General features: G+C 69.4%; 45 protein-coding genes and 3 pseudogenes. 27 read left to right on the top strand and 21 right to left on the bottom strand.

From position 1 onward, the window contains the following. Positions 1-338: 338 nt before the first annotated feature. Positions 339-1,079 carry a class I SAM-dependent methyltransferase gene (locus tag ACX28W_RS37275; protein WP_459004485.1) on the bottom strand — a complete coding sequence of 247 codons (741 nt, stop codon included), beginning with the start codon at positions 1,077-1,079 and terminating at the stop codon, positions 339-341. 91 nt (positions 1,080-1,170) lie between these two features. Here ACX28W_RS37275 and ACX28W_RS37280 point away from each other — a divergent pair, with 91 nt between their 5' ends. From ACX28W_RS37280 to ACX28W_RS37290, 3 genes are read left to right on the top strand one after another with little or no spacing between them, the layout of a single operon-like run. After that, the gene (locus ACX28W_RS37280; RefSeq protein ID WP_459004487.1) at positions 1,171-1,674 is read left to right on the top strand and encodes a DinB family protein; all 504 of its coding nucleotides are present in this window, start codon (positions 1,171-1,173) and stop codon (positions 1,672-1,674) included. Between the two features lie 4 nt (positions 1,675-1,678). Continuing rightward, on the top strand, positions 1,679-2,071 hold the full coding sequence (locus tag ACX28W_RS37285; RefSeq protein WP_459004489.1) for a VOC family protein: 393 nt from the start codon (positions 1,679-1,681) through the stop codon (positions 2,069-2,071). 2 nt (positions 2,072-2,073) lie between these two features. After that, positions 2,074-2,556, top strand: a complete 483-nt coding sequence (locus ACX28W_RS37290) for a GNAT family N-acetyltransferase (RefSeq protein ID WP_459004490.1) — start codon at positions 2,074-2,076, stop codon at positions 2,554-2,556. 4 nt (positions 2,557-2,560) lie between these two features. Here ACX28W_RS37290 and ACX28W_RS37295 read toward each other — a convergent pair whose 3' ends face one another. From ACX28W_RS37295 to ACX28W_RS37320, 6 genes are all read right to left on the bottom strand, one after another. Then, entirely contained in the window at positions 2,561-3,148 is a 588-nt protein-coding gene (locus tag ACX28W_RS37295) for a Uma2 family endonuclease (protein ID WP_459004491.1), read from the bottom strand. 172 nt (positions 3,149-3,320) lie between these two features. Then, positions 3,321-4,367, bottom strand: a complete 1,047-nt coding sequence (locus ACX28W_RS37300) for an ABC transporter ATP-binding protein (protein ID WP_459004492.1) — start codon at positions 4,365-4,367, stop codon at positions 3,321-3,323. Between the two features lie 26 nt (positions 4,368-4,393). After that, on the bottom strand, positions 4,394-5,431 hold the full coding sequence (locus ACX28W_RS37305; RefSeq protein WP_459004493.1) for an ABC transporter ATP-binding protein: 1,038 nt from the start codon (positions 5,429-5,431) through the stop codon (positions 4,394-4,396). Between the two features lie 49 nt (positions 5,432-5,480). Next, positions 5,481-6,461 (bottom strand): ABC transporter permease, encoded by a 981-nt coding sequence (locus ACX28W_RS37310; protein ID WP_459004494.1) that lies wholly within the window; start codon positions 6,459-6,461, stop codon positions 5,481-5,483. A 129-nt stretch (positions 6,462-6,590) separates the two neighbouring features. Further along, a complete protein-coding gene (locus tag ACX28W_RS37315; RefSeq protein WP_459004495.1) occupies positions 6,591-8,351 on the bottom strand; it encodes an ABC transporter substrate-binding protein in 1,761 nt (586 codons plus the stop codon). A 79-nt stretch (positions 8,352-8,430) separates the two neighbouring features. Then, positions 8,431-9,459 (bottom strand): ABC transporter permease, encoded by a 1,029-nt coding sequence (locus ACX28W_RS37320; RefSeq protein WP_459004496.1) that lies wholly within the window; start codon positions 9,457-9,459, stop codon positions 8,431-8,433. Positions 9,460-9,906: 447 nt separating this feature from the next. Here ACX28W_RS37320 and ACX28W_RS37325 point away from each other — a divergent pair, with 447 nt between their 5' ends. From ACX28W_RS37325 to ACX28W_RS37345, 5 genes are read left to right on the top strand one after another with little or no spacing between them, the layout of a single operon-like run. Beyond that, positions 9,907-11,535, top strand: a complete 1,629-nt coding sequence (locus ACX28W_RS37325) for a peptide ABC transporter substrate-binding protein (RefSeq protein ID WP_459004497.1) — start codon at positions 9,907-9,909, stop codon at positions 11,533-11,535. A 6-nt stretch (positions 11,536-11,541) separates the two neighbouring features. Beyond that, positions 11,542-12,465 (top strand): ABC transporter permease, encoded by a 924-nt coding sequence (locus ACX28W_RS37330; RefSeq protein ID WP_459004499.1) that lies wholly within the window; start codon positions 11,542-11,544, stop codon positions 12,463-12,465. Further along, positions 12,458-13,441: an ABC transporter permease gene (locus ACX28W_RS37335; protein ID WP_459004500.1), complete on the top strand. Its 984-nt coding sequence runs from the start codon at positions 12,458-12,460 to the stop codon at positions 13,439-13,441. Before ACX28W_RS37330 ends, ACX28W_RS37335 begins: the two co-directional genes overlap by 8 nt. A gap of 5 nt (positions 13,442-13,446) precedes the next feature. Then, on the top strand, positions 13,447-14,421 hold the full coding sequence (locus ACX28W_RS37340; RefSeq protein ID WP_459004502.1) for an ABC transporter ATP-binding protein: 975 nt from the start codon (positions 13,447-13,449) through the stop codon (positions 14,419-14,421). Continuing rightward, positions 14,414-15,475 (top strand): ABC transporter ATP-binding protein, encoded by a 1,062-nt coding sequence (locus ACX28W_RS37345; protein WP_459004504.1) that lies wholly within the window; start codon positions 14,414-14,416, stop codon positions 15,473-15,475. The genes ACX28W_RS37340 and ACX28W_RS37345 overlap by 8 nt, the downstream gene beginning before the upstream one ends. 157 nt (positions 15,476-15,632) lie before the next feature. Here the strand turns inward: ACX28W_RS37345 and ACX28W_RS37350 are convergent, their stop codons facing one another. Then, on the bottom strand, positions 15,633-17,765 hold the full coding sequence (locus ACX28W_RS37350) for a S9 family peptidase (protein WP_459004506.1): 2,133 nt from the start codon (positions 17,763-17,765) through the stop codon (positions 15,633-15,635). A gap of 176 nt (positions 17,766-17,941) precedes the next feature. Between ACX28W_RS37350 and ACX28W_RS37355 the strand changes: the two genes are divergently transcribed. After that, positions 17,942-18,136: a hypothetical protein gene (locus ACX28W_RS37355; protein ID WP_362070226.1), complete on the top strand. Its 195-nt coding sequence runs from the start codon at positions 17,942-17,944 to the stop codon at positions 18,134-18,136. Between the two features lie 253 nt (positions 18,137-18,389). Here ACX28W_RS37355 and ACX28W_RS37360 read toward each other — a convergent pair whose 3' ends face one another. Next, positions 18,390-18,599, bottom strand: a complete 210-nt coding sequence (locus tag ACX28W_RS37360) for a DUF397 domain-containing protein (RefSeq protein ID WP_459004507.1) — start codon at positions 18,597-18,599, stop codon at positions 18,390-18,392. Further along, positions 18,596-18,964, bottom strand: a pseudogene (locus ACX28W_RS37365) (DUF5753 domain-containing protein); the annotation flags it as partial. The gene ACX28W_RS37360 and the pseudogene ACX28W_RS37365, both read right to left, overlap by 4 nt. A 22-nt stretch (positions 18,965-18,986) precedes the next feature. On the opposite strand from ACX28W_RS37365, the gene ACX28W_RS37370 reads away from it, so the two are divergent. Then, a complete protein-coding gene (locus ACX28W_RS37370) occupies positions 18,987-19,424 on the top strand; it encodes a WD40 repeat domain-containing protein (RefSeq protein ID WP_459004509.1) in 438 nt (145 codons plus the stop codon). 8 nt (positions 19,425-19,432) lie between these two features. On the opposite strand, the gene ACX28W_RS37375 is transcribed toward ACX28W_RS37370, so the two are convergent. Both ACX28W_RS37375 and ACX28W_RS37380 read right to left on the bottom strand, forming a co-directional pair. Then, positions 19,433-19,732 carry an NIPSNAP family protein gene (locus ACX28W_RS37375; RefSeq protein WP_459004511.1) on the bottom strand — a complete coding sequence of 100 codons (300 nt, stop codon included), beginning with the start codon at positions 19,730-19,732 and terminating at the stop codon, positions 19,433-19,435. A 185-nt stretch (positions 19,733-19,917) separates the two neighbouring features. Further along, positions 19,918-21,588 carry an IS200/IS605 family accessory protein TnpB-related protein gene (locus ACX28W_RS37380; RefSeq protein WP_459004513.1) on the bottom strand — a complete coding sequence of 557 codons (1,671 nt, stop codon included), beginning with the start codon at positions 21,586-21,588 and terminating at the stop codon, positions 19,918-19,920. On the opposite strand from ACX28W_RS37380, the gene ACX28W_RS37385 reads away from it, so the two are divergent. Continuing rightward, positions 21,554-21,763 (top strand): hypothetical protein, encoded by a 210-nt coding sequence (locus ACX28W_RS37385; RefSeq protein WP_459004515.1) that lies wholly within the window; start codon positions 21,554-21,556, stop codon positions 21,761-21,763. The two genes, ACX28W_RS37380 and ACX28W_RS37385, sit on opposite strands and share 35 nt — an antisense overlap. Positions 21,764-21,810: 47 nt before the next feature. Here the strand turns inward: ACX28W_RS37385 and ACX28W_RS37390 are convergent. After that, positions 21,811-22,011, bottom strand: a pseudogene (locus tag ACX28W_RS37390) (IS607 family transposase); the annotation flags it as partial. A 170-nt stretch (positions 22,012-22,181) separates the two neighbouring features. Between ACX28W_RS37390 and ACX28W_RS37395 the strand changes: the two are divergent. From ACX28W_RS37395 to ACX28W_RS37420, 6 genes are all read left to right on the top strand, one after another. Then, complete coding sequence (locus ACX28W_RS37395; RefSeq protein ID WP_459004517.1) at positions 22,182-22,484, top strand: hypothetical protein; 303 nt, start codon at positions 22,182-22,184, stop codon at positions 22,482-22,484. Between the two features lie 250 nt (positions 22,485-22,734). Continuing rightward, positions 22,735-22,977 (top strand): hypothetical protein, encoded by a 243-nt coding sequence (locus ACX28W_RS37400; protein ID WP_459004519.1) that lies wholly within the window; start codon positions 22,735-22,737, stop codon positions 22,975-22,977. Between the two features lie 57 nt (positions 22,978-23,034). Continuing rightward, the gene (locus ACX28W_RS37405) at positions 23,035-23,394 is read left to right on the top strand and encodes a hypothetical protein (RefSeq protein ID WP_459004521.1); all 360 of its coding nucleotides are present in this window, start codon (positions 23,035-23,037) and stop codon (positions 23,392-23,394) included. A gap of 54 nt (positions 23,395-23,448) precedes the next feature. Beyond that, positions 23,449-24,423: an N-acetyl-1-D-myo-inositol-2-amino-2-deoxy-alpha-D-glucopyranoside deacetylase gene (gene mshB / locus ACX28W_RS37410; protein WP_459004522.1), complete on the top strand. Its 975-nt coding sequence runs from the start codon at positions 23,449-23,451 to the stop codon at positions 24,421-24,423. Continuing rightward, positions 24,420-24,839, top strand: coding sequence for a DUF6113 family protein (locus ACX28W_RS37415; protein ID WP_459004524.1), 420 nt, complete (start codon positions 24,420-24,422; stop codon positions 24,837-24,839). The genes mshB and ACX28W_RS37415 overlap by 4 nt, the downstream gene beginning before the upstream one ends. 160 nt (positions 24,840-24,999) lie before the next feature. Then, positions 25,000-27,384 (top strand): hypothetical protein, encoded by a 2,385-nt coding sequence (locus ACX28W_RS37420; RefSeq protein WP_459004525.1) that lies wholly within the window; start codon positions 25,000-25,002, stop codon positions 27,382-27,384. Positions 27,385-27,634: 250 nt separating this feature from the next. On the opposite strand, the gene ACX28W_RS37425 is transcribed toward ACX28W_RS37420, so the two are convergent. After that, the gene (locus ACX28W_RS37425) at positions 27,635-28,486 is read right to left on the bottom strand and encodes a transglutaminase-like domain-containing protein (protein WP_459004526.1); all 852 of its coding nucleotides are present in this window, start codon (positions 28,484-28,486) and stop codon (positions 27,635-27,637) included. A gap of 17 nt (positions 28,487-28,503) precedes the next feature. After that, entirely contained in the window at positions 28,504-29,517 is a 1,014-nt protein-coding gene (locus tag ACX28W_RS37430) for a GNAT family N-acetyltransferase (protein ID WP_459004527.1), read from the bottom strand. A gap of 140 nt (positions 29,518-29,657) precedes the next feature. Here ACX28W_RS37430 and fdxA point away from each other — a divergent pair, with 140 nt between their 5' ends. Then, the gene (gene fdxA / locus ACX28W_RS37435) at positions 29,658-29,978 is read left to right on the top strand and encodes a ferredoxin (protein ID WP_019058397.1); all 321 of its coding nucleotides are present in this window, start codon (positions 29,658-29,660) and stop codon (positions 29,976-29,978) included. Positions 29,979-30,091: 113 nt separating this feature from the next. Further along, a complete protein-coding gene (locus ACX28W_RS37440; RefSeq protein WP_459004528.1) occupies positions 30,092-31,198 on the top strand; it encodes a bifunctional succinyldiaminopimelate transaminase/glutamate-prephenate aminotransferase in 1,107 nt (368 codons plus the stop codon). A gap of 362 nt (positions 31,199-31,560) precedes the next feature. Here the strand turns inward: ACX28W_RS37440 and ACX28W_RS37445 are convergent. Next, positions 31,561-31,974 (bottom strand): annotated as a pseudogene (locus ACX28W_RS37445) (ATP-binding protein); the annotation flags it as partial. A 345-nt stretch (positions 31,975-32,319) separates the two neighbouring features. Continuing rightward, positions 32,320-33,327 carry a heavy metal transporter gene (locus ACX28W_RS37450; protein WP_459004529.1) on the bottom strand — a complete coding sequence of 336 codons (1,008 nt, stop codon included), beginning with the start codon at positions 33,325-33,327 and terminating at the stop codon, positions 32,320-32,322. Between the two features lie 76 nt (positions 33,328-33,403). Between ACX28W_RS37450 and dapE the strand changes: the two genes are divergently transcribed. The 3 genes from dapE to ACX28W_RS37465 all read left to right on the top strand — a co-directional run bounded on the left by dapE (position 33,404) and on the right by ACX28W_RS37465 (position 36,960). Then, complete coding sequence (gene dapE / locus ACX28W_RS37455; protein ID WP_459004531.1) at positions 33,404-34,486, top strand: succinyl-diaminopimelate desuccinylase; 1,083 nt, start codon at positions 33,404-33,406, stop codon at positions 34,484-34,486. Between the two features lie 109 nt (positions 34,487-34,595). Continuing rightward, positions 34,596-35,354, top strand: a complete 759-nt coding sequence (locus tag ACX28W_RS37460) for an LOG family protein (protein ID WP_459004533.1) — start codon at positions 34,596-34,598, stop codon at positions 35,352-35,354. Positions 35,355-35,679: 325 nt separating this feature from the next. Further along, a complete protein-coding gene (locus tag ACX28W_RS37465) occupies positions 35,680-36,960 on the top strand; it encodes an ATP-binding protein (RefSeq protein ID WP_459004534.1) in 1,281 nt (426 codons plus the stop codon). Positions 36,961-37,000: 40 nt separating this feature from the next. On the opposite strand, the gene ACX28W_RS37470 is transcribed toward ACX28W_RS37465, so the two are convergent. Next, the gene (locus ACX28W_RS37470; protein WP_459004536.1) at positions 37,001-37,555 is read right to left on the bottom strand and encodes a GtrA family protein; all 555 of its coding nucleotides are present in this window, start codon (positions 37,553-37,555) and stop codon (positions 37,001-37,003) included. Between the two features lie 208 nt (positions 37,556-37,763). On the opposite strand from ACX28W_RS37470, the gene ACX28W_RS37475 reads away from it, so the two are divergent. The 3 genes from ACX28W_RS37475 to ACX28W_RS37485 are packed head-to-tail and all read left to right on the top strand — an operon-like array spanning position 37,764 to position 40,644. Further along, positions 37,764-38,909, top strand: coding sequence for a 5-(carboxyamino)imidazole ribonucleotide synthase (locus ACX28W_RS37475; RefSeq protein ID WP_459004537.1), 1,146 nt, complete (start codon positions 37,764-37,766; stop codon positions 38,907-38,909). After that, positions 38,906-39,436, top strand: coding sequence for a 5-(carboxyamino)imidazole ribonucleotide mutase (purE, locus tag ACX28W_RS37480; protein WP_362075368.1), 531 nt, complete (start codon positions 38,906-38,908; stop codon positions 39,434-39,436). The genes ACX28W_RS37475 and purE overlap by 4 nt, the downstream gene beginning before the upstream one ends. Before the next feature lie 14 nt (positions 39,437-39,450). Then, positions 39,451-40,644, top strand: coding sequence for a dipeptidase (locus ACX28W_RS37485; protein ID WP_459004544.1), 1,194 nt, complete (start codon positions 39,451-39,453; stop codon positions 40,642-40,644). Between the two features lie 233 nt (positions 40,645-40,877). On the opposite strand, the gene ACX28W_RS37490 is transcribed toward ACX28W_RS37485, so the two are convergent. Further along, positions 40,878-41,237 (bottom strand): VOC family protein, encoded by a 360-nt coding sequence (locus tag ACX28W_RS37490; RefSeq protein ID WP_459004538.1) that lies wholly within the window; start codon positions 41,235-41,237, stop codon positions 40,878-40,880. Positions 41,238-41,326: 89 nt separating this feature from the next. Here ACX28W_RS37490 and ACX28W_RS37495 point away from each other — a divergent pair, with 89 nt between their 5' ends. Continuing rightward, on the top strand, positions 41,327-41,881 hold the full coding sequence (locus ACX28W_RS37495; RefSeq protein ID WP_459004539.1) for a CGNR zinc finger domain-containing protein: 555 nt from the start codon (positions 41,327-41,329) through the stop codon (positions 41,879-41,881). Positions 41,882-42,433: 552 nt separating this feature from the next. Here ACX28W_RS37495 and ACX28W_RS37500 read toward each other — a convergent pair. Then, on the bottom strand, positions 42,434-43,777 hold the full coding sequence (locus tag ACX28W_RS37500; protein WP_459004540.1) for a UDP-glucose dehydrogenase family protein: 1,344 nt from the start codon (positions 43,775-43,777) through the stop codon (positions 42,434-42,436). A 188-nt stretch (positions 43,778-43,965) separates the two neighbouring features. Here ACX28W_RS37500 and ACX28W_RS37505 point away from each other — a divergent pair, with 188 nt between their 5' ends. Then, positions 43,966-45,123: an acyl-CoA dehydrogenase family protein gene (locus ACX28W_RS37505; protein WP_459004542.1), complete on the top strand. Its 1,158-nt coding sequence runs from the start codon at positions 43,966-43,968 to the stop codon at positions 45,121-45,123. Between the two features lie 68 nt (positions 45,124-45,191). Here the strand turns inward: ACX28W_RS37505 and ACX28W_RS37510 are convergent, their stop codons facing one another. Beyond that, positions 45,192-45,602, bottom strand: coding sequence for an ATP-binding protein (locus tag ACX28W_RS37510; protein WP_459004543.1), 411 nt, complete (start codon positions 45,600-45,602; stop codon positions 45,192-45,194). Between the last annotated feature and the right edge of the window lie 120 nt (positions 45,603-45,722).

Consider the following 45,722-nt stretch of genomic DNA (forward strand, 5'->3'; position numbering starts at 1 on the left):
ACCATCGCTGCCACACCGCACTCGAAGGCCAGCCCCCGATCAGCCGCGTCAACAACCCTGCGGGTCAATACACCTAGGGCCTGTCCGGCGGATCATGCCGCAGACGCGGGGCCTGGCACGCCCGCCCCCAAGCTCTCGGCTTCGCTCGAGCAGGGAGGTACCCCCTCCGGCGTTGTCGTCGGTTGCCGACTCCCCCAAGTTCTCGGCTTCGCTCGAACAGGGGGGACCCCCATCGCGTCGACGCCCTCCTCCGCCTTGCAGCTGCACGCACCAGGCCCCGCTCACCGGCGATTATCAGGCGCCGTTGCTTCCCTGCGACCTGATCCGCCGGACAGGCCCTAGCCCTGGTCGGGGCGGGCCACGGTGATGATCTCGGGAGAGGCGGGGGTGAGCGGCCCCCGTCCCCAGTCGCCGTACTGCTTGTCGACGGCGAGTCCGGCCGCCGCGAGGAACGTGGCCAGTGCGTCCGGGCCCAGGAACCGCAGCGTGCTGCGACTGACCGCCGGCCGCTCCCACACAGGGTGCTCGAACGTCTCGGTGAACGTCACCCGCTCCCCGGCCACCGGTGCCTCGACCTCGTGCCACACGCGTACGACCTCTCCCTGGGCGTCGATCGCTTCGCGCGGGTGCTCGGGGGTCCACCGCTCCCAGGCGCGGGCGGCGGGATTGCGGGTCTCGAAGACGAACCGTCCGCCGTCGGCGAGCGCGGCGCGCACGGAGGCGAGAGCGGTGCGTAACTCGTCGTCCCCCGAGAGCACTTGAAAGGTGTGCCCGGTCATCACGACGAGATCGAACTCCCGCTCCCAGCGCACGCAGGCGAGATCCCCGAGCACCCATTCGCAGGCGGCTCGGCGTCGCGCCCGCACCAGCATGGCCGCGGCGGGATCGAGCCCGCACAGCCGGCCCCGGTGCCCGGCCTCCCGGGCCCGCCCGAGCAGCCGCCCCGTCCCGCATCCGACATCGAGGACGGACCGCGCGGACATCACCAGGTCCAGATAGAAGTCGTCACTCGGCGCCCACGGATTGAGGGCGTCGTACAGGGCGGCGAGTGAGACGTCACTGAACGAACGGTCAGCCATCGCAGCAGTCTGTCAGGCCGCGGGCACCCCATGCCCGGGGCCTCGTAAAATCGCTCGACAGCGAACGGGCGGCCGAGGATGCTTCACCCCGATGACACGAACCGACACGCCCCCCGCCTGGGACGAGCGTTCACAGCTGACCACCTTCCTCGACTACGTCCGCGACACCGCCCGCGCCAAGTGCGAGGGCGTCTCGGCGGAAGACGCACGCAAGGCCCCGCTGCCCGGCTCCCCGCTGATGACCCTCTGCGGACTGATCAGCCACCTCCACTGGGTCGAGTACTACTGGTTCCAGGTGGTGTTCCTCGGCGAGGAGGACGAAGGCCCCTGGACGGACGAGGACCCCGACCGCGAGATGCGGATCGCTGTCGATGTGCCGCTGCCGGATCTCCTGTCGGCCTATGAGCAACAGGCGGCCCGTTACCGGGAGTTGGTGACCAAGCACTCCCTGGACGACACGGCGAAGCGCCCCATCCGCGACGGCCGGCAGGTCGACCTCCGCTGGATCCTCCTCCATCTGATCGAGGAGACGGGCCGCCACAACGGCCACCTCGACATCCTGCGCGAACTGCTCGACGGCGAGACGGGAGTCTGAACCCATGGGCGAGGCAGGCGGGTTGAACCCCACCATCCGAACCATCACCTTCGACTGCACCGGCGATCCGTACGATCTCGGCCTCTTCTGGAGCGAGTTGCTGGGCCTCCCGCTGGACGACGACGACAAGCCGGGCGATCCGGAGGCGCTGCTGCGCGTCCCGTCCGGCGGGCCGAATCTTCTCTTCGTCCGCGTCCCCGAGGGCAAGACGGCCAAGAACCGCATCCACCTCGACCTCCAGCCGCACGGCCGCACCCGAGCGGCGGAGGTCGCTCGCGCGCTCGCCCTCGGCGCCCGCCAGATCGCGGACCACACCCTCCCCGACGGCCGCGGCTGGTTCCTCCTCGCGGACCCCGAGGGCAATGAATTCTGCGTGGAGCGCGGGGAGTTGGGTTAGCGGTGGCGGATCCACGGCTGGAAAAGGTGACGCCGGACAACGTCGAGGCGGCCATCGCCCTGAAGGTACGTCCGGACCAGGAGCGCTTCGTCTCCCCGGTGGTCAAGTCACTCGCCGAGGCCTATGCGAACCCCAGGACCGCCTGGCCCCGCCTGATCTTCGACGGCGAGGAACTGGTCGGCTTCGTGATGGCCTTCTTCGACGTCCGCTTCGACCCGGACAACCCCGACGACGTTCCTCGCTCCGGCCTCTGGCGTCTGAACATCGCCGACGGCCGACAGAGGCGCGGGTACGGCCGGTTCGCCGTCGAGGCCGTGAGCGAGGAGATCCGCAGCCGCGGGCACTCCCGCTCCACGGTGACCTGGGGCGAGGGGGAGGGTGGGCCCGAGGGGTTCTATCTGGGGCTCGGATTTCGCCGCACGGGCGAGACGAGCGGGGACCAGGTGGTGGGGGAGCTGGACCTGAACGGGACGGTCCACCCCTGAACGTTCACTCTCCCGGCCGGTTGCCCGCCCTGCCGTAGCGACGGAAGGCGGCGGTCTCGATCGTCCACGGGCCGAACGGCACGGTGTCGCCGAAGATGTAGGGATCCTTGTCCTGGTAGCGGCCCTTGCACGGGTCGGAGTGCACCTCGATCGTGCCGGTGCGGGGATCAACGATCATGTAGTGGGCGATACCCATGGCGGGATACTCGGTGAGTTTTTCGGCGTAGTCGTTGTTCGGGTTGGAAGGGGAGACCACCTCGACGATCGCCAAAACCTGCGTGGCGTCGACGGCGAGGCCCTCTTCGTCGAATGCGGCCTCGGGCATCACGAGGGCATCCGGGCGCCGCATGCGGCCAATGGCTGGGTGCTCGATCTCGGGGCCAGTGGCGCAGACGTACCCGGGATGAGTAGCGGGGAGCTGCGCGTTGAGTTGGCGGCTGATGCGGTGGACTGCTCCCTCATGGCGTTTCGAGGGGCTCATCATCGCGAGAAACGGTCCGGAAGGTCCGATCTCCACATTCCAGGATCCCTCAAGGTGCTCGGCGTACGCCGTCAGCTCCTCGGCGATAGCGCGCATCTTCGCGTAGTCCATGCATTGAGGGTAGCGAGACGGATGCCTCCATGCTGGGTGGCAAGGCGAAGGCCCGTGCGTCCCTGAGAGGTGCACGGGCCTTCGTTCCCCGGGAACCGGACGTTCGGGCTCGGGTCAATGGGCCGGTGAAAGTCGGGTTCCATGGGTCACGGACCGACGGAAAAGGGGTGTGTCAGGCCGTGATCTCGGGGTCCTTGGCGAGGCGGGGAGCCGGGACGGTCTCCTTGACCTCGGGGTAGTGGCAGGCGGTCAGGTGGCCGTCGCGACTGCCCTCGACGTGCACCAGCGGCGGAGCCTCGGACGCGCACTTGTCCGTCGCCTTCCAGCAGCGGGTGCGGAAGCGGCAGCCGGACGGCGGGTTGATGGGGGAGGGCACGTCACCGGTGAGGCGGATGCGCTCACGGGCCGGAGCGTCGTCCGCGGTGGCCTCGGGGACGGCGGAGAGCAGCGCGCGCGTGTAGGGGTGGCGCGGGTTCTCGTACAGGTCGGCGCGGTCGGCGATCTCGACGATCTTGCCGAGGTACATGACCGCGACGCGCTGCGAGAAGTGGCGGACGATGGCGAGGTCGTGGGCGATGAAGACGAACGCGATGCCCAGGTCCTTCTGGAGTTCCTGGAGCAGGTTCACCACCTGCGCCTGGATCGAGACGTCGAGGGCCGAGACCGGCTCGTCCGCCACGATCAGCTTCGGGTTCAGGGCCAGTGCGCGGGCCACGCCGATGCGCTGGCGCTGGCCGCCGGAGAACTCGTGCGGGAAGCGGTTGTAGTGCTCGGGGTTGAGGCCGACCGTCTCAAGCAGCTCGCGCACGCGCTTCTCGCGGCCGCCGGGCGGGTTGATGTTGTTGACCTCCATCGGACCCGAGATGATCTTGCCGACCGTGTGCCTCGGGTTGAGGGAGGCGTACGGGTCCTGGAAGATCATCTGGATCTCGGAGCGGACCGGCGCGAGCTGCTTGCGGTTCGCGTGCGTGATGTCCTGGCCGCGGTAGTTGATCGTGCCGGCCGTCGGCTCCAGAAGCCGGGTGATCAGACGGCCCGTCGTCGACTTGCCGCAGCCGGACTCACCGACCAGACCCAGGCTCTCGCCCTCGGCCACCTGGAAGTCCAGGCCGTCCACGGCCTGCACCGCACCCACCGTCCGGCGGATGGGGAAACCACCCTTGATCGGGAAGTGTTTGGTCAGACCGGTGACGTCCAGGAGGGGGTTCGTGTTGCTCATGATCGTGAAATCCCGTCACTCGTACGTCAGTTGGACCGGCTGCCGGCGAAGTCGGCGAAGAAGTCGCGGCGCTGGTCGGCGGTCAGGTGGCAGGCGGAGCCTCGTCCGTCCGTGATCTCGAGCAGCGGGCGCTCGGAGGAGCAGCGCCCGCCCTCGACCTTCTCGGTGAAGCCGCACCGGGGGTGGAAGCGGCAGCCGGACGGCGGGTTCAGCAGCGAGGGCGGCGAGCCAGGGATCGGCGTCAGGGGTACGTCGACCGGACCGGCCAGGCTCGGCATGGAAGCAAGCAGACCCCAGGTGTACGGGTGCTGCGGCGCGCGCAGCACCTCCTTCTTGGTCCCGCGCTCCACGCACCGGCCGCCGTACATCACCAGCACCTCGTCCGCGATGTCCGCGATGACACCGAGGTCGTGGGTGATGAAGATGATCGCCGTGCCGAACTCCTTCTGGAGGTCCTTCAGCAGGTCCATGATCTGGGCCTGCACGGTGACGTCCAGGGCGGTCGTCGGCTCGTCCGCGATCAAGAGCTCCGGGTCGCAGACCAGCGCCATCGCGATCATCGCGCGCTGGCGCATACCGCCGGAGAACTGGTGCGGGTAGTCGTCGACGCGTACGTCGGGCTGCGGGATGCCGACCCGGGTCAGCATCTCGATGGCGCGTGCCCGGGCCTCCTTCTTCGAGCAGCCCGTGTGCTTGCGGTACGTCTCACCGATCTGCTTGCCGATGGTGTGGTACGGCGACAGCGAGGTCAGTGCGTCCTGGAAGATCATCGACATCTTGTTGCCGCGGAGCCTCTCCAGGGTCTTCTCCGAAGCGCCGTTCAGCTCCTCGCCGTCGAGGGTGATGGAACCCTCGACGGTCGTGTTGTCCGGGTTGTGCAGCCCCAGGATGGTCAGGTTCGTGACGGACTTGCCGGAGCCCGACTCACCGACGATGCCCAGCGTCTTGCCGCGGGTGAGGTCGAAGGAGAGGCCGTCGACGGCCTTGACGGTGCCGTCCTCGGTGGAGAAGTGCACCTTCAGGTCCTTGACGGACAGGAAGGGCTGCTGGTCGGTGCTCGTCACGGGGACGCTCCTGAGGGGGTGATGCGGGGTAGCTGGTGGGGGCGGCGGATCAGGCGAGCCGGATACGCGGGTCGATCAGGGCGTAGGCGGCGTCCACGAGGATGTTGGCGATGACCACGAAGGATGCGGTGATGACCATGATGCCGAGCAGCATGGGCAGGTCGCTCGTGGTCACCGACTTCACGGCGAGCATGCCGACGCCCTGGAGGCTGAAGGTCTTCTCGGTGATCATCGCGCCGCCGAGCAGGACGCCGAGGTCGATGCCGAAGATGGTGACGATCGGTCCCATCGCGCCGCGCCAGGCGAAGCGGAAGAAGACGTTTCGGCGGGAGAGTCCCTTGGCGCGGGCGGTGCGGACGTAGTCCTCGCTGAGTTGCTCGACCAGTTGGGAGCGCGTCATACGGGTGTAGTTCGCGGTCCAGATCAGCGCCAGGACCAGCCACGGGAGCAGCAGTCCGGTGGCCCAGGAGGCCGGGTTGTCGGTGAAGTTCGTGTACGAGGGCTGGTCCAGGATCTGCCACTGGTACACGAAGAGGTACAGGGCCAGCGTGCCCACGAAGTAGATCTGCATCGACGAGGCGATCAGCGAGGCGCTGCTGGCGAGCTTGTCGAGCGTCTTGCCCTGCTTGACCGCGGCGATCATGCCCGCGCCGATACCGCCGATGAGGAACACCACGGACGAGCCGATGGCGAGCGAGACCGTCGTCGGGAACCGGTCCATGATGGTGGCGAGGACGGGCTCGCGGTTGACGAACGAGTAGCCCAGGCACGGCGCGTCGCACTGGCCGTAGGAACCGTAGTCCCGGCCCATGAAGATGCCCGTCAGCCAGTGCCAGTACTGCAGCGGCAGCGGGTCCGAGATCCCCATGTTGTGGCGGATCAGCTCGAGCGTCTCCGGGGTGCAGAGCTTGCCGCAGGTCAACCGGGCAGGATCGCGCGGCACCGCGTAGAAGAGCATGAACGTGACGGCGCTGATGATCAACAGCGTCACCACGGCGCCGAGGATGCGGCGGACGAGGAAGCGAAGCATGGGGAGTGGCTTTCCTGGGATGGGCCGTCGTGCGGAGCGAGTGCGGACCGGGTGTGACGAGAGGCCACGGAAGGCGGGGCCGAGGGTGGGGCGGCGCGGGCCGCCCCACCCGTCAGGTGTGGATCAGAACTACTTGACGTACAGCTTGTAGAGCATGCAGCCGTCGAAGTTCGGGTCCATCTTGACGTTGCCGAGCTTGGAGCCGTGGAGGTAGATGCGCCTCGTGTAGGTGTCGGGGATGAAGGCGCCGGTCTCGGTGACCTGCTTGTCCAGGGCGGCCCACATCTTGTTGGCCTTGGTCTGGTCGGTCTCCAGCGTCGCAGCCTTGATGGCGGCGTCGACGGCCGGGTCCTTGAGGTGCGAGTAGTTCTGCCCCTGGTCCACGACGTTCGCGCTGTCGAACAGCGGCTGGAACACCGAGTAGCCGGTCGGCCAGTCGGAGGACCAGCCACCCCAGTAGACGTCGAACGGGTTGTCCAGCTTGCCGATCTGGTCGTACCACGTGGTGGAGTCGACGGACTTGGTGACCACGTCGAAGCCGGCCGCCTTGAGGGCGTTCTCGATGACGACCGCGATCTTCGGCTGGACGTCGTCCTGCTGGTAGGCGTAGACGATCTTGGTCTTGGCCTTGCCGGCCTTGTCGAGGATCTTCTTCGCGGCGGCCGGGTCGCCCGCGGGGTTCTTCAGCTTGCCCCAGACGTCCTGCGACTCGTAGCCGGCCACGAGCGGGCTCATGATGCCGGTGGCGTAGTCGCCACGGTGGGTGCCGCCCAGAAGCTGACGGATCTGCGAGGTCGGCCACGCCTTGATCAGGGCCTCACGGACGGCCTTGTCCTTGACCCGGCTCGTGTTGATCCAGTAGACGCTGACACCGCTGCCGAGCTCCTCGAAGACGCGGTCCTTGGCCTCGGTCGTGGCCTTCTGGATGCGCTCCTGCGGGATCGTGCGCCAGCTGACGGCGTACTGGTCCTTGCCGGCGTCCGCGATCAGGCGGTCGATGGCGGTCAGCTGCTCGATGCCGAAGGTGAAGTCGAACTGGTCCGGGTAGGCGTTGCGGATCGGGTCGGTGTCCGCGTCCCAGTGCTCGTTGCGGACGAGCACCATCGACTTGTCGGTGACGTGCGACTTCACCTTGTAAGGACCGTTGGACAGCGGCTTCTTGTCGTAGTCCTCCTTGGTGTCCTTCTTCACCGTGGTCGGCGCGTACGAGTGCATCGCGACGACGTAGTTGAAGTCGGGGCGCGCCTCGGAGAGGTGGAACGTGATCGTCTTGCCGGTGGTCTCGATCGACTTCAGGTGCTTGCCCTTGTACGGGCCCGAGTACGACTTGCGGTAGTCCTGCGAGCCCGTCAGCCACGCCTGGACGTAGAAGGCGCCCTCGGTGACGAAGGTGGCGAAGGCGCGCTCGATGCCGTGGCGGACGTCGTCGACGGTGACGTCGGTGCCGTCCTCCCACTTGATGCCGTCCTTCAGGGTGAAGGACCAGGTCTTGCCGCCGTCGGACATCTTGCCCGTGTCGGTGGCGAGGTCGCCGACCAGGGTCATGGAGCCGTCGTCGCCGACCTTGTAGCCGGTCAGGGTGCGGGAGAGGACCACCGCGGCGAGCGAGTTCCAGGCGTAGTAGATGCGCTGCGGGTCGAGGTGCGAGAAGTCGTCGTCGTTCAGCAGGTAGGCGGTTCCGCCCTTCTTCGCGCCGGAGACCTCGGGGGCCGGGCCCTTGGAGTCGGCCTCGGTGCCGATCTTGACCACGGTCGTGTTGGCCTTGGCGGCGTCCTGCTTGCCGCCGGTGGAGCCGCCGGTGGAGTCACCGCTGCTGCACGCGGACAGCACCGTGGTCGATGCGGCCGCAACGCTGGTCGCGATCAGGAAGTTTCTGCGCGAAAAAGACATCGCATCCTGCCTTGGAGGTGAGTGTGATGAGAGAAGCCGGCACCCGGCGTCGTTGCCGTGGTCCTGAAGAGGGCCGGAACTAGCGCTTGGTCTTCGGGTCGAGCGCGTCGCGCAGCGAGTCCCCGAGGAGGTTGAAGGCCAGGACGAAGACCACCATCGTGATGCCCGGGAAGAGCAGATAGGTGATGTCGTCCTGGTAGACGTCGGCGGCGCGTCCGAGCATGACGCCCCAGTCCGGAGTCGTTTCCTTGACGCCGACGCCCAGGAAGGCGAGGCCCGCCTCCGTGGTGACCATCAAAGGCAGCAGGAGCGTTGCCTGGATCAGGATCGGGGTCCAGAGGTTGGGCAGCAGTTCCTTGAAGATGATGCGTACCGGAGACGCGCCCGTGACCTTGGCGGCCTCGACGAACTCCCGCTCGCGCAGGGCCAGTACCTGGCCGCGCAGCAGACGGGCGATGGAGGCCCAGCCGAAGAGGGTGAGGATGCCGATGAGGGAGACCACGGTGAGCCAGGGCGGCGTGTTCTCGTCGGCCGCCACGAACAGGGCGAGCACGACCGGGGTGAAGGCGACGAAGAACAGCTGGGAGGGGAAGGCGAGCAGGATGTCGATGACCCGGCCGATGAACCAGTCGGTCTTGCCGCCCACGTACCCCGCGGTGACGCCGAGGACGACGCCGATGATCATGACGAGCACGGTGACCGCCGCGGCGATCATCAGGGAGTTGCGGATCCCGTAGATCAGGAAGGTGAAGACGTCCCGGCCGAGTCCCGGCTCGAGGCCGAACCAGAAGTCGCTGCTGATGCCGCCGTTGGGGAGCACCGGGAAGCCGTTGTCACCGAGCAGGCCCGGGGTGTTGATGCCGTAGGTCGTCGTCGGGTCCTTGCCGTACAGCTTCGATATGAGCGGAGCGGAGATCGAGACGACGAAGAAGAAGATCACGACGCAGGCCGATATGACGCCCGTGCGGTCCCGTTTGAAGCGGAGCCAGGCGAGCTGTCCCGGGGACCGGCTCTCGTTGGCCTTGGCGGCGGGAGAGGGGGTCGATTTCTCGACACTCTCGTCGGTCACCTCAAGCGGGGCGGCCGCGGAAGGAGTAGGGGGGGTCATGATGCTCCAGGCCCGAGGGGTCAACGACTCCGCAGGGCGCTCCCTACGCAGCTACGCCGGACTTTTTCAACGCAATTCATTCAAGGTCAATAAAATCTCGACCCCCTTGGTCTTCTCTTTACCTTCTTTACCTTCCCTTGGCTTGACCGTAACTACGCGTGTAGCGCTCTGTGGCCGTTCTGTGTCCCGAATCGGGCTAACTGGTCTTATCGGGCAACGGGTTCGATATGCGGACGCGGGAGTCTCGGAATGCGTACATCCGGGGCACTCAATCCAACGGTTCCGCATCGAACGGTGAAGATCCATTGCGTCGAACGTCCGGAGCGTCCGCCTTCGGGGTGCCTGCTTCCGGATGACGGAGACGCCCGGAAGGGTGGGGCGAATGTGGGATACGCCCCTTGTGGCCGAATATTGGGCGCAATGGCCGCATTCCTGAGGAGGCACTCCATGCGCGGAGCCACGCACGTCCGATGGGCCGCATGCGCGGCGGCGGTAGCCCTCGCGGCGAGCGCCTGCGGGGGCGGCGGAGGTGGCGACAGCGGCGGCGACGGCTCCGGAGTCCTGAGTGCCTGGTGGGGAGACCCGCAGAACCCGGTGGAACCGGCCAACACCAATGAGGTGCAGGGCGGCAAGGTCCTCGACATGCTCTTCCGGGGCCTGAAGCAGTACAACCCCAAGACCGCCGCGGCCGAGGACATGCTGGCCGAGAAGATCGAAACCTCGGACTCGCAGAACTTCACGATCACCGTCAAGGACGGCTGGACCTTCAGCAACGGCGAGGCCGTCACGGCGCAGTCCTTCGTCGACGCGTGGAACTACGGCGCCAGTCTCAGGAACAAACAGAAGAACGCGTACTTCTTCGGATACATCGAGGGGTACGACAAGGTCCACCCCGACGCGGGGAGCCAGAGCGCCGACACCCTCTCCGGGCTCAAGGTGACCGGCACGAACACCTTCACCGTCAAGCTCAACCAGAAGTTCGCGACCTTCCCCGACACCCTCGGCTACGCGGCCTTCGCGCCGCTGCCCAAGGTGTTCTTCGACGACCACGATGCCTGGCTGAAGAAGCCGATCGGCAACGGTCCCTACACCGTCGACTCGTACGTCCGGGGCTCGCAGATGTCCCTGCGGAAGTGGGACGGCTACCCCGGCGAGGACAAGGCGCAGAACGGCGGAGTGGATCTGAAGGTCTACACCGACAACAACACCGCCTACACCGACCTGATGGCCGGCAACCTCGACCTCCTCGATGACGTACCCGCCTCTCAGCTCAAGAACGTACGGAGCGACCTCGGGGACCGGTACATCAATACACCCGCCGGCATCATCCAGACGCTCGCTTTCCCGTTCTATGACGAGAACTGGGGCAGAAGCGGAATGGAGAAGGTCCGCACGGGCCTGTCCAGGGCCGTCGACCGCGACCAGATCACGAACACGATCTTCCAGAAGACCCGCGTCCCGGCCACCGACTGGACCTCCCCGGTCCTCGGCGAGGCCGGCGGCTTCAAGGAAGGCCTGTGCGGGGACGCCTGTGAGTACGACCCGGCCGCGGCGAAGAAGCTGATCGAGGAGGGCGGCGGGCTTCCCGGCGGCCAGATCAAGATCACGTACAACGCGGACAGCTCGCACAAACAGTGGGTCGACGCCGTCTGCAACTCCATCAACAACGCCCTCGGCAACGACAAGGCCTGTGTGGGCAACCCCGTCGGGACCTTCGCCGACTTCCGCGAACAGCTCGCGCAGAAGAAGATGTCGAGCCCGTTCCGCGCAGGCTGGCAGATGGACTACCCGCTGATCCAGAACTTCCTCCAGCCGGTCTACTACACGAACGGCTCCTCCAACGACGGGAAGTGGTCCGACGAGGACTTCGACAGGCTCGTCGACGAGGCCAACGCCGAGACCGACACCACCAAGGCCATCGGGCTGTTCCAGCAGGCCGAGGAGGTCGTACGGGACAACATGGCCGCCATCCCGCTCTGGTACCAGAACGGCCAGGCGGGCTACTCGGAGCGGCTCTCGAACGTGGCGCTCAACCCGTTCAGCGTCCCCGTCTACAACGAGATCAAGGTCAGCTGAGTCCCCGTGGGACGGTATGTGATCCGGCGTCTGCTGCAGATGATCCCGGTCTTCATCGGCGCCACACTGCTGATCTTCCTGATGGTGAACGTGATGGGCGACCCCGTCGCGGGCCTGTGCGGCGAGCGGCAGTGCGACCCCGCCACGGCCGCCCAGCTGCGCAAGGAGTTCGGCCTCGACAAGCCGGTGTGGCAGCAATACCTGACCTACATGGGAAACGTCTTCACCGGCGACTTCGGCACCGCCTTCAACGGGCAGCCGGTCACCGAGCTGATGGCCACCGCCTTCCCGGTCACCATCCGGCTGACGATCGTCGCCATCCTCTTCGAGATCGTCATCGGCATCCTGCTGGGCGTCATCACCGGACTGCGCCGCGGCCGACCCGTCGACACCGGCGTCCTGCTGGGGACCCTCGTCGTCATCTCCGTGCCGACCTTCGTCACCGGTCTGGTGCTCCAACTGCTGCTGGGCGTCGAGTGGGGCTGGATCAAACCGTCCGTGTCCTCGGACGCCACGTTCGGCGAACTCATCGTGCCCGGCCTGGTCCTGGCCTCCGTGTCCCTCGCCTATGTGACCCGGCTGACCCGGACCTCCATCGCGGAGAACAAACGGGCCGACTACGTCCGTACGGCCATCGCCAAGGGCCTGCCCCGGCACCGGGTCATCACCAGACACCTGCTGCGCAACTCGCTGATCCCGGTCGTCACCTTCATCGGCACGGACATCGGCGCGCTCATGGGCGGCGCGATCGTCACCGAGCGGATCTTCAACATCCACGGCGTCGGCTACCAGCTCTACCAGGGGATTCTCCGACAGAGCACCCAGACCGTGGTCGGCTTCGTGACCGTCCTCGTCCTTGTCTTCCTGGTCGCCAACCTGCTCGTCGACCTCCTCTACGCCGTACTCGACCCGAGGATCCGCTATGCCTGAGCAGCCTCCGCACGAGCCAGGGGGCGCCATCGCCGCGACCGGCATGGGCGGTGCCATGGATCTCGCCACGAGCGAGGCGGCAACTCTGGAGAAGGTTCCGGGCGGACCGGAAGGCACGGGTCCGCAGGAGAAACCCAGAAGCCTGTGGTCCGACGCCTGGCGGGACCTGCGGCGCAACCCCGTCTTCATCATCTCCGGGCTCGTCATCCTCTTCCTGGTCGTCATCTCCCTGTGGCCCTCGCTGATCGCCACCCAGAACCCCCTCAAGTGCGACCTCGCCAAAGCCCAGGAAGGCTCACAGCCGGGACACCCCTTCGGATTCGACGGCCAGGGCTGCGACGTCTACACACGGGTGGTGTACGGGACCCGCGTCTCGATCAGCGTCGGTGTGTGCGCCACGCTCGGAGTCGCGATCCTCGGCTCTGTGCTCGGCGGGCTCGCCGGGTACTTCGGCGCGACGGGAGACGCGGTCCTGTCCCGGGTCACCGACATCTTCTTCGCGATCCCCGTCGTGCTCGGCGGTCTGGTCCTCCTCTCCGTGGTGACCAGTAATACGATCTGGCCGGTCATCGGGTTCATGGTGCTGCTCGGCTGGCCGCAGATCTCACGGATCGCGCGCGGCTCCGTCATCACCGCCAAGCAGAACGACTACGTCCAGGCCGCCCGCGCCCTCGGCGCCTCCCACTCCCGCCTGCTGCTGCGGCACATCGCGCCGAACGCCGTCGCGCCGGTCATCGTCGTCGCCACCATCGCGCTCGGCACGTACATCTCCCTCGAGGCGACCCTCTCGTACCTCGGCGTCGGCCTGAAGCCACCGACGGTCAGTTGGGGCATCGACATCTCCTCGGCGTCCGCATACATCCGCCAGGCCCCGCACATGCTGCTGTGGCCCGCCGGCGCCCTCGCGATCACCGTGCTCGCGTTCATCATGCTCGGCGACGCGGTGCGCGACGCCCTCGACCCGAAGCTGAGGTGACGGCCGTGCTGCTCGAAGTGCGGGATCTGCACGTGGAGTTCAGGACCAGGGACGGAGTCGCCAAGGCCGTCAACGGCGTCGAATACAGCGTGGACGAAGGCGAGACGCTCGCCGTCCTCGGCGAGTCCGGCTCCGGCAAGTCGGTGACCGCGCAGGCCGTGATGGGAATCCTCGACATGCCTCCCGGGAAGATCACCGGCGGCGAGATCCTCTTCCGGGGCAGGGACTTGCTGAAGCTCAAGGAGGAGGAGCGGCGCAAGGTGCGCGGCGCCGAGATGGCGATGATCTTTCAGGACGCGCTGTCGTCCCTGAACCCCGTGCTCAGCGTCGGCGACCAGCTCGGCGAGATGTTCACCGTCCACCGCGGGATGTCGCGGAAGGCCGCCCGGGCCAAGGCGATCGAGCTGATGGACCGGGTGCGGATCCCGGGCGCCGCCGACCGGGTGCGCGACTATCCGCACCAGTTCTCCGGCGGCATGCGCCAGCGCATCATGATCGCCATGGCGCTGGCCCTCGAACCCGCGCTGATCATCGCCGACGAACCGACCACCGCGCTCGACGTCACCGTCCAGGCCCAGGTCATGGACCTGCTGGCCGAGTTGCAGCGCGAACTCGCCATGGGCCTCATCCTCATCACCCACGACCTCGGCGTGGTCGCGGACGTCGCCGACCGGATCGCCGTCATGTACGCGGGCCGGATCGTCGAGTCCGCGCCGGTCCACGCCCTCTACAAAGCCCCGGCGCACCCCTATACGAAGGGGCTGCTGGAGTCGATCCCCCGGCTCGACCAGAAGGGCCAGGAGCTCTACGCGATCAAGGGACTGCCGCCGAACCTGATGCACATCCCGCCCGGCTGCGCCTTCAACCCGCGCTGCCCGATGGCCCAGGACGTGTGCCGGACCGACGTACCGCCGCTCTACGAGGTGGACGAAGACCGCAGGAGCGCCTGCCACTTCTGGCGGGAGTGCCTGCATGGCTGAGCCGATTCTCGAGGTCAGCGGCCTGGTCAAGCACTACCCCCTCACCCGGGGCATCCTCTTCAAGAAGCAGATCGGCGCGGTCAAAGCCGTCGACGGAGTCGACTTCCACCTCGACCGCGGCGAGACCCTCGGCATCGTCGGCGAGTCCGGCTGCGGCAAGTCGACGGTCGCGAAGATGCTGGTCCACCTGGAGAAGCCGACGGCCGGGGTGATCAAGTACAAGGGCGAGGACATCACCCGACTGTCCGGCAAGGCGCTCAAAACCGTACGCCGCAACATCCAGATGGTCTTCCAGGACCCCTACACCTCGCTCAACCCCCGCATGACCGTCGGCGACATCATCGGGGAGCCGTACGAGATCCACCCCGAGGTCGCGCCCAAGGGCGACCGGCGACGGCGGGTCCAAGAGCTGCTGGACGTGGTCGGGCTCAACCCCGAGTACATCAACCGCTATCCGCACCAGTTCTCCGGCGGCCAGCGCCAACGCATCGGCATCGCCCGTGGGTTGGCGCTGCGCCCCGAGATCATCGTCGCGGACGAGCCGGTCTCCGCGCTCGACGTGTCGGTCCAGGCGCAGGTGATCAACCTCCTCGACCGGCTCCAGGACGACTTCGAGCTGTCGTACATCTTCATCGCCCACGATCTGTCGATCGTCCGGCACATCTCGGACCGGGTCGGGGTGATGTACCTCGGGCGGATCGTCGAGATCGGCAAGGACGCGGAGATCTACGACCACCCCACGCACCCCTACACCCAGGCGCTGCTGTCCGCCGTCCCCGTCCCGGACCCCGAGGCCAGGGAACGCCGCGAGCGGATCATCCTCTCGGGCGACGTCCCGTCCCCGACGAACATCCCCTCCGGGTGCCGCTTCCGCACCCGCTGCTGGAAGGCGCAGGAGCGCTGCGCGCTGGAGGTGCCGCTGCTCGCGGTCCCGGCGGAGTTCCGGCATGCGAGGGGTCCCGCGGCCCACGACTCGGCCTGCCACTTCGCGGAGGAGAAGCAGGTGGTGCCCCCGGAGGAACCACCGGACGATCTTGCAGAGGGCGGGGAATAGGCGTACAAACATGCATCAATCGCGTTAACACGCAGGCAACTCAGGCGACCCGATCTCGATATACGGACGCGTCACTCTGAACAACGTACGGCCGTGCGGGTGCCGTAAACGGACCGGGGCGCGCCATGTCGCCCCGGTCCGTTGCCGTACCTAGGTCCTAGCCGGTCATCCCCAGCGAACGCTTCAGGAAGTCCACCTGGAGCAGCAGCAGGTTCTCGGCGACCTGTTCCTGCGGGGTCATGTGCGTCACGCCCGACAGGGGCAGTACCTCGTGCGGGCGGCCCGCGGAGAGCAGGGCCGAGGACAGGCGCAGGGCATGCGCGAAGACGACATTGTCGTCGGCCGTGCCGTGCACGATCATCAGCGGGCGGTGCGGCTCGGCGGGGGAGGACAGGCCCTCGTCGGTCACCAGCGAGCTCTTCGCGTACGCCTCCGGGGACGTGGCCGGGTCACCCAGGTACCGCTCCGTGTAGTGGGTGTCGTACAGCCGCCAGTCCGTGACCGGGGCGCCCGCGATGCCCGCGTGAAAGACGTCGGGGCGGCGCAGCACGGCCAGCCCGGCCAGCCAGCCGCCGTACGACCAGCCGCGGATCGCCACCCGCGACAGGTCCAGCGGGAAGCTCTCCGCGAGGCCGTGCAGCGCGTCGATCTGGTCGTCCAGGGAGCGGGTGAAGTCGTCGCGGACCGCCTTCTCCCAGGCGGGGGAGCGGCCGGGGGTGCCGCGGCCGTCGGCGACGATCACCGCGAAGCCCTGGTCCGCGAACCACTGCGAGGTGAGGTGGGCGTTGTGCGCGGCCAGCACGCGGGGGCCGTGCGGACCGCCGTAGGGGTCCATGAGAACCGGCAGGGGAGTGTCACCGCGGTAGTCCGTAGGCATAAGCACGGCGCATGGAATTTTCCGTGCGCCCCCCTCGGTGAGGGTCACGCGCGGGGACAAACCAGGATGTTCGGCGTACGAGGTGACAGTCGCCGCCCGCTTGCCCTCGCGCAGTACCTGCACCTGGGCGCCCGGCTGGTCCGGCACGGACGAGACCAGTACGGTCACACCCCCGGCGCGTACCGCCGAGTGCACGCCGGGCCTCTGGGAGATGCGCTCGATGCCGAGCTCGTTGACGCGGTAGACATGCACCTCGCCGGTCTCCGGGGCCGGTGCGGACTCGCCCGCCGAGGCCGAGATCAGTACGTCGTCGTCCGAGGCGTCCAGCACCGCCCGCACATGCAACTGCGGTCCGGTGAGCGGACGTTCGCCGAACGCGAGGACCCGTGCCCCGCCCTCGTCGGCGATCCGTACGAGCTGTCCGCCGGGGCTCCAGCACGGCACGCCAGCGAAAAGATCCAGCCATTGTGGATCTTCGTCCGCGTGCACCATCCGCGTCGCCCCGGTGTCCGGGTCGACGGCCAGGAAAAGCTGGCTGCGCTGGTCCCGGGCCTGCACCAGAATCAGCGGCGCCCCGGCCGCTGACCAGTGCGCATGCGCCAGATAGGGGTAGCGCGCCCGGTCCCAGGCGACCTCCGTGCGCACCCCGTCGAGGGTGATCACGAAGAGCCTTACGTCCGCATTGTCCGTTCCGGCCACCGGGTAGGCGACCTGTTGCGGAGCGCGTTCCGGTTGTGAGGGATCGGAAATCCACCAGCGGCGAACGGGTGCGTCGTCGACCCGCGCCACGAGGAGCCGGTCCCCCTCCGGAGACCACCAGAAGCCGCGCGAACGCCCCATCTCCTCGGCCGCGATGAACTCCGCCAATCCATAGGAAACCGTCGCCGGCTCCGCCGCGGGCTCCGGCGCGGCGAGCACCCGGTCGTCCTCGCCCTCGGCGCCGACGACGCGCAGAGCGCCCCCGCGGACGTATGCGACGAGCCGTCCGTCAGGCGACGGGCGAGGGTCGATCACCGGCCCCGGGACGCGGAGTTCACGTGCGGTGCCGGCCCGCAGCTCGGCCGTGAAAAGCCGCCCTGACAACGCGAAAGAGGCCAACTCGACCGCCGTGTCGGTCGCGTAGCCGACGATCCCGGCACCGCCCTCGCGACTGCGTTCGCGGCGCGCCCGCTCCGCCGCCGACAGCCGTTCCGTGGAACCCCCGAGCAGGGTCCCCGGATCGGCCGCGACGCGCTCCTTTCCCTCCGCGACATCGAGGACCCACAGCTGATTCGCCCGGTCCGTACCGGAGCGGGACCTCAGGAACACGACACGGGAACCGTCGGGAGAGACGGTGAACGCGCGGGGCGCGCCGAGGGTGAACCGCTGCGTGCGGGCGTAGCGGCGCGGGAAGGAGAGAGGCTCGGTCGTCATGCCCTGACCATATTGGCCATGCGCCCCCTTGTGCGGCCGTGCGCCGATCGATGCGCGCGCCCGGATAGTTATGATCGCTAGCGGTCTGTGGGTATGAACCCGCTGGCCGCTGTACGGAATTACCGACCCCCATGTCCGACCCCCCATGTCCCTGGGATCTTTGGAGGTGAGCCGCCGTGGCACTCTCGATTTCGGCGGTGGTGCTGCTGGCGATCATCGTCGTCATCCTGGTCAAGAAGTCCGGACTGAAGGCCGGGCACGCGATCGTGTGTGTCCTGTTCGGCTTCTATCTCGCCTCATCGACGATGGCGCCCACCATCAGCGACCTCACCACGAATGTCGCGGACATGATCGGCAGCTTCAAGTTCTGACGAGCGGACGAGGGGTTCGTCACCCGTACGGGCCAGGAGAGCGGCTCCTGGACCAACGAGTCCAGGGCCATCGCCCGCTCCCTGAGGGATGAGGCCAACGGGTCCCTCGTCGTCATCCGGATCGACGATTGGCAGATTTGGGCCAGTTCCGACGACCGTGAGCAGGCATTACCAGGGCTGCTGGTGGCCCGGATGTGCCAATCGCTCACGGCGAGGCCGCCGCTGGCATCGGAGCCTGCGACGTGGTGAGCCGTCAGCCTTCGGAGGCGTACGGCACGAAGGCCGCCCACGCGTCCGGTGTGAGCGTGAGCTGAGGGCCGGCGGTGTTCTTGGAGTCGCGGACGTACACCATGACGGGGGCGGTGGCGATCTCGACGCAGGAATCGCCTTCACTGCTGCTGCTGTAGCTGCTCTTGAACCAGTCCAGCTCGGGAACGTCCCCGGCCGGGATGTTGCGCGTCATGTTTCTCCCAGCAGTTGCTCGATGAAGGCCATCGACTCCCGTGGGGTGAGAGCCTGAGCCCGGATGATGCCATACCGCAGTTCCAGGATGCGGAGTTGCCTCGGCTCGCCGACCGGACGGCCGTTGGCCAGTCCGGGGGAACGTCCGACCGCCGAACCCTCCGCGAACTTCAGCACCTCGATCCCGCCGGCCACTCCAGCGTGCTCCTCGCGGTTCGTCGGCATCACTTGGATCTCGACGTTCCGCAACTGTCCGATCTCAAGCAGGTGTTCAAGCTGCTGGCGCAGCACCATTTTCCCCCCGAGCGGACGCCGAAGCACCCACTCTTCCTGGACGAAGCTGAGCTCAGGCGCAGGTTCCCGCTCGCTACGCGGCCACGACAACTATGTGGAGGACGCGGCCTGGTCCCCGGACGAGGCGAGGATCGCCACCGCTTCCGGCGACTGGACGGCCGCCGTATGGGACATCCTCACCGGACGGCGCATCGAGGTGCTGAGGGGGCACGAAGGACGGCTTCGCGCGGTGGCCTGGTCACCGGACGGAAGGCACATCGCCACGGGCGCCGACGACCGCACCGTACGGGTCTGGTCCGCCACCACCTTTGAGGAGATCGCCGTCGTCGGTGTGCACCAGGACAAGGTGACATCTGTTGCCTGGTCCCCGGACGGCGCACGGCTGCTCACGGGATCGGTCGACGGGACAGCGCGGGTATGGAGGGCGGAGCATGACCACGACCGGTTGGAGGCGACCGCCCGCGGAAGGGTCTTCCGTACCCTCACTCACGAGGAACGGCGGCAGCATCTGCTGCCGCTCGACCCCGTGTGACCGTGTGATCAGTAGGCCGGTTCGACCGTGAGCTCTTCGGTGCGAATCAGGTAGTCGTCCGGGTTCAGGCTCATGGCCTCGCGTTCGGGCGACGACCAGTACAGCGCGTTGCGCTCGGCGAAGGTCTCCGGGCCGTCGTACGAGATCAGCCAGACGAACTGGTTGCTCTCGCGGTCCACCCAGGCTCCTCCGATCGCGAACCCCAACTCCAGCCGCAGCGGCACGATTTCGCCCCTCCACCGCTCCACCCACTCGTCGAGCAGGCCGTCCCGGACGGTGTACGTACGCAGTTGTGTGGTCTTCGGCATGGCAGACATCCTCTCCGAGCGACGCAGCCCGTGTACCACCGGGACCCGCGCTTCCGGCCACCTCCCGAGGCCAGCTCGGCTGTCGTCCCGGCTCGATACTCTGGCGGGGCATCCCCAGGAGGACACGATGAGCACCCAGTCTGATCACGGACGCGAGCTGATCCCCCGTCCCGAGCACACCGTTCCTAATCACTGATGAATAGTGAGTCCTGCGTCCAGGTCTGCTCGTCAGTGGCCCGTTCCGAACGGTGTTGGGCGGGCTGGGTCCGGGCCGGTCTGCGTCGGGTACGCGCATCGGGTGCGCGCTCCTTGGAGGCGGTCCTCGCCGTGGGGATGCGGCCGGGGTGCTGGTGTGTACGCGCGGGCGGGCGATGGTCTTCCGTACCGGCCCCGGCGCGTGTCGTCGCACGTGTCGTCCCGGCCGCCTTCCGGCGTCCGGGCGAGGCTGTTTCCGTCTGCTTGCGGGATACGGTCTTCTCTGCCCTGCGCCGCGCGCCCAAGCCCTGGCCGCGCCTGCCGATCACGATGGCCGCAGCCTGGTGACCGGAAGTCTCGTGTGTGGTGCTGGAGGTGGGCTTCAGCCAGTACTGCTTGCCCCAGCGACTGGTGTAGGCCGGGTCGATGACGATCACCGCGAGCCCGGCTCGGTGTGCCATCGCCACCAGCCGGGCGGCGAACTTCGCCACCGGCATCCCCGCCACCTTGCCCCGAAACGCCTTGCCGCCCCGGCCGCTCCAGCCGTAGGTCTCCCGGCCGGTGCCGAAGCCGAGGTCCTCGATGACCAGGGCGGTGGCCCCGGACTCCTTCGCGGCCCGGATCAGCGTCGTGCAGGCGTGCCGGACCTGGGCGTCGCGCCGGGAGGTTGCTCCGCGGTAGTCGACGTCGATACGGTGCGGACGGCCCACCGGGTTGCCGTGAACATCCAGACGCCAGGCGGCGAGGTGATCGGTGTTGTGGTCGATGCCGAGTACTCCGCCCGCCAGCGCCGCCGCCCACAGCGCGTCGTCTTTCACGCCGTCGGGCAGGGCGGGGCGGGCGGGGGTGAAGGCGGCGGTCAGGTAGCAGCGGCCGCTGCCGAAGGAGATCGTGTAGCCGACGGCCCGGTTCGCGCGCACTTGGGCCCGCCACTCCGTGCCGCGGTAGGCGAAGGCGCAGGCAGCGTCCAGGGTGTAGCGGCCGTGCCGGTCGCACAGTGGCGAGTAGCGCTCGGCGAGCTCGGGCGGCAGTTTGACGGTGAGGGTGCCTTCAGGGCTGATGGTGATCGTCTCGTTGCCGTGCCGCTTGCCCGCTTCTCCGTCGGCCTCAATCCGGCAGCGCGCCTCCCGCCACCGCTGCCGCCACTGGGCCTCACTCAGCCCGGCCGGCTCCAGATGGAGGCGGGTGTGCAGCAGCTGGCGCCCGCCGCGCACCACCCGCACCCGGCCCTCCTCCCGTGCCACCCGCACCTTCGCTGCCCGGGCGGTCAGTGCGGCCAGGCGGCGCTGCTTTCCCGCCCGCACCGCCTGCGTGGGGTACCCCTCCACCCCGGTCTTCGCGTCACGCTCCGCGACCGGCACCGTCAGGCGCGCGGTGAGCGTATCGATCGCCGCGTCGAGGCTGTCCAGGTGCGCCTTCTGCGCGCGGCGGGCCAGCGCCCACTGATCGTTGCTGCCCCGTGTGAGGGTCCCCGCCCACCGCGACGACGACAGTGCGCTCAACTCCCGCTTGCGCCGTGCGAAATCCTCCGCAGTGTGGTCCGTGCCCAGGAAGCAGCGCTCGGCCAGATCCCGCCCCGCCAACTCCCCCAGGAACCCCGCGAGTTCTTCCAGAACCTCCCGGTCGATGTCCGACAGGTGCAGCCGGGTCCGCACCGCCATCGCCCCCGACGACTCCGCGAGACGCCGCGGAGCCAGCACCCGCAACCCCGACGTCGAACGCGCCGCCTCTGCCACCCCCCCTCACCTCCCTGCCGTCGAGTCCGTCGAGTCCGTCGAGTCCGTCGAGTCCGTCGAGTCCGTCGAGTCCGTCGAGTCCGTCGAGTCCGTCGAGTAAGGAAACGAGACAGTCCGATAAAAGGTCACGTGTGCGGGTCGGGAACTTCAGTTCCCTTCAGCAGACTCCGCCCGGGCCGCCGCCAGCGCGGCCCGGGCCCGGTTCCGCGCCGACCTACGCCCGTACAGCCGAGCACAGAACGAGGTCAGCACCTCGGTCATGTCCCGCACCAGATCGTCGTCCAGCTCACGCTCCTCCAGCACCACCAAGGAACGCCCCGACGCCGACAGCGCCGCCTCACCAACACCGAACGACTGTTGATCCGCCGCGCCTCCACCGGCAACCGCCCCTCACGGAACCACTTGTACGCCGTTTGCGGATGCACCCCCTACAACCGCGCCCACTCCGTCAAGTTCACCAGGCCACGATAAAACTAATACTCACTATTCCGAATTAAAACCAAGTATTCACCGAGCAGTTGGCAGCCCCTGACGCCCTGCGCGCGGCCCTCGCCGTCGTCGACCCGGGCCGTCTGGAGGAGATGCAGGCCAAGAAGGACGAGGCATTCGCCAAGGCGGTCGAGTGGCAGTCACTCAGCCCTGTCCAGAGCTGGGTCCTGACCTGGGCCAGGGACCTCGGAATCGCGCGCCGCCCCGATCTGTCCACCCGTTACTCCCGCGCGATGAGCCATCTGGAACACGAAGATCCGGCCACCGCTCAGGAAGCCGTGCGAGAACTGAGCTCCGTCCTGGACGAGGCCATGAAGGCAGTCCGCGCGTGAGCTGGAAGTGGGAGTACGCCTTTGGCGCGGAGGAAGCCGCTCGTACCGCTCCGGCCGACTTCCTTGTGAAGGTCGGCAGGACTTGGAGGGACGAGGTCACCGACTGTCCGGAGGAGTGCGATCCGGAAACGGACGGGCCGGAATCGGCCACCTTCATCCGAGGCTTACTCTCCGGCTTGACTGACCCCCGTCCGGCTTGGGAATCGTGATCATAGCGATAGCGACGAAGAGTTAATACGGGGGTTCCCGCATGGCCATGCCCAGACCGCAGACGCGCCAGTGCGAGGCGTTCATGACGAATCTGACGTACGCCCGGCGCAGGGTCGAAGCGGGCCGGATGCTCACCCCGTTCCGGTCGCCCACGATCGACATCGACGACTTCTACCGGGCGGCCTGGGTGCAGGCGGTCGGGGCGATCGATCACTGGCTGCACGAGGAGGTGTTGCGCCGTGTCGCGGAGCTGGCGGGCAAGGACAGCCCCGACATGCCGTAACAGCTGCGTACCTACGAACTGCCGCTGTACCGGGTCGAGGCGGTGCGCCGTGGTGACGTGACGCTGGCTGAGGCCGTCGTCGAAAACCTGCGCGACAAGCTCGCGGGCCAGGCGCTTCAGCACCCCGGAAAGATCTCCGAGGTACTCAAGCTCGTGACGGAGAAGAAAGTCTGGTACGAGGCGGCGGGACGGATCAACGACTGGTTCCAGGGCCGCACCACACCGAACGAGAAGAAGCTTCGCAGTCGCTATCTGGAGATCACTCAGCGGCGCAACAAGATCGCCCACGACGCCGACCTGATCGACGGCGATCTCAAACAGCGCCGTCCGATCGACGAGGCCGAGGTCACCGACGCCATCGACTGGATCGAGCGGATCGCGCTCGCCATCGCCCACGTACTCGACGACGAGGGGTGAGAGGCGGCCAGGGAGGCGGTGGAGGCGGGCCGGGCGCCTCGTAGGGTGGGTTCCATGACGGAACTGCCCGACCGGCGTCTGCTCCTGGTGCACGCGCACCCGGACGACGAGTCGATCAACAATGGCACGACCATGGCCAGGTATGCGGCCGAGGGCGCCCATGTGACGCTGGTGACCTGCACCCTCGGCGAGGAGGGCGAGGTCATCCCGCCCGAGCTCGCCCACCTCGCGCCCGACCGCGACGGCGGGCTCGGCCCGCACCGGATCGGGGAGCTGGCCGCCGCCATGAAGGAGCTCGGGGTCACCGACCACCGGTTCCTCGGCGGCCCCGGGCGCTTCCACGACTCCGGGATGATGGGCCTCGAGCAGAACCACCGTGCGGGCGCCTTCTGGTCCGCCGACGTCGACGCCGCCGCCGCGCACCTCGTCGAGGTGATCCGCGAGGTACGCCCCCAGGTGCTCGTCACCTACGACCCCGACGGGGGCTACGGACACCCGGACCACATCCAGGCCCACCGCGTCGCGACGCGCGCCGCCGAGCTGGCCGCGGTGGCCGCCTTCCGTCCGGACCTCGGCGAACCCTGGGAGATCGCCAAGGTCTACTGGAACCGCGTACCGCGCCCGGTCGCCGAGGAGGGCTTCCGGCGGCTGCGCGAGGCGCTTCCCGGGCTGCCGTTCGGCGCGTCCGCCGCCGTGGACGACGTACCGGGTGTGGTCGACGAGGCGGTGATCACCACCGAGATCGACGGGACCGCGTACGCCGCCGCCAAGGCCGCCGCCATGCGCGCGCACGCCACGCAGATCGAGGTCGCCGAGCCGTGGTTCGCGCTCTCGAACGAACGGGCGCAGCCGTTGTTCAGCACGGAGTACTACCAGTTGGTGCGCCCGGATCGGGCCGGTATCGGTATCGGTACTGGAGCCGGTGCCGGTGCCGGTGCCGGTGCCGGTCGGGAGACGGACCTGTTCGCGGGGATCGGTGCGACCGGTGCGACCGGTCCGGTTGCTCGGCGAGAGGTGGAGGAGCGATGAGTACGACGGGACCGCGCGGGAGCGCGCTCGCCCAGCCGCTGACGCGCCCGTCGGGCGGGCGGATCGCCGCCCACCTGGGGCTTTTTGTGCTCGGCGCGGTGGTCGGGGTCGCCGGGGCGCTGGTGCAATCCGGCTGGTTCCCGGGTGGGTTGCTGCTCGCCCTGGTCGGCGCGGCCGGACTCTTCCTGGGCGGCTCGCGGGCGACCGGCTCGCGGGCCGGCGCAGTGGCGCCCGCGGCGGGCTGGATGGTCGCCGTCGTCCTGCTCACCTCGACCCGCCCGGAAGGGGACTTCCTCTTCGGCGCGGGCCTGGGCTCGTACCTTTTCCTGCTCGGCGGGATGGCCGTGGCTGTGATGTGCGCCACCCTTGGCCGGGGGCGGCAACCAGGCGGGTCCGCGGTCCGACTTGGGAAGTGACGTACCACTTCGCCGTATCGGACACGTGCAAGTCCGGTGGGGGTTTCCTCGGCGGGCGAGGTTTGCGCGCCGAATATGGCCAGTATGGTGGTGCGCGCCGCCGAGCTGCCCGAGATGAGGTCGAGTAAACGGGCGGCGGAGCCAACCGGGAGAACCTGCCTTGAGTCGTGAAACTGACAGTTCGTCCTCCGGGCCCAACGGGCGCGGTGGAGCCGCGTACCCGTCGGGGACGCCGCCGTACGGGACGCCCACGGCTTCCGAAAGCGGTGCCGACGCGGGCCGTTCGGCCACTGGCACCCCGCCGGAGGAGCGCAAGACCGAGACCACGCTGACGACACGGATCCGGATCAACATCCCCGGGTCGCGGCCCATCCCGCCGGTCGTCGTGCGGACGCCGGTCGCCGACGCCGACGCGTCCGCCGATGCCGCGGGATCCGCGGGAGCACCCGCGGAGGCGCCGCGCGCCATGAGTTCGCCCATGGGCGCGGGCGCGGCCGCGACGGCGGGCCTGTCGGGATCCGCATCCGCATCCGCACCCACCTCCCCCTCCACATCCGGGTCCCCATCCATGGACGGTTCCGGCGAGTCCGCCGCTCCGGCCAGGGAGAAGCCCAGCGACTGGTTCGCACCCCGCAAGGCCGGTGCGCCGGGCGGCGGTTCCACCAACGGGGCAGGCCTGCCCGGCGGTTCGGGGCCCGCGGGTCCCCCCGCGCCGCAGGGCGCGGGCGCGCCGGGCGGCACCGGTGTCGGCGGAGCGCGTCCGGGTGTGCCGGGCGGCCGAGTGCCGGGCGCCACCGGTGGCGCGAGCGGTTCGGGTCCCCTGGGCGCCGCGGGCGGTGCCCGACCCGGCGGTGGCGGTACGAACGGTGCCGGGCTGCCCGGTGCCACCGGCGCCGGACCCGTGGCGCCGGGGCACGGCGGCGGCACCGGTTCCTTCGACGTCTCCGCGGCGCTGGGCAACACGGCCTCCTTCCCGGCCATAGGGACCGACGGCGCGGGTGGCGAACCGCGGCGTGACGACCTCCCGTACTTCGCGGAGAACTTCGCCGACAACGGCCGGGGCGGCCCCGCGGGCCCGACCGGCGGTCCGGTCACCGGGGACGGCCCGCTGGTGCCGCAGGCCGGCCCGGGCGTGGCTCCGGGCAGCCTGGCCGCGGGAACGGGCAGGCCGGGCGCTGGCCCGGGGCAGGCTCCGGGCGGTATGGCCGCTGGTCCTGGGCAGGCCCCGGGCGGTATGGCCGCGGGCCCGGGGCTGGCTCCCGGCAGGCCGGGCGCTGGTCCGGGCGGTCCGGCCGCAGGGCCGGGCGGAGCCGGTGCTCCCGGCCGGGGCATGGGATACCCGGGCGGCGGCCTCAGCGACGACACCGCGATCCTCACCCCGCAAAAGCCCGCGCCCGAGCCGGTCGGCCAGGGCTACGGTGGCGCCGGGGACAACGTCTCCGGGCACACCCTGACCAGCGGCATCCCCGTCGTGCCGGCCGCCGCCCAGAACTCCCCGTTCGGTCCGGGCTCGCGCCCTGACGGCCCGCTGCCGCACACCCCGCCGAAGACGCCCGAGCCGGCCCCGAAGCCCGCCGCCTCGTCGAAGCCGGCCAAGAAGAAGGGCCGCAGCAAGCGGACGCTCCTGGTCGTCGGCGTGGTCGTCATCGGCGGCGGCGCCTACGGCGCGGGCCTTCTCATGAACCACTCGGACGTGCCCAAGGGCACCACCGTGCTCGGCGTCGACATCGGCGGCGGCACCCGCGACGACGCCGTCAAGAAGCTCGACGACGCCTTCGGGGACCGTACGAACAAGGCGCTCAAGCTGTCCGTCGACGGCGACACGGTCTCGCTCAAGCCGGACCAGGCCGGGCTCCAGCTCGACAGCCAGGCCACGGTCCGCGCCGCCGCGGGCAGCGACTACAACCCCGTCTCGGTGATCGGCTCGCTGTTCGGCCAGGAGCGTGTGGTCGAGCCCGAGATGCCCGTCGACGAGGAGAAGCTCAAGGCCGCTCTGGAGAGCGCCGCGGGCGGCTCCGGTTCGGCGAGCGACGGCACGATCAAGTTCGAGTCCGGCAAGGCCGTCGCCGTGTACGGCAAGGCGGGCAAGGGCATCGACGTCGCGTCCTCGACGACGGCCGTCGAAGAGGCGTACCGCGCGCAGGTCGAGACCGGCACGACCACGCCGGTGAAGGTCGCCACGTCCACCCAGCAGCCGTCGGTCACGAACGCCGAGGTCGACAGGATGATGAAGGAGTTCGCGGAGCCGGCGATGTCGGGCTTCGTGACGATCACGGCGGGCGGGGTGGAGCTCAAGTTCAGCCCGGAGAACTCCCTCTGGAAGTTCCTTGGGGTGAAGGCCGTCGACGGCAAGTTGGTCGACTACTACGACACGGCCGCGCTGAAAGAGCTGTACGGCACCACCTTCGACGGTGTACTGATCACTCGGGCCAACGGCAAGAAGACTGCCGTGACACCCGAGGATGTGGTCGGCGCGATGCGCCCGGCACTCCTTGGTAAGACGGCGGCGGAACGCGTCGGTGTGATCGAGACCAACCCTAGTTAGCCGCAAGCTGGTTGAGGGGGCGCCCGGTCATGGCCGGGCGCCCTCTCGTATGCCCTCCTGCCGTACGCCGACGCCCGATGCAGCGTTGCTCCGAGTGAGCCTTGGCGAGCGGGTGTCGAAGGGGCAGGTGGGTCGGATGGGGTGGGAATTCACCGACGACCACGGGGCCACGGTGCGGGCGGCGGGGCGGCCCGAGCACGCCGCACCAGTGGCCGCACAACGACAAAACCCCACGGCGCCTGGGCGAGCCTCAGTTAAGCCTCGCCCGCGCGGCCCGGGCCTGCCCCCGCACCCGCTCCGCCGTCGGCAGGTCCACCGCGGAGATCACCTCCGCATACGCATCCAGCTCCACGGCCCCACCCAGAAAGTCACCGCGCTGAACGAGCAGCTGGGCCCGTTCATACCGCAGCCGCGCCGGATGAGAAGGCAGCAGCAGCGACAACTCGACCGCCCACAGCGCCACATCCGACCGCTCGGGCCGGGCGGCCGCCCACGCCCGGATGTTGTTCAGGATCCGCAGAACGACATCGAGCGGATCGGCGGGGGCGAGCATCGAGGGGTCGATCGGCGCACCGGTGGCACCCGCGACGAGCAACTCGGCGTCGGAGCCGCTCAGCACCCGCCCGCCGTCGAAGGGATCGGCGAGCACCTGCTGCTCGGTCGGCCCGAAGCCCACCACGAAATGCCCGGGCAGGGCGACCCCGTACACCGGCGCTCCGGCCCGCCGCGCGACCTCCATCCAGACCACGGAGAGCAGGATGGGCAGCCCGCGCCGGCGCCGCAGCACCTGGTGCAGCAGCGAAGACCCCAGCCGCTGGTAGTCCCCGGGCGAGCCCCGGAACCCGCAGCGCCCGCCGAGCACTTCGGCGAGCGCGGTCGCCCAGGACCGCGGCCCACCGGGCCGGAACGGGAGCTGCCCCGCCAACCGGTCCAGCTCGATCTGCGCCTCGTCCATCCCCGCCTCGTCCAGCGTCCCGTCCGCCGCCGCCCCGACCAGCAGACACAGCACCGCCAGATCGGGCCGTTCGGACCGTGCCTCCTCGGCGAACCGCCGCCGCACCTCGGCGGCCCGCTCCGGTTCCGGGGGATGAGGGGGATGCATGGCAGTCTCGCGCTCCTTCACGCCGGTCGAGGGCGGTCGGCATCGGGCGCGCGGTAGTGGTGATACGCGTGGTGTGCCCCGAAGCCCATTCCGGCGTACATCGCCCGCGCGCCCGTGTTGTCCGACTCCACCTGGAGCCAGGCCGCCGAGGCGCCCTCGTCCAAGGCCCGTTCCGCCAGGGCCGCCATCACGGCGGTGGCCAGACCCCGGCGGCGCTCGGCGGGGTCGACCTCGACGGCCGCGAACCCGGCCCACCGGCCGTCGACCACGCACCGCCCGATCGCGGCCGGAGCGCCACCCGCCGCGCCGGGCACCGTCGCGAACCACACCGAGGGCCCGCTGCCCAGCACCTTCAGCGCGACCTCGCTCAGCCCCTTGCGCTGATAGCGGTCCAGCCACGCCTGGTCCGCCGTGCGGGAGAGGAGGACCTCGGGCGCCTCGCGGTCGGCGAGGGGCGCGAGCGAGCCGATCCACAGCTCGGCCGTCACCTCACGCGTCCAGCCGCGCGCCTCCAACTCCGCGCAGAGCAGTTCCTGCGTGCCCTCGGCGCCGGTGGCGGTCTGGACGTAGGCAGGCAGGTCACGAGCCGCGTACCAGTCGCGGACGTAGGTCAGTGCCTCGTCCAGCGGCCGACCGGGGTCGGCGAGGGGCAGCACGGAGTTGGCGCGCCGGGTGAACCCGGACGCCGCCCGCAGTTCCCACCCGCCGAGCCGCTCGCTCTCCACCGGCTGCCAGGCCCGCGCGGCGACCCGCGCCAGCTCCTCGTACGAGGCCGCGGGGCCCCGCCGACGCGCCGGAGCGGCCGGCACCACCTTGCCCGCGACCAGCGAGGATTCCGGAATCCGGACACTCTCCCCGCCCCGTCGCGTGATCAGCAGCACCCCGCCGTCCCATGATGTGAGAACACCCACCGTGTCGGTGAACTTCTCACCCCCGGCTCCATGTTCGCTCAAGCGCCGCACGGAGACGCGTTTGCCCACGTCAGCAGCGGTGATACGGACCTCAAGGCGGCCGGAAGCTGAGATTTCCACAGGTCAGTTCACCCCTCCTGTTCGGATCATGCCCAAGAACGGAGATACTAGATGCGGGCATCGACGACGCCGCGCTCCCGCGCGCCAGGCGGCGGAGCCTACGGAGGCCCGCCAGCGCCCTATCGAGGAGGAACGACAGCGTGACCTACGTCATCGCGCAGCCTTGTGTCGACGTCAAGGACAAGGCGTGCATCGAGGAGTGCCCGGTCGACTGCATCTACGAGGGCTCACGGTCCTTGTACATCCACCCGGACGAATGCGTCGACTGTGGAGCCTGTGAGCCGGTGTGCCCGGTCGAGGCGATCTTCTACGAAGACGACACTCCTGAAGAGTGGAAGGACTACTACAAGGCGAACGTCGAGTTCTTCGACGAGCTCGGCTCGCCCGGCGGCGCCAGCAAGCTCGGTCTGATCGAGCGTGACCACCCCTTCGTCGCAGCGCTGCCGCCGCAGAACCAGTAAGCGGCCCGCACCCACGCGCCGCCTCGGTCCCGTACGGCCTGATCACCTTGATCGCCGTACGGGACCGAGGCGTTTGCCGTACCAGCGAGTACAGAGAAAGTGAGCCCGATCCCGTGTCCGCAGTCTCCGACCGGCTTCCCACCTTCCCCTGGGACAAGCTGGAGCCCTTCAAGGCGACGGCCGCCGCTCACCCGGGCGGCATCGTCGACCTGTCCGTCGGTACCCCGGTCGACCCGGTGCCCGAGCTGATCCAGAAAGCTCTGGTCGCGGCCGCGGACTCGCCGGGCTACCCCACGGTGTGGGGCACGCCCGAACTGCGGGACGCGCTCACGGGCTGGGTGCAGCGGCGGCTCGGCGCGCGCGACGTCACCCACCACCACGTGCTCCCGGTCGTCGGCTCCAAGGAACTCGTCGCCTGGCTCCCGACGCAGCTGGGCCTGGGCCCTGGAGACAAGGTGGCGTTCCCGCGGCTGGCGTACCCGACGTACGAGGTCGGCGCCCGGCTGGCCCGCGCGGAGTACGTCGCCTACGACGACCCGACGGACCTGGACCCGACCGATCTCAAGCTCCTGTGGCTCAACTCGCCGTCGAACCCGACGGGCAAGGTCCTCTCCAAGGAGGAACTCACCCGGATCGTCGCGTGGGCCCGGGAACACGACGTCCTTGTCTTCTCCGACGAGTGCTACATCGAGCTGGGCTGGGAGGCCGACCCGGTCTCGGTCCTGCACCCGGACGTGTGCGGCGGCTCGTACGAGGGGATCGTCTCCGTCCACTCGCTCTCGAAGCGGTCGAACCTGGCCGGCTACCGCGCCGCGTTCCTCGCGGGCGACCCCGCCGTCCTCGGCGACCTCCTGCAGATCCGCAAGCACGGCGGCATGATGACGTCGGCGCCGACCCAGGCCGCCGTGGTCGCCGCCCTGTCGGACGACACCCACGTCCGCGAACAGCGCGACCGCTACGCCGCCCGTCGCTCCGCCCTGCGCGACGCCCTGCTGCGGCACGGCTTCCGCATCGAGCACAGCGAGGCCAGCCTCTACCTGTGGGCCACCCGGGACGAGTCCTGCTGGGACACGGTGGCCCGGCTGGCGGAGCTGGGCATCCTCGTCGCCCCGGGCGACTTCTACGGCCCGGCGGGCGAGAAGTTCGTACGGGTGGCTCTGACGGCGACGGACGAGCGGGTGGCTGCGGCGGTGGAACGCCTGGAGAGCCTGGAGCGGTAACTGCGGTACTGCGGTAACTGCGGTACTGCGGGACCTGCTCAGGGCAAGCGAAACGGGGTCCAGGGACGGCTTCCCTGGACCCCGTCGCCGTACGGCTGCGGCGGCTAGCCGAGCGGCAGGCCCTTCAGGGGCAGGCCACCCTTGGTCACCGCGTCGGTCGGCAGACCCTTGGTCACCGCGTCGGTCGGCAGGCCACCCTTGGTCGCCCCGTCGGTCGGCAGGCCACCCTTGCCACCCTTGGTCGCCGCGCGGGCCGGACCGCCCTTGGTCGCCGCGCGGGTCGGCAGGCCGCTCTTGGTCGCTGCGCGGGTCGGACCGCCCTTGGTCGCCGCGCGGGTCGGCAGGCTGCTCTTGGTCGTCGCGCGGGTCGGCAGGCCCCCCTTGGTCACCGCGGCGGTCGGCAGGCCGCCCTTGGTCGCCGTCTTCGCGGTGTCACCGAGCAGACCCCCGGCCTGACCCGCCGTGTCCCCGGCCACCTGCGTCGCGGCCGGCGTCGCCGTCTTGGCGACCTTGCCACCGGCCTTGCCCGCGGCCGGCACCGCCTTCTTGACCGCGTCGCCGCCGGTCGTGCCCGCGAGTCCGGTGACGTTCTGCGTCGCACCGTCGACCGTGTTGCCGACCTGCGCCCCGTCCGGGGCGGTCAGACCGCCGAGGCTGGGGGTGGCCGGGAGTCCGGCTGCCGCGCTGGCGGAGCCGGCCGCACCGACCACGGGCGCCGCTCCCGCTGCGATGAGCAGCGCAGCACGGGCGATCCGGCGGGTCAGGGGGAGGGACATGATGCTCCTTAGACGGAAGAGAACTGTGAAGTGTCCTGCCACGCCCGGGAGTTGACCGACCGGCTGTCGGCCTACCTGTTGCCTGCTGATCGTCCGGGCTCGGACGCAGTGACTACCGCTCGAAACGCGCGAAGGTTGCGGTGACACACGGTAAAGAGTTGGTAATGCTTCGCATTATCGGCTGCGGATAAAAGCGGGCAAAAAGCATCCGGTCGGAAAGTCTGCTGAATCCTTACGGCTCTTTGCTTTCAAGGGGCGCGGCCGATTCGGCGGTGAGGACGCGAGGACCTGCGCCCATCGTCGACGCGAGGCGTCGCGTGTTCCCCGGAAGGGTGAGGACCCGTACTACTGTGCAGTGACGATGCGGACCGCTGCCGCGGACTCCTTCGCCGCCGAGCCGTCCGTGTCGTCGGACGTACGCCACTCGCCGTCCCTTCTCCCGGCCGTCCACTCCCGCCCCGCGTACGAGACCCGTTCGATGTGCAGCGCGGAGGAGTTGGCCACGGCCCAGTGCGCGAGCTCCCAGCCGCGCTGCCGCACGCCGGCCTCCGCGGTGGTCTCCTCGCCCACGGGCACGAGCACGGGCACGGTCACGGTCCGTCCCGCGCCGGTCGGCGAGGGCGAGGGCGAGGGCGTCGGCGATGCTGTCGGTGAGGCGGCGGAGCCGGCGGCGCTCACGTCGGCTGCCGTCTCCTGCAGCACGTCGCGGCCGAAGTCCCGCACGAGAGCGGTCCGCACCGAGTCCGGGCTGCCGGCCACGATCGCCTCGGCGTGGCCTTCACAGGTCAGCGTGGCCGCCGCGCGGCCGGTCAGGGCGGCGGCCAGCAGCGTGGCGTCCGGCTCGTGCTTCGCGTAGGCCTGCGGATAGCCACTGCGCTGGACGCGCTGCGCGGCGACCGTGAGCGGCAGCCGCGTATAGCCCGGCACCTTGACCAGGTGATCGTAGAACTCACCCGCCGCGTATATCGGATCCATGATCTGCTTCGTCGTCCCCCAGCCTTGCGAGGGCCGCTGCTGGAACAGGCCGAGCGAGTCCCGGTCGCCGTGCTGGATGTTGCGCAGCGTCGACTCCTGGAGCGCGGTCGCCAGGGCGATGGTCACGGCGCGCTCGGGCAGGCCGCGGGAGGTGCCGACCGCCGAGATCGCCGCCGCGTTCTCCGCCTGCTCGGGCGTGAACTCGTACGACGTGCTGTCGTCCTTGCCCGAGACGACCGTGCAGAGGGGCTCACCGTTCCCTCCTGTGAGGTACTGCACCGCGAGATATCCCGCGAGCGCGAGCAGGACCACGACGGCCGCCCCGGAACGGAGGAGGCGGCCGCGACGGACGGGCGGAGTGGGGGACGGCTCTGACACGACGTACAAGGTACTGGAGGTCACTGTCGACGGCGTGTGAGGTTGTAGACAACCAGGGCGCGCTAGGGTCGACGGCATGGCCGATACTCCCCTTGACCTCACGCTGGACGCTGCCGAGCTCACCGCGCAGCTCGTCGACTTCCCCTCGGAGAGCGGCAACGAGAAGCCGCTCGCGGACGCCATCGAGTCCGCGCTGCGGGCGCTGCCGCATCTGACGGTCGACCGGTACGGCAACAACGTCGTGGCGCGTACGAACCTGGGGCGGGCCGAGCGCGTGATCCTCGCCGGCCACATCGACACGGTCCCCATCGCCGGCAACGTCCCCTCCCGTCTCGACGAGGACGGCGTCCTGTGGGGCTGCGGCACCTGCGACATGAAGTCGGGAGTGGCGGTCCAGCTCCGCATCGCGGCCACGGTCCCCGACCCCGATCGCGACCTCACCTTCGTCTTCTACGACAACGAAGAGGTCGCGGCCCCTCTGAACGGCCTGAAGCATGTGGCCGAGGCCCACCCCGAGTGGCTGGCGGGAGACTTCGCGATCCTCCTGGAACCGACGGACGGTCAGGTCGAGGGCGGCTGTCAGGGCACGCTGAGGGTGTTCCTGAAGACCAAGGGGGAGCGTGCGCACTCCGCGCGCGCGTGGATGGGCTCCAACGCGATCCATGCCGTGGCCCCCATCCTGGCCAAGCTGGCCGCGTACGAGCCGCGCACGCCGATCGTCGACGGCCTCCAGTTCCACGAGGGCCTCAACGCCGTCCGTATCGAGGGGGGTGTGGCCACCAACGTCATCCCCGACGCCTGCACGGTCGTCGTCAACTTCCGCTACGCGCCCGACCGCAGCGAGGCCGAGGCGGAGGCCTTCGTGCGTGACTTCTTCGCGGACTGCGACGTGGACGAGTTCATCGTCGACGACCACACGGGCGGGGCCAGGCCCGGACTGACCCACCCGGCGGCGGCGGCCTTCATGGCGGCCGTCGGTGGCGAGGCCCGTCCCAAGTTCGGCTGGACGGACGTCGCCCGCTTCAGCGCGCTCGGGGTGCCCGCGGTGAACTACGGCCCCGGTGCCCAACTCTTGGCCCACAAGGTGGACGAGCGGGTCCGGGCGTCCGCGATTCCCGAGGCCGAGGAGCGCCTGCGAGCCTGGCTGACTTCCGGCTGACTTCTGATGGACCGCGGGTGTGGTGCACGGCGGACATGCGCATGTCCCCCCTCCGTAACCAGCGGAGATCTACGCTGGGGCTGAAACACCGCAAGCGGAGGGAGCGCACATGGCTACTGGCAACCCCGAGGGCAAGAAGCGGCCACCGGAGGAGCAGCGGCTGGGACCGGTGCTGCGCAGGCGGAATCAGGTGCAGTCGAGCACCACGGATCAGCGGCTGCTGGACGCGGGCGGGCCCTCCGACTGGGTGCACACGGACCCCTGGCGGGTCCTGCGTATCCAGTCGGAGTTCATCGAAGGCTTCGGCACGCTGGCCGAACTCCCGCCCGCGATCAGCGTGTTCGGCTCCGCCCGTACGCCGGTGGACTCGCCCGAGTACGACACGGGCGTCGCCCTCGGACGGGGTCTGGTCGAAGCCGGCTTCGCCGTCATCACCGGTGGTGGTCCCGGTGCCATGGAGGCTGCCAACAAGGGCGCCTGCGAGGCCAAGGGCATCTCCGTCGGCCTCGGCATCGAGCTCCCCTTCGAACAGGGCCTCAACCCGTACGTCGACATCGGCCTCAACTTCCGCTACTTCTTCGTGCGCAAGATGATGTTCGTCAAGTACGCGCAGGGATTCGTGGTCCTGCCCGGCGGCCTCGGCACCCTCGACGAACTCTTCGAGGCGCTCACCCTGGTCCAGACCCAGAAGGTCACCCGCTTCCCCATCGTCCTCTTCGGTACGGCGTACTGGGGCGGGCTGGTCGACTGGCTCAAGAACACCCTCATCGCCCAGGGCAAGGCCTCCGAGAAGGATCTGCTGCTGTTCCACCTCACGGACGATGTGGAGGAGGCAGTGGCCCTGGTGTCGAAGGAGGCGGGCCGGTAGGTGGTGGTGCGCCGGGGGTTGTCCGCCCCCGCCGCCCCTACCCATTCCCGTCCCCTGGGGGCTGCCGCCCCCAGACCCCCGCTTCGGCCTGAACGGCCTCGTCCTCAAACGCCGGACGGGCTGACATACCCAGGGGCGCGGGGAACTGCGCGCCCAGCCCCCACCCTCCCGCAGCAAAGGAACCACCAGCCGGGGGGTCCGGGGGGCGGAGCCCCCGGGGATGGGACGGGTAGGGGCGGCGGGGGCGAGACCCTGTCCCGCCCAAGCCCAGTGCAACGGCAAGGCACACTGGTCACGTAAAGCCACCCGCCCCCGGAGGGCCACCGTGCGTCGCCGTCTCATCCAGTCCACGCTCGCCGTCGTACTCGTCGTGATCGCCGTCTTCGGCGTCTCCCTCGTGATCGTCGAGACCCGCACCATCAGCAACAGCGCCCAGGAGCGGGTGGACTCCGAGGCCCTGCGCCTGGCCAGCATCGTGGACAGCCGCATCCTCGGCGACGAACACATCAACGCGGAGATCCTCAAGAACCAGGTCGCGGACGACCGGCACGCCGTGATCCGCATCCCCGGCCAGCCTCCCATCGAGATCGGCACCCCGCCCCGCGGCGACGTCATCGACTCCACGGCCAAGGGCGAGGAGGGCGAGACGGTCACCGTCCAGGAGCCGCGCTCGGCGGTGACCCGCGAGGTCGGCCGTACGCTCCTGATCATCGGCGCGGTCGCACTCCTCGCGATCATCGCCGCCGTCCTGCTCGCCGTACGCCAGGCCAACCGCCTCGCCTCCCCGCTCACCGACCTCGCGGAGACCGCCGAACGGCTCGGCTCCGGCGACCCCCGCCCGCGCCACAAGCGGTACGGCGTCCCGGAGCTGGACCGGGTCGCGGACGTCCTGGACGGCAGCGCGGAGCGGATCGCGCGCATGCTCACCGCCGAGCGCCGCCTCGCCGCCGACGCCTCCCACCAGCTCCGTACGCCCCTCACGGCGCTGTCCATGCGGCTGGAGGAGATCACCCTCACCGACGACCCCGACACGGTGAAGGAGGAGGCGACGATCGCGCTGACGCAGGTCGAACGCCTCACGGACGTCGTGGAGCGGCTGCTGACCAACGCCCGCGACCCCCGTACCGGCTCCGCCGTCTCCTTCGACCTCGACGAGGTCATCAAGCAGCAGCTGGAGGAGTGGCGCCCGGCCTACCGCAGCGAGGGCCGCGCGATCGTCAGCTCCGGCAAGCGGCATCTGCAGGCCGTGGGTACCCCGGGGGCGGTCGCCCAGGTCCTCGCCGCGCTCATCGAGAACTCCCTCATGCACGGGGGCGGCACCGTCGCCCTGCGCACCCGGGTGACCGGCAACCAGGCCGTCATCGAGATCACGGACGAGGGGCCCGGCGTCCCCGCCGACCTGGGCGCCCGCATCTTCGAGCGCACGATCAGCGGCCGCAACTCCACGGGCATCGGCCTTGCCGTCGCCCGCGACCTGGCGGAGGCGGACGGGGGACGGCTGGAGATGCTTCAGGCACAGCCGCCGGTGTTCGGACTGTTCCTGTCGCGTGAGCCGCTGACGAAGGCGTCGGTGGAGGAGGAAGAGGAGGAGCGGACGGTGCGGTAGGGCCGACCTGCGCCGACTCCGGCTCCGGCAATCAAGCCGCTCAGTTCACCCTGACCGGCGGCCGCTCGGCCTCCACGCCCCGGAACGCCTGCCCGCTCACCACGGCTTTCGTCTCGCCCTCCACGCTCTCCTTCACAGGCAACGCACGGAACACCCACGTGCGGTACGACCAGAAGCGGAACAGCGTCGCGATGCCGATGCCGAGGAACTTGAAGATATTGCTCTGCAGCTGGCTGTCCCAGCCGAAGCCGTACGTCGCCACGTACAGCACACCGTTCTCGATGACCAGCCCCACCGCGCTGAACAGCACGAAGAGGCCCATCTCCTTGGTACGGCCGCTCCGGTCGCGGTCGCGGTACGTGAAGTAGCGGAAACCGACGTAGTTGAAGGCGATGGCGACGACCGTGGCGATGACACTCGCCCGCACGACCTGCAGCCCGGTCGCATGGCGCACCAGGTTGAAGGTGACGAGGTTGACGAGGAGCCCCGCACCACCGACCGCTCCGAACTTGGCGATCTCACGGAAGAGCTGGTCGAACCGGCGGCGCACCGCGCTGCGGGGCGGCGAATGCTGCCCCGATGAAGCACTGCCCATGGTGTCGCCAGCCCCCATAGATCGGACATCGGTCGGATGTTTCAACCAAACCATGCTAACCAGCGACCCTGGGCAATGCCTGAGGACGGGCTCACAGGTCCGGAAAGAGCGGGTCACAGGCTCCGGATAAAGCGGGTCACAGGCCCGGGAAAGAGCGGATCACAGGCGCGGAAACCGGCCGCGGTGGCGTGGCCGATACTCTTGGAGCGTGACATTCCCGGTAGTCGGCATGGTCGGCGGCGGTCAGCTCGCTCGTATGACACACGAGGCGGGCATCCCGCTCGGCATCAAGTTCAAGCTCCTCAGTGACACCTCTCAGGATTCCGCGGCGCAGGTCGTCGGCGATGTCGTCATAGGCGACTACCGCGACCTCGACACGCTGCGTGACTTCGCGCGGGGCTGCGACGTGATCACCTTCGATCACGAACACGTCCCCACCGAGCACCTGCGCGCCCTGGAGGCGGACGGCATCCCCGTCCGTCCCGGACCCGACGCTCTCGTGCACGCCCAGGACAAGGGTGTGATGCGCGCGAAGCTCGACGCGATCGGCGTGCCGTGCCCACGGCACCGCATCGTGACGGACGTCGACGACGTCGCCGCGTTCGCGGCGGAGGGAGACGGCTTCCCGATCATCCTGAAGACCGTCCGCGGCGGCTACGACGGCAAGGGTGTGTGGTTCATCCGCTCCGCCGAGGACGCGGCTCTTGTCGAGCCCTTCCGCGCCGGCGTCCCCGTCCTCGCCGAGGAGAAGGTCGACTTCGTACGGGAACTCGCCGCGAACGTCGTCCGCTCGCCGCACGGCCAGGCCGTCGCGTACCCCGTCGTCGAGTCCCAGCAGGTCGACGGCGTCTGCGACACGGTGATCGCTCCCGCGCCCGGCATGGCGGACGAGCTGGCCCTGCGGGCCGAGGAGCTCGCCCTGCGCATCGCCAAGGAGCTCGGAGTCGTAGGCCATCTGGCCGTAGAGCTGTTCGAAACGGCCGACGGCCGCATTCTCGTCAACGAACTGGCCATGCGCCCGCACAACTCGGGCCACTGGACCCAGGACGGCGCGATCACCTCCCAGTTCGCCAACCACGTACGGGCCGTCCTCGACCTCCCCCTCGGCGACCCGCGCCCACGCGCCAAGTGGACGGTCATGGCGAACGTCCTGGGCGGCGACTACCCGGACATGTACTCCGCGTACCTGCACTGCATGGCCCGCGACCCCCAGCTCAAGATCCACATGTACGGCAAGGACGTGAAGCCCGGCCGCAAGGTCGGCCACGTCAACACCTACGGCGACGACCTGGACGACGTCCTCGAGCGTGCCCGCCACGCAGCCGGTTACCTGAGAGGGACCATCACCGAATGAGCCCTGTTGTAGGCATTGTCATGGGGTCCGACTCCGACTGGCCCGTCATGGAGGCCGCCGCCGAGGCACTCGACGAGTTCGAGATCGCGTACGAGGTCGACGTCGTCTCCGCGCACCGCATGCCGCACGAGATGATCGCGTACGGCGAGCAGGCCGCCGAGCGCGGGCTCAAGGCGATCATCGCGGGCGCGGGTGGCGCCGCCCACCTGCCCGGCATGCTGGCCTCCGTCACCCCGCTGCCCGTGATCGGCGTGCCGGTCCCGCTGAAGTACCTGGACGGTATGGACTCGCTCCTGTCCATCGTGCAGATGCCGGCCGGGGTGCCGGTCGCGACCGTCTCGGTCGGCGGCGCGCGCAACGCGGGCCTCCTCGCCGCCCGCATGCTGGCCGCCCACGACGAGGAACTCCTCGGCCGGATGCGGGAGTTCCAGCAGGAGCTGGGCGATCAGGCCCGGGAGAAGGGCAAGCGGCTGCGCGCCAAGGTGGAGGGCGCGAGCGGCGGCTTCGGTTTCGGCTCGGGGGAGTGACGGAAGTGACAGAAGTGACGCGCGTGCCCTCCCTTCACCTCGACCAGGCCCGCGAACTCCTCGCCGACTTCCCCGTCGTCGACGGCCACAACGACCTCCCCTGGGCACTGCGCCAGCAGGTCCGCTACGACCTCGACGCCCGCGACCTCACCACCGACCAGAGCGCCCACCTGCACACCGACCTGGCGCGGCTGCGCGCGGGCGGCGTCGGTGCCCAGTTCTGGTCGGTGTACGTCCGCTCGGACCTGCCCGGCGCGCTCACCGCGACGCTCGAACAGATCGACGGCGTACGGCAGCTGATCGACCGTCACCCGTCCGACCTGCGCGCCGCGCTCACCGCCGCCGACATGGAAGCGGCGCGCGGCGAGGGTCGTATCGCGTCGCTGATGGGCGCGGAGGGCGGTCACTCGATCGACAACTCCCTCGGCGCACTGCGCGGCTTGTACGCCCTGGGCGTCCGCTACATGACCCTCACCCACAACGACAACATCGCGTGGGCGGACTCGGCGACGGACGTCCCCGCCGTGGGCGGCCTGACGGCCTTCGGCCGCGAGGTCGTACGGGAGATGAACCGCGAGGGCATGCTCGTCGACCTCTCGCACGTCGCCGCGACGACCATGCGGGACGCGCTCGACACGACGTCCGCGCCGGTCATCTTCTCCCACTCCTCCTCCCGCGCGGTGTGTGACCACCCGCGCAACATTCCGGACGACGTCCTGGAGCGGCTGCCCGCCAACGGGGGAGTGGCGATGGTGACGTTCGTACCGAAGTTCGTGCTCCAGGCGGCGGTCGACTGGACCGCCGCGGCCGACGAGAACATGCGGGCGAACGGCTTCCACCACCTGGACACGACTCCGGAGGGCATGAAGGTCCACCGTGTCTTCGAGGAGTCGAACCCGCGCCCCATCGCCACGGTGTCGACGGTGGCGGACCACCTGGACCACATGCGCGAGGTCGCCGGCGTCGACCACCTCGGCATCGGCGGCGACTACGACGGCACGGCGTTCACGCCCGACGGCCTGGACGATGTCTCCGGCTACCCGAACCTGATCGCGGAGCTGTACGACCGCGGCTGGTCCCGCGCCGACCTCGCCAAGCTGACCTGGCAGAACGCCGTGCGGGTGCTGGGTGCGGCCGAGGACGTGGCCCGGGACCTGCAGGCGCGGCGGGGGCCGTCGAACGCGACACTGGAGCAGCTGGACGGCTGACGTAGCTTCACTCTTCACTGCCATGCCTGGTGGGTGGGGGTACACGGGTGGGGCGTGCCCCCGAACGCCCCACCCACCAGGAAGCCCCCCTGGCTCCGTGCGACGGTGACCGTACTGCGATCACCGTCCACCCAACGGAGCCACGCCATGGCAGACCTGCAGGACGAACTGGACACCACCATCGGTGGGGGTCCCCCCTGTTCGAGCGCAGTCGAGAACTTTCCGGCCTTCTTTCAGCAGGAGCAGAGGCAGAACGGGTGCCCTGCCGGGTCCGCGTACACCCGCCAGCCGCGCGAGCGGTCCGCCGTGTCCAGCGGGCGCGCGCCGAGCGCGAGCACGCCCTTCTCGGCGGCGTCCATGTCGTCGACGGTCAGGTCCAGGTGGAACTGCTGCGAGGCGTCGGGCGCGGGCCACTTCGGCGGTACGTGGCCGGGGGCGGCCTGAAACGCCAGCGACTGACCGTCGGACACCTTCAGGTCCACCCAGTCCCCCTCGCCCTCGACCGTGCCGCCGAGCACTTGGGCGTAGAACGCGGCGAGGGCACGGGGGTCGGGACAGTCCAGGACGACGACACCCAGCTTGGCGAGAGCCATGACTTCCTCCAGGAGTGAGAGTTACCCATAAACCTCTTCAAGAGGTAACGGTTACTGCATGGTCCCGTATTGGAGGTAACGTCGCAACCATGAATGACCGTGCGCCCGCGCCCGGAAGCCTGGCCTTGATCCAGTCCCTGGTGAACACCCTCGACATCGAGTCCGGCGCGGACTCGCTGGACACGCCCGAGGGCCGGGCGCACTTCGGTCTCGCGACGGCGGGAGCGGCGGGCGTGACGGCGGGCGTGACGAAGGGCGTGACGAAGGGCGTGGCGGAGGAGGTGGCGGCGGCGCGTGAGCTGCGCGAGTCGCTGCGGGTGGCCTGCCTGGCGCACGCGGGCCACCCGCCGCACCGCACGGTGACCCCCCTCGGCGAGCTGCTGGCCCGGTCACCCCTGCGTGTGACGGTCGACGAGCACGACGGCAGCGCGGGATTCGCCCCCGCCGCCGTCTCCCTGACCTCCACCGTCGCGGCGGCTGTCGCGGAGGCTCTCGTGGCGGGCACCTGGCAGCGCCTGAAGGCGTGCGAGGCGCCGACCTGCCACTGGGTGTACTACGACCGCTCCCCGGGGGGACGCGGCCGCTGGTGCTCGATGTCGGTCTGCGGGGCCCGCGCGAAGATGCGCCGGTACCGCGCGAAGTAGCGCCCTGGGACTCGTCCCGCCCGGGCGAAGCGGCTGCCCGCGAGCCCACCAGCAGCAGGCACAGTACGGCGATCCCCGCGAGCCGTCGCGGCCATCGAGGGTGACGGTCGTCATCCCGGACTCCTTGGAGAGCGGTCCCCAAGCATGGCGCAGGTGTGGAGAATGGGGAGGGCGCGCCGCTCCGGCCGGCTGAGCCCCGGCCGGAGCGGCGTCCCCCGTGTCGCGGAGCGCGTCAGCAGTTGTTGGTGAGGAAGTCCATGGTGGGCGTGAGCATCTGTCGGGCCCAGACCGTGTGCATCCCCGGGCATGGCTCGACACGGCGGTCGCGCGCGGGAATTCCCGCGAAGCGCCGCCAGGAAATCACCGTAAATACAGCCGGGACTTCACCGAACCTGCGGGAATTCTCGGAACTCCCTTGAGCCCGTCGGAAATTCACGGAACTCGACCGAGCGGCCCCTCGACCGAGCTCTCCGACCGACCGAGCTCTCCGACCGACCGAGCTCTCCGACCGAGCGAGCTCTCCGACCGTGCGCGACCCAAAAAGCCGGCCTTTCAGGCCGTCGGCCGCCCCATCGCCCGGTACGTCCACCCGGCCCGCCGCCACACCTCCGGGTCGAGCGCGTTGCGCCCGTCGAGGACCAGCCGCGCGGCGACGGCCTCGCCCAGCACCGCCGGGTCCAGCTCGCGGAACTCACGCCACTCGGTCAGGTGCAGTACGACATCGGCGCCGCGCACGGCCTCTATGGCCGAGTCGGCGTATCCGAGCGTCGGGAAGAGCCGGCGCGCGTTGTCCATGCCCTTCGGGTCGTAGACGGTGACCTGGCCGCCCTGGAGGTGGATCTGCCCGGCGACGTTCAGCGCGGGCGAGTCCCGGACGTCGTCCGAGTCGGGCTTGAAGGTGGCGCCGAGCACGGCGACCCGCTTACCGAGGAAGGAACCGCCGCCCAGCGCCTGCCGGGTCAGCTCCACCATCTGCCCGCGCTGGCGCATGTTGATGGAGTCGATCTCGCGCAGGAAGGTCAGCGCCTGGTCGGCACCGAGCTCACCGGCACGGGCCATGAAGGCGCGGATGTCCTTGGGCAGACAGCCACCCCCGAATCCGATCCCGGCCCGCAGGAACTTCTTCCCGATCCGCTCGTCGTGCCCGATGGCCTCGGCCAGCTTGGCGACATCGCCGTCGGCGGCCTCGCAGACCTCGGCCATGGCGTTGATGAAGGAGATCTTGGTCGCGAGGAAGGAGTTCGCGGAGGTCTTCACCAGCTCGGCGGTCGGGAAGTCGGTCACCACGAACGGCGACCCCGCGGTGACCGGTGTCGCGTACACCTCGCGCAGCAGCTTCTCGGCGCGCTCACTGCGTACGCCCACGACGATGCGGTCGGGGTGCAGCGTGTCGTTCACGGCGAAGCCCTCGCGCAGGAACTCGGGGTTCCAGGCGAGCTCGGCGTCCTCACCGGCGGGCGCGAGCTCCGCGAGCCGGGCGGCCAGGCGCTCCGCGGAGCCGACGGGCACGGTGGACTTGCCGACGACGAGGGCGGGGCCGTGGAGATGCGGGGCGAGCGACTCGAAGGCGGCATCGACGTACGACATGTCGCACGCGTACTCGCCGTGCTTCTGCGGCGTGTTCACGCAGACGAAGTGGACGTCGCCGAATTCCCCGACCTCGGCCCAGTCCATGGTGAAACGCAGCCGCCCGCTGGACCCCTCGATCCCCGCGACATGCTTGCGCAGCAGCTCCTCCAGCCCCGGCTCGTACATCGGGACCTCGCCCCGCGTGAGCATCTCGATCTTCTCGGGAACGACATCGAGCCCGAGGACCTCGAAGCCGAGCTCGGCCATGGCCGCGGCGTGGGTGGCGCCGAGATAGCCGGTGCCGATCACGGTGATCTTGAGGGCCATGGGTGCTCCTGAGGTGTACGGCGGGGTGCGCGCCCGAGCATAACCGGGGGCATGCGACGGCCCCTCAACGGGCAACTTTCCCTTTGTCGCCAAGCTCACGTATCCCTCCCGTGGGCGGGCCCCTAAAATTTGGGTTACTTAACGGTAGTTATCACCACCGTCACAGCATCCTTGGAGCGTGAGAGACCTTGGCCGGATCGGCTGATTTCGACCTGTACCGCCCGTCCGAGGAGCACGACATGCTCCGTGACGCGATCCGTTCGCTGGCCGAGGCGAAGATCGCGCCGTACGCGGCCGCGGTGGACGAGGAAGCCCGTTTCCCCCAGGAGGCACTGGACGCCCTGGTCGCCTCCGACCTGCACGCCGTGCACGTACCCGAGTCGTACGGCGGCGCGGGCGCGGACGCGCTGGCGACGGTGATCGTGATCGAGGAGGTGGCGCGGGTATGCGCGTCCTCCTCCTTGATACCGGCGGTCAACAAGCTGGGCTCGCTCCCCGTGATCCTCTCCGGCTCCGAGGACCTCAAGAAGAAGTACCTGGCCCCCCTCGCCAAGGGCGACGGAATGTTCTCGTACTGCCTGTCCGAGCCGGACGCGGGCTCCGACGCGGCAGGCATGAAGACGAAGGCCGTCCGCGACGGCGACTTCTACGTCCTCAACGGCGTGAAGCGCTGGATCACCAACGCGGGCGAGTCCGAGTACTACACGGTGATGGCGGTCACGGACCCGACGAAGCGCTCGAAGGGCATCAGCGCCTTCGTGGTCGAGAAGTCGGACGAGGGCGTCTCCTTCGGCGCCCCGGAGAAGAAGCTCGGCATCAAGGGCTCCCCGACCCGCGAGGTCTACCTCGACAACGTCCGCATCCCCGCCGACCGCATGATCGGCGAAGAGGGCACCGGCTTCGCGACGGCGATGAAGACCCTGGACCACACCCGCATCACGATCGCGGCCCAGGCGCTGGGCATCGCGCAAGGCGCGTTGGACTACGCCAAGGGCTACGTCCAGGAGCGCAAGCAGTTCGGCAAGCCCATCGCCGAGTTCCAGGGCATCCAGTTCATGCTCGCCGACATGGCCATGAAGATCGAGGCCGCCCGCCAGCTGACGTACGCTGCCGCCGCCAAGTCGGAGCGCGGCGACGCGGACCTGACCTTCCAGGGTGCCGCCGCCAAGTGCTTCGCCTCCGACGTCGCCATGGAGGTCACCACGGACGCCGTCCAGCTCCTCGGCGGCTACGGCTACACCCGCGACTACCCGGTCGAGCGCATGATGCGCGACGCGAAGATCACGCAGATCTACGAAGGCACGAACCAGGTCCAGCGCATCGTGATGGCCCGCAACCTCCCGTAGCGCAAGCCCCGTTTCGCCCTCCGCCTGCCCTCAGGCGGAGGGCGAACGCGCGTCCACGGCAGGTCATGTCACCCGCGCAGCTCGAACCACGTGACCTTCCCCGCCCCCGGTGGCGCGGCCCGGCTGCCCCATGCCTGAGCGCATCGGCTCACCAGCAGCAGACCACGACCGCCTTCGAGGCCCGCACCGCCACTGGTCGGGCATGGCAGTCGGTCGCTCCCGTCCCGCACGCTGACATGGAGCGTGCCGTCCCTCCAGCGCACGCGCACGGTCGCGGGTCCCGCGGCGTAGCGGTACGCGTTGCCGCACAACTCGCTGGTCAACAGCTCCGCCATGACTGCGAGGTCGACCAGCGAGTGGCGCGTGAGGATCGACCGTACGGTGCTGCGGGCGACTCCCGAGCCGATGGCGTGGTGCGGCAGGGTGAGGCTGTACTCCCAGAAGTCGTCGGGTGGTGGTGATTGTCGGGCTTTGGTCATCTGTGACCAACTGAGATCCCTAGCTGTATTGCCCTGTGAGGTTGGGGACGCGGCTGGCGGGTGGTTTGCCTGCGAGCGCGGTGTGTCCGCGGTGGTGATTGTAGGTATGCAGCCATGCGG

Source organism: Streptomyces sp. SD15, from assembly GCF_054462255.1.

What these genes read in the sequence shown, in the direction of transcription:
- ACX28W_RS37350 (WP_459004506.1), bottom strand. Translation starts at nt 17,765, where the DNA reads ATGACGACCGAGCCTCTCTCCTTCCCGCGCCGCTACGCCCGCACGCAG.
- ACX28W_RS37385 (WP_459004515.1), top strand. Translation starts at nt 21,554, where the DNA reads ATGTCCGACAGGTGCAGCCGGGTCCGCACCGCCATCGCCCCCGACGAC.
- ACX28W_RS37470 (WP_459004536.1), bottom strand. Translation starts at nt 37,555, where the DNA reads ATGGGCAGTGCTTCATCGGGGCAGCATTCGCCGCCCCGCAGCGCGGTG.
- ACX28W_RS37495 (WP_459004539.1), top strand. Translation starts at nt 41,327, where the DNA reads ATGAATGACCGTGCGCCCGCGCCCGGAAGCCTGGCCTTGATCCAGTCC.
- ACX28W_RS37275 (WP_459004485.1), bottom strand. Translation starts at nt 1,079, where the DNA reads ATGGCTGACCGTTCGTTCAGTGACGTCTCACTCGCCGCCCTGTACGAC.
- ACX28W_RS37335 (WP_459004500.1), top strand. Translation starts at nt 12,458, where the DNA reads ATGCCTGAGCAGCCTCCGCACGAGCCAGGGGGCGCCATCGCCGCGACC.
- ACX28W_RS37325 (WP_459004497.1), top strand. Translation starts at nt 9,907, where the DNA reads ATGCGCGGAGCCACGCACGTCCGATGGGCCGCATGCGCGGCGGCGGTA.
- ACX28W_RS37375 (WP_459004511.1), bottom strand. Translation starts at nt 19,732, where the DNA reads ATGCCGAAGACCACACAACTGCGTACGTACACCGTCCGGGACGGCCTG.
- ACX28W_RS37380 (WP_459004513.1), bottom strand. Translation starts at nt 21,588, where the DNA reads ATGGCGGTGCGGACCCGGCTGCACCTGTCGGACATCGACCGGGAGGTT.
- mshB (WP_459004522.1), top strand. Translation starts at nt 23,449, where the DNA reads ATGACGGAACTGCCCGACCGGCGTCTGCTCCTGGTGCACGCGCACCCG.
- ACX28W_RS37345 (WP_459004504.1), top strand. Translation starts at nt 14,414, where the DNA reads ATGGCTGAGCCGATTCTCGAGGTCAGCGGCCTGGTCAAGCACTACCCC.
- ACX28W_RS37490 (WP_459004538.1), bottom strand. Translation starts at nt 41,237, where the DNA reads ATGGCTCTCGCCAAGCTGGGTGTCGTCGTCCTGGACTGTCCCGACCCC.
- dapE (WP_459004531.1), top strand. Translation starts at nt 33,404, where the DNA reads ATGGCCGATACTCCCCTTGACCTCACGCTGGACGCTGCCGAGCTCACC.
- ACX28W_RS37280 (WP_459004487.1), top strand. Translation starts at nt 1,171, where the DNA reads ATGACACGAACCGACACGCCCCCCGCCTGGGACGAGCGTTCACAGCTG.
- ACX28W_RS37510 (WP_459004543.1), bottom strand. Translation starts at nt 45,602, where the DNA reads ATGACCAAAGCCCGACAATCACCACCACCCGACGACTTCTGGGAGTAC.
- ACX28W_RS37400 (WP_459004519.1), top strand. Translation starts at nt 22,735, where the DNA reads ATGGCCATGCCCAGACCGCAGACGCGCCAGTGCGAGGCGTTCATGACG.
- ACX28W_RS37320 (WP_459004496.1), bottom strand. Translation starts at nt 9,459, where the DNA reads ATGACCCCCCCTACTCCTTCCGCGGCCGCCCCGCTTGAGGTGACCGAC.
- ACX28W_RS37460 (WP_459004533.1), top strand. Translation starts at nt 34,596, where the DNA reads ATGGCTACTGGCAACCCCGAGGGCAAGAAGCGGCCACCGGAGGAGCAG.
- ACX28W_RS37415 (WP_459004524.1), top strand. Translation starts at nt 24,420, where the DNA reads ATGAGTACGACGGGACCGCGCGGGAGCGCGCTCGCCCAGCCGCTGACG.
- ACX28W_RS37315 (WP_459004495.1), bottom strand. Translation starts at nt 8,351, where the DNA reads ATGTCTTTTTCGCGCAGAAACTTCCTGATCGCGACCAGCGTTGCGGCC.
- ACX28W_RS37295 (WP_459004491.1), bottom strand. Translation starts at nt 3,148, where the DNA reads ATGGACTACGCGAAGATGCGCGCTATCGCCGAGGAGCTGACGGCGTAC.
- ACX28W_RS37360 (WP_459004507.1), bottom strand. Translation starts at nt 18,599, where the DNA reads ATGACGCGCAACATCCCGGCCGGGGACGTTCCCGAGCTGGACTGGTTC.
- ACX28W_RS37425 (WP_459004526.1), bottom strand. Translation starts at nt 28,486, where the DNA reads ATGCATCCCCCTCATCCCCCGGAACCGGAGCGGGCCGCCGAGGTGCGG.
- ACX28W_RS37285 (WP_459004489.1), top strand. Translation starts at nt 1,679, where the DNA reads ATGGGCGAGGCAGGCGGGTTGAACCCCACCATCCGAACCATCACCTTC.
- ACX28W_RS37300 (WP_459004492.1), bottom strand. Translation starts at nt 4,367, where the DNA reads ATGAGCAACACGAACCCCCTCCTGGACGTCACCGGTCTGACCAAACAC.
- ACX28W_RS37310 (WP_459004494.1), bottom strand. Translation starts at nt 6,461, where the DNA reads ATGCTTCGCTTCCTCGTCCGCCGCATCCTCGGCGCCGTGGTGACGCTG.
- purE (WP_362075368.1), top strand. Translation starts at nt 38,906, where the DNA reads ATGAGCCCTGTTGTAGGCATTGTCATGGGGTCCGACTCCGACTGGCCC.
- ACX28W_RS37500 (WP_459004540.1), bottom strand. Translation starts at nt 43,777, where the DNA reads ATGGCCCTCAAGATCACCGTGATCGGCACCGGCTATCTCGGCGCCACC.